Source organism: Novosphingobium sp. (assembly GCF_040079535.1).
Classification (GTDB): Bacteria; Pseudomonadota; Alphaproteobacteria; order Sphingomonadales; family Sphingomonadaceae; genus Novosphingobium.
On the sequence record NZ_JBEBKB010000012.1, the window covers coordinates 1 to 56704 of the forward strand.

Here is a 56704-nt window from a genome sequence, read left to right on the forward strand (position 1 = left end):
AACGAGACGCTGGCGAACGTCTCGGCCATGCACCCGCTGGGCCACCTGGGAGAGCCGCAGAACGTGGCCGATGCCGTGGTGTTTCTCGCCAGCGACCGGGCGGCCTTTACCACCGGGAGCGAACTGGTGGTCGATGGGGGACTTTCAGCCTGAGCGCTGTGCGCAAGGCTGCGCAGGGTCTGATGAAAACTGGTTGATAGGCTGAACACTAGATCCTTCCCATTTTTGGCGAAGGCCACAAATGGGGAGGTGGATCGGCGTCATGCCGCTGGCGGAGGGGTTTCTACGCCGTCGCCCATGCCCCTCCGTCTGGGCCTGACGGCCCATCCACCTCCCGAAATGCGCCATTCGGCGAATTTGGGAAGGATCCAAGCAGCCCCAAAACGAAAAAGGGGCCGCCGCAGCGACCCCAGTTCCGTTTCGATTGCGCCTGACCAGATCAGAACTTGAAGGTGATTGTTGCACTAACAGTGCGCGGGGCACCGATTTGAACAAAGGGAACCGAGCCATAGCTCCACGTCCCAGTTGACTGGCTGAAGGAACCATTCGTGTTCTGATTGAGATTGCCGCCAAAGCCACCAACGTAAAACTGGTTGAACAAATTATACACATTCACTTGCAAGTAGGTTTCATCGTTTAGCCCAAGAAAGCCAAGCTTCACGCGGGCATCAAGATTGACCAGCCAGTATGCCGGAGCAGCTGACGGGAAAATCTGCGCGGTGCTAGCGATTTGAGTTGGGGACAAGACCGGGGCCACACAAGTGGTAGTGGTTGAGCAAGCCTTGGCACCGTTCGGGATGAACGAGCCGGTGTAAATAGCCTGGTTGGTGTCAAAAATGTAACGTTCCCCAGTGCGCTTGGCTGTGATGCCAAAGGCGATCGGCCCGACATCAAGATTTACCGTGCCGCCGAACGAATACCGAGGAGCCCCCGATTCACGCTTTCCTGCCGTGGGGGCGTAGATCACGGTTCCATCGAGGTTTCTTCCGATTTCTACATCATCCTTGATTTCCGATTTGAGGACCGAACCGAAGACATAAAAAGTCAGTCCAGCGGCGGGCTGGAACGCGATCGATCCATCAAGTCCGAACTTCTTCACGTTACCGAGGTTGCGATACAGCGTAGTGTTCAATTCAGGATCGTAGGCCGAAGCCAGGCGATTATGGAACTGGTTATAGAAGCCCGAAATCTGCGCCTGGATCTTTCCTGAACGGAAACGCAGACCGATGTCGAAGTTATCGGTGGTTTCAGGGCGCGGTGTGGCCTGTGAGGTTCCCAGCGGGAAGTAGAATGACTGATAGAGGTTATCAGTCCCAGGAACCGAAAGTCCCTGCGAGAAGTTTCCGAAAACACTAACATTGTCCATCGCATAGAACACGAAGCCAATGCTGGGAAGCAGCTTCGAATAGTTGTAAATGCGCTGCTGCGGAGCGGCAAAACCTGTTACGGCATTGGTTGTAGTGTTGTAACTATAAGTGTTCAACGTGCCATAAGCTGCGATTGTGGTGGGATCGTTTGCAATACAATCCACATCGCCACCGGCAGATGTAGTGAAGCAATTGTTGGTCAGATTCCGCCGGAAAAACGGGACACGCAAACCAGCATCGATCAGCAGATTCCCATCCATGAACTTGCCGATGTACTGCGCAGAGAACTGCTGAAGGATCGCCCAGGATAGGCGGTCACGCTTCTGCACTGCGAAACCAGTAGATGACGTCAACGGGCTATTCCCCGGAAACACGTCAAGTGGCGTTCCATTGGCGGCCACGCCGATCAGTTCACCAGTTTGGCGGTGGCGCGCCCGATCATAGGTATAGTTCAAACGGACGGTGTTATTTTCGTCAATCTTCCAGCGCAGACCAGCGATCACGCCGATCCGGTGCGTTTGCGTGTTGCTTGGTGCAATCAAGGTAACACCGCCGCCAGGCACGTTTGTGGCCGAAGCGGTGGTGCTGCAAGCCTGACCGGCAGCTGCGACCGTGCGGCACGTATCTAGCAGATCACCGTCGCCGTTGAGATCGCGCCCGAAATAGTAATTCCTTCCGATGAAGCCCGTGTAGTTGACCCCGCCCAAGGTGCGAAAGCCCTCGCGGCCCGTGACCGTTCCGCCGCCGTTAGCCTTTACGTACTGGAAGCTGGGATCAATCGTCAGCACCAAATCGTCACGCAGGGTAAACTTTGACTGCACACGAACGTTGCCGGTGTTCGAAGGGTTGAAACGCCGATCAAATTCGGTGCCGCAGGCATTGGTCACATCCTGAACTGCATTCGCCGCTACATCTGTGGTGCAGGGGTAAGCAATCAGGTACTCGCGCTCACCGGCATTCAGTGGATAGCGGTTGCTCGAACCTGAACCGACGCTACGTGCAGCCAGGTTGGTTGGCGATTGGGTCATGTCCCAGCGGAGCGGCAAAGAACCAAAGAAATTGTTGCGGTTCTGGTTGTAATGACCTGAAATTGAAACAAAATCTCCGCCGGACAGCGGCTGGTACAGCTTCGCATTGTACTGCTGCTTATCTACCCTGCCGTAGTTGTTAAACGGATTGTTGTTTGTTGTGCGGCTCATCGAGAAGTAGGCGCGGGTCCCACTTGCAGTAAATTCACCGGTTTCGATCTTGGTGAAAATACGCATAAAATCAAATTGTCCGAACGAGCCCGACATCGTAGCGCCGAAATGTGTATCGGGCTGTTTTGTCCGGTAGTTAACGGTGCCGCCCGCAGCCGAGGCGGTCGGACTGTCAACGTCAGTTGTACCCAGGTTTACATTGACCTGATCGATCAGTTCGGGATCGATTTGCTGATTTGAGTAAATCGCATAGTTGCCGGAATCGTTCAACGGAACACCATCGAAGGTCAGGCTGACCCGATCGGACGAGAAACCGCGAATGTTGAGTGTGCCGCCCGAGGAACCATAGGCATCGTTGTTCTGAAAGCTGACCCCAGGAACCTGATTGATGGTATCGAGAATGGTTTGGCCAGGGTTTTGACGTTGGATATTTTCTTGGGTCAACACCAACTTGGATTTGGCCGCGTCAGGCGCCGAAATTCCGCCAACTTCCTGCACCTTGGTCCGGCTGCCAGTTACAACAATTTGCGCTTCGGCATCGACCGAGCCAGTGGATTGAGCAATTGCGGGGCTGCTCATTGAAGCTGCACCGATCGCCACAGCGCTGGCGGCGAGGAAGAACTTGAGTTGCATGGTTACTGATTCCCCTTGTGGCCGAACCGATCAGCCTGATTTTCGCTTTGAAATTGCTAGAGGAAATTCGGCCCGCGAATCGCAGCCGCCCCCTTGTGTCCCCGTACATACAGGGGCCACAGCCGCAGCTAAACAAGTGGATGTGACGTTGCTATGACACGCATCGGGACAGTCCAGTGCGGACTCGCGGCGATTGGTAATGTCGTTACAAAAGTCTGGGAAAGCGCGTAACTAAGTTGCTGCATTTGGTTAAATCCACCATGTCTGCCCAAACTATCCCCGCTCTGCGCACAGACGATTCTTGCTGCACTGCGGCATTTGTGCAACGCTGAACGGGAAAGAGGGCTATGGGCGGCGCGCACCACACATCTCACGGGAACCACCATGGGCATGGCCATCACTATGGGCATGGGCATGGGCATCACCACGCCCCATCAAGCCACGGCACGGCATTTGGCATCGCAATTGCGCTCAATTCGCTGTTCGTGGTGGCCGAAGTGGTGGCCAGCTACCTCAGCGGGTCAACTGCGCTGCTGGCTGATGCCGGGCACAATCTGGGCGATGTCCTGTCGTTGCTGTTGGCCTGGGGGGCCAGTGTGCTGGCCGCACGGCCAGCTGGGCCGGGATTTACCTATGGCCTCAAATCAAGCTCGATCCTGGCCGCGATCGCCAATGCCGCGCTGCTGTGGGTGGCCTTGGGCGCCGTATTGCTGGAAACAATCCGGCACCTGTGGATCCCGCGCGAGGTTGACGGCCCGCTGGTTATGGCGGTGGCCGCAGCGGGGATCGTGATCAACGTAGCCTCGGCGCTGCTGTTTGCGCGCGGCCGCAAGACCGACCTTAATCTGGCCGCCGCATTCCAGCACCTGATGGCCGATGCAGTGGTTTCGGCCAGCGTGGTTTTTGCCGGGCTGGTGATTTTCTTGACCGGGCAGAACTGGATCGATCCAGTGACCAGTCTGGTGATCACCGTTGGCCTGGCCTGGGGCAGCTGGGACCTGCTGAAAGATGCGGTCAAGATGGGGCTCCTGGCCGTGCCGCGCCATATCGACGAAGGATCGGTGCGGACCTTCCTGAACGCACAGCCGGGCGTTGATGCAGTCCACGATCTGCATATCTGGGGAATGAGCACCACCGAAAGCGCGCTGACCGCGCACCTGGTGATGCCGCAAGGCAACCCGGGCGACGCTTTTTTGCACGGCCTGGCCCACGAATTGGAGCAGCAGTTCGGGATCCACCATGCAACCGTCCAGGTGGAAACGACATTCGCCGATTGCAGCTTGCATCAGGGGCACCAGCACTGACATTTCGTTCATGCCGGGTTCGGGCTGCAAAGCTTAGGCCCGGCCAATCGCCTACGGGCGCATCCGGAGTAGTTTGATATGGCCTTTTCGCGTGATTTCTCCCTTCTTGCCGGCGCGCTTGCCGCCGTAGCCATTGTCGCTCCTGCAATCGCGCAGGACGCCAAGGCCATGCTCGAGCCGCGCTATGCCGTGCTGCACGCCGCGTCCGATGCGCGCGATGCGGCCGCTTTGGCCAAGGTGCTGACCGCCGATTACGAGATGATCGACATCCAGGGCGAAACCCATACAATGGCCGAAATGTCGGAAATGCTGGCCAAGATGCCGCAGGATCCGAACATGAAGCCCAAGTACACCATGCTTGAAGCCACGATCACAGCCGCCGGCGCCACAGTGAAACAGCAGATGGACCTGCACCTATCGCGCCCGATGGAAGATGGCACCACGGCTGAGATGGACGTAACCATCATTTCCGAAGACGCCTGGGTGCAGCGCGGCGGAACCTGGATGCTGCAAAAAACGGTCCAGAAGGACATTTCCGTATCCAAGGACGGCGAGGTGGTGTTCCACCAGGCTGTTTGATGCGGTCTTTGCCGATCCTGACTGCGATGGCGGTGCTGCTTGCAGCGCCGCCGGTATTTGCGCGAGAGCGCCAGCATGTTTGTTTCGGTCAGGCCACCGGGGCGCTGGGCGAGCGGGTTGATGTCAACATCTATCTGACGCCTGGCGGCCACCGGGTTGCAACCACGGCGTCATGGGATCCGCCAATGCCGGACATACCCGAAAGAACCCGCGCTGCGCAGCCCGACCTGGCAGTATCCTTCCTGTTGGCCGAACCGACGGCAACAGGGATCGGCCCAATTGGCGATGGACTGTTGATGGTTGCGGCCTTCAGCCCGCCAGGCAAACGCGGCCCGGCCCCTGCTCGACAACTTGAAGGCCTGACGGCCGAAATCTCATTCGATGCCGGCCCAGCCGTTCGGATTGCGCTGTCCCAGCGCCCTGGGATCGAAAATCTGCCAATGACGGCGAGTCGCTCAGCTGTAATGCCAACCATTCCAATGGGAGCGCAGATTGTAACCATCAGACTGGTCGATCACAAACGGCGTCCGGTTATGACTGCCCGTTACGACATCTCCGGGAATGGCGACCGAACGGCGCTGTTCAATACAGCCTGGCTAGCTGCCGAGAGCGCGGCAATGCACCCCGAAAGCTGCGAGCTGACGACAGAAGGCGCCTAAGCCGCCTCTTCCTTGCCTTTCAGCACCCGCACCGGTTCCTTGCGGCCTTCGACCACATCCTTGTCCACTACCACTTCGGCAATGCCCTGTTCGGTCGGGATGTCGAACATCGTATCAAGCAGCAGGCCTTCAACGATCGAACGAAGCCCACGCGCGCCGGTTTTGCGTTCGATCGCTCTTTTGGCGATTGCTTCCAGGGCATCTTCGGTGAAGGTCAGCGCAACGTCTTCCAGGTCGAACAGCCGGGCATATTGCTTGATCAGCGCGTTCTTGGGCTCTTTCAGAATCTTGACCAGCGCCTCAACATCAAGGTCTTCCAGCGTTGCAATCACCGGCAGCCGGCCGACGAATTCCGGGATCAGCCCGAATTTCAACAGATCTTCAGGCTCAGCTTTTTGGAGCAATTCGCCAACCTTGCGCTTTTCAGGATCCGCAACGTGCGCACCAAACCCGATCGAGCGTTTTTGCAGGCGGTCTGAAATGATCTTTTCCAGGCCCGCAAAAGCCCCGCCACAGATGAACAGGATGTTGGTGGTATCGACCTGCAGGAATTCCTGCTGCGGATGCTTGCGCCCGCCCTGCGGAGGCACAGAAGCGGTGGTGCCTTCCATCAGCTTGAGCAGCGCCTGCTGCACCCCCTCGCCCGAAACGTCGCGGGTGATGCTGGGGTTTTCGGCTTTGCGGCTGATCTTGTCGATCTCGTCGATATAGACGATCCCGTGCTGGGCCTTTTCAACGTTGTAATCGCTGGCCTGAAGCAGCTTGAGAATGATGTTTTCCACGTCTTCGCCAACGTAACCAGCCTCAGTCAGCGTGGTCGCATCGGCCATGGTAAAGGGCACATCAAAGGTTTTGGCCAGCGTTTGCGCCAGCAGAGTCTTGCCGCAGCCGGTCGGGCCGACCAGCAGGATGTTGGACTTCGAAAGTTCAACCTCGCCGCCCTTGCCGCCGTGCTTGAGGCGCTTGTAGTGATTGTGCACAGCAACCGAAAGCACGCGCTTGGCACGGCTTTGGCCGATCACGTAATCGTTAAGCGTTTCACAGATATCGCGCGGGCTGGGCACATCGCCGCCCTTTTTGCCGGCGATCCCGGCCTTGGTTTCCTCACGGATGATATCGTTGCACAGTTCAACGCATTCATCGCAGATGAACACGGTTGGCCCGGCGATAAGCTTCCTCACCTCGTGCTGTGATTTGCCGCAGAAGCTGCAATACAGTGTGCTTTTGGTGTCTGATCCGCTCAGTTTCGTCATGCTCGCTTCTCTTCACCCTGATCGCACAAGGATTCGCGCCGAGTGTAAGGCGGCGCAGACAATTATCAATCCTGCCATAGCACGGTCATATTGACCGACGCTGAAGTGGCAGGGTTAGCAAAGACTTTCCAGCCTAGTCCGGCGCGCCGCCCGAACCCTTTTCACCGCTGCCCGGCTCTTCGCCTTCGGGGCGGGTGTTGAACACCTTGTCCACCAGCCCAAATTCCTGGGCTTCGTTGGCGCTCATCCAGGTATCGCGGTCCATTGCATCAGCAACCTGCTTGACCGTTTTACCGGTGTAGCTGGCGTAGAGTTCATGCATGGTGTGCTTGAGCCGGAGGATTTCCTTGGCCTGGATTTCGATATCCGAAGCCATCCCGCGCGCCCCGCCCGAAGGCTGGTGGATCATGATCCGCGCCTGCGGCAGGGCAACCCGCATCCCCGGTTCACCAGCGGCAAGCAGGAAGCTGCCCATCGAGCAGGCTTGGCCGATGCAGACAGTCGCAACCTTGGGCTTGATGTATTGCATGGTATCGTGGATCGCCATGCCGGCCGTAACCACGCCGCCCGGCGAATTGATATACATCGAGATATCCTTTGAAGGATTCTCACTTTCCAGAAACAGCAACTGGGCCACGATCACGCTGGCCATGTGATCTTCAACCTCACCCGTCACGAATATGATCCGTTCGCGCAGCAACCGCGAATAAATATCAAAGCTGCGTTCACCGCGGCTTGATTGCTCAACCACCATCGGGATCAGCGCACCGGTTACGGGGTCCTGGGTCATTGCGTTGCCGGGGCGGTTGTAAGGGTCGAACATGGGGATCCTCGTCTGGTTGGTTTGCCTATGTCGGACCTCACGGCGCGATGTTCAAGGGCGTTAACCTGATCGGCCGAAATTCCGGCCGGACGGTTTGCTGTGGGGGAAACGGGGAGAGAGCAAGGCCGTCCGGCCGGTTTTGAGGCAGCAGTTACGTGCTGCCAGACCTCTCTAGCCACAAGAGGCTAATGGGCGGTAAAGATGCAATTGTTATTTAAGGAAAAATAGATTCCGCCCAGCCCGTGATCAGCACAGTTTCCCAGTCAATTCATCGAGCCGCCTTGACTGATCGTGGACATTGCTGACCAGCTGGCCCAGCTTATCGCGATCGCCTTGCGGCCAATCAGTTTGCGCACGTTGCAGCGCTGCATCGTAAAAACCAACAGCCTTGGCCATTTCGCCCTGGGCCTGGCGGGCCCACTGGCATTTTTCCTTACGCGCACTGACCCGCGATGAGAGATCCACTGATGAGGCCGCCAATTGCAGATAATAACTGGCCGAATCGAGCAGGCTGGTAACAGCATCGGCCCTGGCTGGGCTTGGCGCGGAAATCGCCAGCAGGCTGGCTGCGGCGAGCGAAAAGAAACGCTTCATGCTTATCTCCACCATATCGCGCGCCTGAAACCGGCTTTATCAAGCCTGCGGCACGATTACCACTGAACTATGTCGCCCGCGGCTAACCCCAGTTCCGCAGCCCGGCCGCCAGGAATTTCCAGAACTGCCTTCACCGCACCTTCCGACCTTAGCTTGCTTTCATCATAAGGCACCGCATTCGCAGCAATGTTGGCGATCTGGCCATCAGGCGCGATGAACAGCAGATCGAGCGGGATCACCGTGCCCTTCATCCAGAAACTGGCCTGTTTGGCCGGGGTAAACGGGAACAGCATTCCTTCATCCGGCCCCAGTGCGGTGCGGAACATCAGACCCTTAGCCTGTTCCTGCTGGCTTTGCGCCAGTTCGGCCTTGACGGTGTGGAGCTTGCCGGCGTGCGTGATCGCAACTGCGATTACCCGCAGCCCGCTTGCCGGATGGACCGCGGTCACAGTTGGCACCGTGGGCGCTGGATCGCCTTCTTGCGCCTTGCAGCCCGCCAGCGCGAGCGTGAGTGCAAGTGCGGCCAGTGCATTCCGGTGCTTCATTCCACTTCCTCCATGGCCCAGTCCTCAGCCGCATCGATGCTCGTGGCTTCCAGTACCGCGCGGGCCAGGTCCATCGGATGCCCGGCGCGCAGCATTGCGGCGAGCTGTTTCTGGCGCAAGTTACGATCAGGAGTTTCGGCACTATAGGGGCCAAACCGGCGCTTTTTGGCCATGGCCAGCGCGGCGGCGCGCTGCGCGTCGGGGGCAGCGCGCACTTCCTCACGCACCTCTTCGGCGATCCCGGCTGCACCCAAGGCCTGATTGACCCGCCGCTGGCCATAGCCGCGCCGCAGCAGGCTGCCGCTTTTGGCGCGGGCATAGGCTTCGTCGTCAATATAGCCCGCCGCCACAAAGCGTTCGACCAGCGCGGGAATTTCCGGATCGCCTTCACCATCCCAGCCCCTCTCCCGCAGTTTGCGGCGCAGATAGTCCGCCAGTTTGGCCGCGCTAGTCGCGAACCGCGCCACATAGTGCAGCGCCAGGTCGTTCAATCGCACCGGATTGAGCGGCTTTGGTTGGCGCTTTTCGCGGGAATTGGGGCGGGGTTTGGTAAACATCGGCCTTATTCGTGCCACACTCGCGCGCAAATGGGGAGGCCGGTGTTACGGGTCCTTTCGAGGGCCCGTTACGGATTCAGGATGTAACAGGCCAGTGCGATACGGTCCTTTGCATTGAAATAGAACGGGTTATTCGCGCATGACAGACGCCGCCACGCTAGTGAACGACGCTGAAGGGGCCCTGGTCCCAACCCCCAATCAAGATGATCTTCCGCGCCGACTTTCCACATTTGCCACATTTGGCGAAGCGCTGGACTATGCCGCGAGCGGCAAACGCGGGATGAATTTTCACGATCCACGCGGCACGCTGAAACTGGTCTATCCGTTCAGCGCACTGCGCGAAGATGCGCTTGGCATGGCCCGGCGGCTGGCCGCACATGGCCTGAAAAAGGGTGACCGGGTGGCGCTGATCGCCGAAACCGGACCCGAATTCGCTGCGCTGTTTTGCGGCTGCATCTATGCCGGTCTGTGGCCGGTCCCGCTGCCGTTGCCGACCAGTTTTGGGGGCAAGGACGCATATGTCGATCAGTTGGCGGTGCAGCTGGCCAGCAGCGATCCTGCAATCCTGTTCTATCCGGCCGAAATTGGCGAGCTGACCCATCCTGCGGCCGATCGGCAAGGCTGCCAGGGGATGAGCTGGCAAGAATTTGCCGCCCGCCCCGATGCGGCTTGTGATCTGCCCCAGACCAGCGGCGATGATATCTGCTATCTGCAGTATTCCAGCGGCTCTACCCGCTTTCCGCACGGCGTTGCTGTAACCCATGCCTCGTTGCTCAACAATCTGGCCGGGCACGGCGAGGGCATGCTGATTGAGCCTGATGACCGCTGCGTTTCGTGGTTGCCGTGGTATCACGATATGGGCCTGGTCGGCTGCTTCCTCTCGCCGATCGCCAATCAGGTTTCGGCTGACTACCTCAAGACCGAAGATTTCGCCCGGCGCCCGCTTGCCTGGCTGGATCTGATCAGCCGCAATCCCGGCACAACACTAAGCTATTCGCCAACTTTCGGGTATGATATCTGCGCGCGCCGCATCTCCAGCCAGAGTCACGTTTCGGAGCGGTTTGACCTGTCGCGCTGGCGGATTGCCGGCAACGGCGCCGATATGATCCGCCCCGATGTGATGCAGGGATTCGTCAACGCCTTCGCCGAAGCCGGCTTCAAGGCCAGCGCGTTTTTGCCAAGCTATGGCCTGGCCGAAGCCACCCTGGCGGTCACCATCATGCCGCCGGGCGAGGGGATCCGGATTGAGCTGGTTGAGGAGGAACGGCTTTCTGGAACGTCCCGCGATCTGAGCCGTCCGGCGCGTTACCGCGCGATCGTCAACTGCGGCAAGGCCGTAAAGGACATGAAGATCGAAATCCGCGGTGAGCACGGCAGCGTTCTGCCCGATCACCATATCGGCAAAGTCTGGTGCAAGGGCCCCAGTGTGATGGTGGGCTATTTCCGTGATGCCGAAGCCACCGCCGAATGCATGGTTGGTGGCTGGCTGGATACCGGCGATATGGGCTATCTGGTTGATGGCTATCTGTTTATCGTCGGCCGCGCCAAAGACATGATCATCATCAACGGCAAGAACCATTGGCCGCAGGATATCGAATGGGCGGTCGAACAACTGCCCGGCTTCAACCACGGCGATATCGCGGCGTTCTCGGTTGAAACCGATGCGGGCGAAGAATCGGTCGCGGTGCTGGTCCACTGCCGGGTTTCCGATCCCGAAGAACGCCAGAAGCTGCACGATACAATCCGCGATAAAGTGCGTTCTATCCTGGGCCACCCGGCGATTGTCGAACTGGTCCCCCCGCGCACCCTGCCCCGCACTTCGTCGGGCAAACTCAGCCGGGCCAAGGCCAAGAAGCTTTACCTTTCGGGTGAGATTGAACCGATCAAGCTGGCGGCCTAGGGTCAGCACAAGGGGCACAGCGGCAAACTGCGGGATAGCTGAGTTTGGATTGGGTGCGGCCAGTAAGGCGCTGCAGCAATTTCGCAGGCACCCCTCGCAACCTGCGATTACTGCCCTACCTCTGCCAAAACCATATCGTAAAGTTGCTGTTTCCCGAATGATAGCAATGGCTTGCCGTTTACAAAGAAAGTCGGGGTTTTCGATACGCCGGCAGATTTCGCATCGGCAAGATCCTGTTGAATTACCCTATCGACCTCAGGTGACAGCGCATCCGTTTTGGCCTTGGGTAGATCAAGGCCCGCTTCACCGGCCAGTTCCCACGCGCGCGCAATGTTGGGCTCGCCATGGGCGGCCCATTCACTCTGCTTTTCCAGCAAGACAAACAGAACGCTTTCGAATTTGTTCTGCCGGCGTGCTGCTTCAAGAATCCTTACAGCGTCTTCAGAGCCTGGATGAAAAGTTGCATATCGCAGGACAACGCGGACCTTGCCCTGATGGTCCCCGATAATTTCTTCAACAAGCGGGAAAAATTCGCGGCAGGTTTCGCACATCGGATCGAAAAATTCGGTGACGGTTACATTTGCGGTTTCGGGGCCAAGGATTGGTGAATGCGGCCTGACCAGAACGCTATCCCCGCCGGGCCCGATACCTTGCGCGAAATCCGGCGCAGGCTTGGTATAAAAAATGGAGCCCAAAATGAAAATGGCAACGGCAACGAAACCAGCCAGAAATACCATTGTACGCCGTGTCATATTTTGACTCTCCGCATCATAAAATAGTTCAAGGCAACAATACCAAAAAATGCCCCTAGTGAGAGGATCGGCAGCGGCACCAGGCCGAAGATATCCATATCACTACTGGCGCACGAAACACCTTGGCTACAAGGTGCGAGATTTTCAGAGATCACACCGACATAAATTAGCGAATGATAGAATGAAAATAGCGCCCCGATTCCAGCGAGCGGGATTGAATACCGCCAGATCGCAAAATCACTGCGAAATGCTGCGATGCCCAAAATGGCGGCTAGAGGAAACATGAACGCCCTTTGATACCAGCACAAAATGCAGGGCGTTTGTCCCATTATTTCCCCGACAAATATCACACCCAGCGTTGAGACGGCCGCAATACACCACGCCAGAAACAAACATACCCAAGCGGGCTCATCGCCTTTGGTGGAATCTGGCTTCAGGCTCTCTACTCCAGCCATTTGCGTGTTGTTCGTCCGGTCCATCCGGCCAATCTAACCAGAAGCTTGGCCGACACAACACAGGATTTCGGCCACCTGACTGGTTCAAATGGCGAAATTCTGATCCTGTTTTCGGTGATGGCTGCACGCATCCCACGCATTTGGCCCTCCGTGATACAAGGTAACATTTAGCCGTTGCCAAGCCCTCGCCGCTGGCGCAAAGTCCTCGCAACAAAAGGGACTTGGGGAGTCGGGTGATGGGCTGGATCCGCAATTTTCTGGCAATGCTGGTGCTGATGGTAGCCTTTGTCGCGCCGGCCGATCCTACGCCCAAGGAACTCGGTATCCTGCTGAGCGCGGCTGCGCGCGGCGTAAACGACGAACCCGATCCAGCTGCTGCACGTCAGCGGCTGCGGATCGCTGATCTGGTGATCGATGCCAAAGTGGTCGGGCCGATGGCCGACGTGCAGATCGATATGCTGATCGAAAGCAACGAGCAGGGTGACAGTACCGAGCAGGAAGCCCGGCTGGTAATGGCCCTGCCCACCGATGCCGTGGTCACCGGTTATGCGCTGGATGTGGCGGGCAATCTGATCCCCGGTCAGCTGATCGAACAGGCCAAGGCCCGCAACGTGTATGAGGATACCGTGCGGCGCGGGATTGATCCCGGGCTGGCCGAAGTAACCGCGCAGAACAAATTCCAGACCCAGATCTATCCCGTGACCAAGGCAATGCCGCGGCGTTTCAGGCTGCGTTTTTCGGCACCGTTCGATCCCGCCCGCGGCCTGATCCTGCCGCTTGATACGGAACTTCCGGTTGGCAAGGTAAAGATCAGCCTGACCGCGCAGGGATTTGCCGATGCCCCCGCGCTGCGGTTTGCAGGGCAAGAGATCAAGCTGCATCGTCAGGGCGCGATCTGGCAAGGCAGCACCCTGGCCAGTGCCAGCCGGATGACAGGCGGGCTGGTGCTGGCGGGCGGGCGACCAGAAGCACCGATCCAGGTGCTGCGCCACGCCAATGGCCGGCGGTTTTTTGTGATTTCGGATCAGGCCCCGGCAGCCAGCCTTGGAGTAAAGCAAGGTGAGCGGCTACGGGTCTACTGGGACCGTTCACTATCGCACAAACTGGCAGGGACCGGTGACGAGGCCAATGCACTGGCCGCGCTTGTTGCCAGAACCAATCCGGTTGCGATCGATCTGGTGACTTTCTCCAGCGGGGAACCCCAAGTGACCACGCTGGCTGACGGCCCTGCGCTGATCCGGACGCTGGCCGGCGTAACCTATCGCGGCGGAACCTCTCTGGCCGGGTTGGAAGACCTCAAGCTGGCCGATGCCGGGCGCTGCGTGATGGTCTCTGATGGCCGGGTGACTATCGATCATGCCGCTGCATTCCGGCCTGATTGCCGCTTGTTTACACTGTCTGCCGATCCTGCTGCCGATGCCGCGCGGCTTGGCCGGATTGCCCAGCGCCAGCAGGGCAAATTCGTGCGGATTGCCAAAGGCCAAGGTCCAGAAGCCGTCGCCGCGATGACAGGCAGCAACTATACCGTGGTTTCAGTGCGCGATGGCGAGGGCGGTAAAGTGGCCTGGCGCGCATTGGCCGCGCCCGAAGGCAAATGGCTGCTGGTGGGCGAAATGCCCGATGACTACACCCTGCCCTCTTCCGCCCCACTGACCATTCGGGTTGCCCGGCCTGATGGGCGAGTGATCCAGCAGCAGTACCCCACCGCAAGCCTGGGCCAGCCGCTGGATGCTGCGGGCGCGCTATGGGCCAGCGATAAAGTGTCCGAGCTGAGCTCAGATCCGGCCGATCACGCTGCCATGGTCAAGATGTCACGCGCGTTTCAGGTGGCGGGACCGGCGATGTCGTTCCTGGTGCTCGACAATCCGCAGCAATACCTTGCGGCCGATATCGCGCCGCCGCCGGGATTCCCGAAGGATTGGATGGAGCAGTATCAGCAAGGCAAGGCTGAGCGCAGCAAGGCCAAGCGCAGCGCCGATGATCGCCGCCTTCAGACGGTGGTGGAACGCTGGAAGGAACGCCGCGAATGGTGGAACCAGAAGTTCACTCCGCCCCCGCCGCGTTCGAAGCGCGAACAGGATCAACAGGGCGGTGAAGCCGCCGAAGAAGCTGGCGCACCGCCCCCTGCCCCGCCTCCGGGCGCTCCGCCGGCGCCAGCCCGGCTTACTACTGTTACAGCCGCAGATGCCGCGCCAGCCAATAGGGATGGCGGTGCTGATGAAGAAGCATCACCGCAAATCGTTGTCACTGGCAGCAGGATCGATGGTCCCAATCTTTCCAGCGCGATTCCCGTTACCTCCGTTTCGGGACAGGATAACGCCTCTGTAGAAGTTAAGCTTGAAGCCATGCTGGCCGATCGGGCGTACCTTAAGGCGCTTGATGCCGCCGCGCCCGATCAGCGGCTGGCTGCGCTGGCCAAACAGGAAGCAGAATTCGGCACCCTGCCCGCGTTCTATTTCGATGTGGCCGAATGGTTCCGTCTGAAAGGCGATTTTGCCACGGCGCGCGAATTGCTGCTTTCGGCGTTGGAGTTTGCCGAAAGCAATGATGAAACGCTGCAAATCGTGGCATTCCGGCTTGAGCGTGACGGGGAATATGACCGCGCTGTGCAGCTGGCCGAACGCTTTGCTGCGGGCGCCAGCTTTCGCCCGCAGCCCCAGCGTGTGCTGGCGTTGGCATTGGCGGCGCGCGGAAAGGCGCGCGGCAAGGCCGGGCTAGCCGATCTGGAGCGGGCTTTTGGTCTGCTGGTCAGGGTTGCACTTGATCCCGAATATGCCGGTGGCGATTTCGATGGGCTGGAAGTGATCGCACTGATGGAAGCCAATTCCTTGATCCCGGTGATCGACGCCTGGGACGGCGAATGGGAGCTGGATCCGCGTCTGGTCGGCCTGCTGGATACCGACGCCCGGATCGTGATCGAATGGACGGCGGACGATGCCGATATTGATCTGTGGGTGGATGAACCCTGCGGTGAGCGGGTAATGTACAGCAACAATCGCTCCGCATCCGGCGGGCAGATATCAAACGATATGACCGACGGCTATGGGCCTGAAGAATACGCGATCCGCCGCGCGCCGAAAGGCGAATACCGGGTCCGGATCAACGGCTATGATGCCGATCGGATCAACCCCAATGGTGCCGGCCATGTACTGGTTAGGCTGGGGCGCAATTTCGGCCGACCCAATGCGGCTCAAACGCTGGTTGATGTTGATCTCAGTTTTCAGAACGGCGCAAATCGCGATTCCACGCGCCGGGCCAAGCCAATCGCCGTGCTGACGGTTAACTGAGCGCAATCTTGAATCTGGCTTCAGCAACCTTCCAATCAATGTTGCGCATGAAGGCATCGACATATTTGGCCGCAGCGCTGCCATAGTCCATGTGGAATGCATGTTCATACATATCGAGCACCAGCAGCGGCGCACTATCTGCCGGGCCGTTGGTGTGATCCCAGGCCCAGTAATTGTGGAGCGAGCCAGTGTGCCGGTTCCAGGCAAGTATGCACCAGCCTGAGCCGCCCGCCAGCGCCATGGCGGTGCGGCGGAATTCTGCTTCCCAGGCTTCGAACGAGCCAAACCCCAGCGCCAGCCGATCACGCAGCGCGCCCTGCGCTGTTCCAACACCAGCGCCGCCGAATTGCTCAAAATAAAGCTCGTGCAGCACTACTGATCCTGTTCTGTGCAGTTCCTCGCGCTTGAGCCCGCCGTAGGCTGCTGCCGGAAAATCCTTATCCGTCATTGCCGACGCCAGCCGCCCTTCGATCATGTTGAGAGCCTTGACCGAGCCCTGGTAATTGTTCTCCCAGTGCGAACGGATCAGTTTTTCAGACAGACCATCGAGCGTGGCAGGATCAAACGCCAGCGGACGCGGCTGGTGGGTAGCTGAAAATGCCGGGGTGGGCTTGCGCGGTTCGGAAACTGCTGCTGGCTGTGCCACGGCGGGACTTGCCGCCGCGCCTGCGGCCAATCCCACGGCAATCCCGCCAATTGCCTTGCGGCGTGAAATATCGGTCATACCCTATTGCCTCCTGTTCAAGGCACCATGCCCAGCAGCAATCCTCCGGCGGCGCCAATCGCCAATACCCGGATAATGTTCCACCTCGCACCGAAAATCAGCAATCCGGCAATTATAGCCAGCACTGTCGCGCGCCAATCGAGGCTGGCCAGCAATGGCGCTTCGAAGTGCAGCGGGCCAAGCGAAACTTTCTGCCCGGCATTGAACAGCACATACAGCGCAAACCATAGTGAGAGGTTGGCGATCACCCCCACTACAGCTGCGGTGATCGCCGCCAGGGCTCCTTTTAGCCACGGCGAGCGTTCCAGCCGCTCCATCCATGGGGCCAGTGTGAAAATCCACAGGAAGCACGGCACGAACGTGACCCATGTGGTGAGCAAGGCACCGATCAGCCCGCCTACCAGCGGCGTGAACGGTTCTGGTTCGCGGAATGCAGCCAGATAACCGACGAATTGCGTGACCATGATCAGCGGCCCGGGCGTGGTTTCCGCCAGGCCCAGCCCATCGGCCATTTCGCGCGCGCTTAGCCAATGGTGATTCTCAACCGCTTGCTGCGCCATATAGGCCAACACCGCATAGGCCCCGCCAAATGTGACCACCGCCAGCTTGGAAAAAAATACGCCGATCTGCCAAAGAACGTGGCCCTTCGGCAGTGTCACCGCGATCAGGGCCATCGGCATCGCCCACAGCACGCCAAAGCCGGCGATAGCAGACACACTTTGCCGCCATGGGCGCCCGCCAAGATCGTGGGCCATGCCAACCGGCTTCAGCGCCAGCCAATCAGGCCGCAAAATGGTGGCTGCCATGCCCAGCATTGCAGCCACCAGCAGCACCAAAGGGAACGGTGCCGAAAACGCAAACAGCGCGGCAAAAGCCAAAGCCGCGATGACGGATTTGAAGCGTGTGTTCAGCGCCCGGCCCGCAACCCGCAGCAACGCCTGCACAACTACTGCCAGCACTGCCGCCTTGATTCCCAAAAACAGTGCTGAAAACCAGCCAAGGTGCGCCGCAAAGCCATAAAGCACTGATAGCGCAAGAATAACCAAAGCGCCGGGGATAACGAACAACAGGCCAGCCGCCAGCCCACCCTTCAACCCGTGCAGCTTCCACCCGATCCAGATCGCCAGTTGCTGTGCTTCGGGGCCCGGCAGCAGGTGGCACAGGTTTAACGCGTGGAGATACTGTTCCTCGCTAACCCACCTGCGTTCTTCCACAATCTCTCGGTGCATCAGCGCAATCTGCCCGGCTGGCCCGCCAAAGCTGAGGCAACCGATCCGGGCGGAGAGCCGAACCAGCTGATCGAAAGTGGGATCATTCGTCATCGCACAACGCTAGGTCAACGGCGCGCAATTGCAACAGCTTGTCCTTGCCCAGCGTGTCTTATTTCGATAACACAGCTTGCAACTCAGCCAAGGCCGCCCCACATCGGAGCGGCGTTAACTGCAACGGATCAAATGACCATGGCCATCATGCCGACTGCAACCGATACTGCTACCGAACTCAAGCTCTCTGCGCCCGATCCCGTGCCGGTCGTGATGCCCGAAAAGGCTGCTGGGCTTGTCCCCGTGTCGGATGATCACAAGAGCAAGCTGGCGGCCAAGGTCGATGCCTTTGTTGAGGACCTGGTCTCGGTCGATACCAATTCGCCCGAATTCGGCAAAAAGGTCGATCAGATCACCAATATGGGCCGCAAGGAAATCATGGCGGCGGCTGGAATGTCGAACCGATTCCTCGATCGCCCGATCCGCGCGATGGACAAGGATTCAGGCGTGGGTGCCAATCTGGCCGAATTGCGCAAGACAGTTGAAACGCTTGATCCTGGCAAGCAAGGCAAGCTTTCAAAGGGCCGCAAGTTTCTGGGTATCATCCCGTTCGGCAATTCGATGAAACGCTATTTTCAAAGTTACGAAAGCGCGCAGGGGCATATCCAGGCTGTTCTGGGCCATCTGGGTTCGGGCAAGGATGAGCTTTTGATGGACAATGCGGCCATCGATGTAGAGCGCCAGAAGCTGTGGGAAGCGATGGGCCAGTTGGAACAGATGATCCTTATCTCCAAGGCGCTGGACGGAAAGCTGGAAGACAAGGCTGCCGATCTGGATGCAAGCGATCCGGCCAAGGCCAAGGCGCTGCGCGAAAGCGCCCTGTTCTATGTCCGCCAGCGCACCCAGGATCTGCTGACCCAAATGGCAGTCTCGGTTCAGGGCTACCTCGCGCTTGATCTGGTCAAGAAAAACAATGTTGAACTGGTCAAGGGCGTTGATCGGGCCAGCACCACAACCGTGGCCGCACTGCGCACTGCGGTTACCGTTTCACAGGCAATGGCCAACCAACGGCTGGTTCTGGAACAGGTAACGGCGCTGAACAGCACCACCGCCGGCCTGATCGATTCAACCGGAACATTGCTGCGCGAACAGACTGGCAAGATCCATGAAATGGCTGCCAGCAGCACCATCCCGATTGAAACGCTGCAGCGCGCCTTTCAGAACATTTATGACACGATGGACAATATCGATACCTTCAAGATGAAGGCGCTGGAAAGCATGAAGCAGACAGTCACCACGCTTTCCTCTGAAGTTGAAAAATCAAAGGGCTATATCGCCCGGGCAGAAGGTGCTGCACAGGCCCAGGTCGTTCACGACGCGCCCAGCCTGCTAAGCGCGGAATAGCGGATCGATGACCACGCCTTCGCACCAATCGGATCAGATCATCCGCGCCGCACGCCAAAGCCTTAGCGTGCAGCGCGCGGGCGGGCGGCGGCTGGCCCCGCAAGGCGCAGTGCGGATCAGGCGCGGCCACCTCGGCCGCAAGTTGCGCAATATCGCGCTGGCCGTTGGCGGAATCTGGCTGGGCCTAACCGCAATCGGCTGGATCCTTAGCGGTATCGGCCTTGGCGGGCTTGCGCTGGGCGCGCTGGCAACCGGTTTTGCGGTGTGGGCATTTGGCAAATATCCCGAAATGAAAATGCCATCGCTATCCGATCTCAACCCGGCTCAGGCAGATGTGAAGACCATGGTGGGCCGAACCGAGCTTTGGCTGGAAAGCCAACGCCGCGCGTTGCCCCCGCCTGCGGTGAAACTGGTCGATACGATCGGGCTCCAGCTGGATGTTTTGGGCGATCAGTTGATCCACGTTGACCAGAACCACCCCAAAGCGATGGAAGTGCGCAAACTGGTGGGTGAGCACCTGCCGGGATTGATCGACGGCTATCAAAAAATCCCGGAGCATTTGCGCTATGAGGATAACCCCGGCGGCAGCCCCAACACGCGCTTTCTTGATGGCCTTTCCACGATCAGTGGAGAGATTGACAGCCTGACCCGCCAGTTGGCGGCCGGCGCGATCGACAATCTGGCAATCAGCACCCGCTATCTGGATTACAAATACGGCGAAGCTTTGCACGACAGCGAAAAGGCGCTTTAGTGCGAATTCCGATTGCACACCAATTGGGCCGCGAAGAGGCGCGCCGCCGCCTGCACGATCGCTCGGGCGAAATGGCCGGGTTATTTCCGGGCGGAATGGCCCAGGTTGCAATTGATTGGCCCGGCATCGATCGCATGGCCATCACCGTCACCGCGATGGGCAAAACTGTAAATGGCCATGTCGAAGTGGAAGATGCAGCGATTGTGTTTGAGATCGCGCTACCCGCCGGATTGGCGTTTATCGAGCCGATGGTTCGCGGCACAATCGAAGAAAAAGCCCAGAAATTACTGGCCTAGCTTTCCAGATAGGCGCGCGGGATTTTTAGTTGCTGTGCCGCTGTTCGGGTTTCGCTGAGGAACAACAGCAGCGCCCACATCAGCAGCCCAATCGCCACCAGAAATGTGCTGGCTGCCACGCGTTGCAATTCAATCGCGGCCAATTCTTCCAGAAACAGCACCGCAACAGTCATTCCGATCGCCAGCCCACTTGATACCAGCAGCAGGATTGCGCGGGTAATCAGCCGGATCCGCCGATCCAGCAGCCGAATTTCGGCGACAACCCGATCGTGTTCCGGCCCCTGGGTGGCCATGTGCTGGTCCTGCAATTCACGGCTGCGATCAACCACCCGGCCCAGCCTGCTGGACAACAGGTTCATGATATTGCCAATCGCTACCAGTACAAAGACCGGAGCAAGCGCGAGCTGGATGGTTTGGGCGATCATCGTGCCCCAATAGACATCTGCCCTGGTTCAGCCAAGCGTGGTCTTGGATTATCAGTCACCGCGCAGCCTTGCTTCAGGCTGCAGAAAGCATCGTTCAAGGATAGGGCTTAACCATGAACAAGAAATCTCTTGCCGCGCTTGGCGCCATCACACTTGCTAGCGCTGCACTTGGGGGCTGCGCCACCCTGTTGGCCAATCCACCAATCGGCAACACTGCCGTTCCGCAGCCAGCCAAAACGGTAGATGTAACCCGCTATCTTGGGCGGTGGTACGAGATTGCCCGGTATGAGCAGGGCTTCCAGAAGGATTGCGACGGCGTGACAGCCGATTACGCGCTGCGCGAAGACGGCAAGATTTCGGTGATCAACACCTGCCGCAAGCCCGATGGCAAGATCAAGCAGGCCAATGGCAAGGCCAAGATCGTTGACGTGGCGACCGGGGCGAAGCTCAAGGTCAGCTTCTTCGGTCCGTTCTATGGCGATTACTGGGTGTTGGATCACGCCGAGGATTACAGCTGGGCAATCGTAGGTGAACCTTCAGGCAAGTATCTGTGGATCCTCTCGCGCGAGGCGCAGCCGGGCCCGGCGCAAGTCGATGGCCTGATCGGCCGGGTCAAGGCAATGGGCTACAATACCAGCATGCTGCGAATCACAAAGCAGCCTTAACGCCCGCCCGCCAGCAACACATCAACCACCGCTGGATCGGCCAGGGTTGAGATATCGCCAAGGTTGCTGGTATCCCCCTCGGCAATCTTGCGCAGGATCCGGCGCATGATTTTGCCGCTGCGGGTCTTGGGCAAGGCCGGGGCAAAATGGATCACATCAGGGGTAGCGATCGGGCCGATTTCGCGGCGGACCCAGGCAACCAGCTCTTTGCGGACATCGTCATTTGGCTCTTCACCGGCGTTGAGTGTGACATAGGCATAGATCCCCTGCCCTTTGATCTCATGCGGCATTCCAACAACCGCGCTTTCGGCCACCTTGGCATGGGCGACCAATGCCGATTCAACCTCGGCGGTGCCCATCCGGTGGCCAGAAACGTTGATCACATCATCGACCCGTCCGGTAATCCAGTAGTATCCGCCTTCATCGCGTTTGCAGCCGTCACCGGTAAAGTAGAGCCCCTTGTATGTGCTGAAGTAAGTCTGGAAGAAACGCTCGTGATCGCCGTAGACGGTGCGCATCTGCCCCGGCCAGGATTGCCGGATACATAGATTGCCCTCGGCTGCCCCATGCAGTTCGCGGCCATCTGCATCCACGATCAATGGCACTACGCCGAACATCGGAAAGCTGGCCGCTCCCGGTTTGAGCGCATGTGCCCCGGGCAGCGGGGTCATCATGCAGGCGCCGGTTTCGGTTTGCCACCAGGTATCAACAATCGGGCAGCGTTCATCGCCCACGACCCGCCAATACCATTCCCAGGCCTCAGGATTGATCGGCTCGCCGACCGAACCCAGCAGGCGCAGACTTGCCCGGCTGGTCTGCTTTACCCAGACATCACCTTCGCGCATCAGGGCACGCAAGGCGGTAGGTGCGCCATAAAAAATTTCTACTTTGTGCCGGTCAACGATTTCCCAAAACCGGCTGTGGGTGGGATAATTGGGTACGCCCTCGAACATAACCGTGGTCGCCCCGTTAGCCAGCGGACCATAGACAACATAGGAATGACCGGTGACCCAGCCGACATCGGCCGCGCACCAATATATCTCACCCGGGCGGTAATCGAACACATATTGGTGCGTCATTGCTGCCCAGGTCAGATAACCGCCTGTGGTGTGCAGCACCCCTTTGGGCTTGCCGGTAGAGCCGGAGGTATAAAGGATGAAAAGCGGGTCTTCCGCGCCCATTTCTTCGGCCGGGCAATCGGCTGAAACCGCGGCGCGCAGCTTGTGCCACCAGTGATCGCGGCCTTCGATCATGCCCACGTCGTGGCCGACATGGCGCACCACCAGCACTTCCGACACCGAAGGGCACTGCTCGAGTGCGGCATCGACATTGGCCTTCAGCGGCACCAGCTTGCCCCCGCGCATCCCGGCATCTGCGGTGATCACGATGTTGCTGTCGCAGTCCTGGATCCGGCCCGCCAAAGCCTCTGGGCTGAAGCCGCCAAACACGATCGAATGGATCGCCCCGATCCGGGTGCAGGCCAGCATCGCCGTAGCCGCTTCGGGCACCATCGGCATATAGATCGTGATCCGATCACCGCGCTTCGCGCCCAGGTCTTTCAGCGCATTGGCCATCCGGCAGACATCCGCGTGCAGTTCACGATAGGTAATCTTGCGCTGCTGATCGGGCTCATCGCCTTCCCAGATGATCGCGATCTGATCCCCGCGCGTTTCCAGATGGCGATCAAGACAATTGGCCGAAACATTAAGTGTGCCGTCGGAAAACCATTCGATCCCGAAATCAGCCTGATCGAACGAGCAGCTACCCAGTTTGGTCCACGGCCTGATCCAGTCAATCCGCGCGCTTTCTTCGCGCCAGAAAGCCTCAGGCTCGGCCAGCGCTGCGGCATACTTCTCGGCATAGCGATCGGCATTGATCAGGGCGCGGCTGGCCCATTCGGCGGGGACGGGGTGGACGGTGGCCATGGTGCTCTCCGAAGATTCGTATGTCCCGGAGAGTTAGGGACCGCGCGCCCGGCGTCAATCACTACCATGCCGCTGCGCGCTATCGCGCAGTGAAATCCACCTTGTAGCCATAGCGCGCTTCAATCGGAGTGCCATCAGCGCGCTTGGCCGGGTTAAAACGGATCCGCTGCATGACCAGCGGGCAGACCCGCGCGGTCGTATCCGCATCGACCGACGAACTGGCGACCGAGCAATTGCGGGCGCGGCCATCCGTGGTGACGGTGAAGTGCACGATCACCCGCTTGCCAAAGCGCGCCTGGCGCCCGCCGGGCGGCACCGGAAAATCGCGAGAATCGTTGATCTGGCCCGATCGGACCGATGGCTTGGATACCGCGCCGCCGCCGGTTCCATTGCCCGTTCCGCCCGCACCGGTTCCATCGCCGGTCCGGCCTGCGCCGGTGCCGCTACCCTGATTGGTCGCGCCAGACGTATCGGCGCTGCCAGTGCTGCTGGCCTTGGGTGCCGGCTTCTGGCTGAGTTTGATTTTCGGATCCGGCGCCTTGATCGCTTTTGGCACGGCCTTTTTACCGGCTCGGCCTTCATCGCCGGCTTCCTTTTCCGAACGGGATGGCGGCGGCGGAGGCGGCGGCGGCGGGGTTACAACCGTTACGCTGAATGTAGATAACACCGATTCCACCACCTTGGCGGCGATATCGGGTGTAAACGCGCGAATAAGGCCCGCTATGGCAACAATATGCAGCAGTACCACCAGCACGATCACACCCAGCCGCGTGCGAGGCGGCGGGGTTGGATCGAAATCGTCCTCATCAATCAGATCGTTGCTCATCGCGCAAACTATGCCAGTATGGCAGCAACCGCGCAATCGGTGCAGCGATCCACAATGCGGATTACCCGCGCCATTTTCAAACCGCTTTTGAAGCGATAGAATTGCAGCCATGCAATCGTCCTTCACATTCCATCGCCGCGCGCTGATCAAAGGGCTGGGTGCCAGCGCCGTAGGACTATCGCTGCCTGCGCTTGGTGGCTGCGGTGAACGGGCAAGCCTGAATTTTGCCAATTGGGAAAACTACCTGGGCGAGACCACCCTGGCCGATTTCAAGGACGCCAACGGCATTGACGTAAAGTTGGGCGCGATTGCAGGTGAAGATGCCCTGTTTGATCAAATTGCCAAGGGCGATGCCCGGCTGGATCTGATTGTGGCATCAAACCGGCTGGTTGCCCGTCTGTTGGGCGAAGGCTTGCTGCTGCCGCTTAGCAAGGCGCGGATTGCCGGTTTGCGCAGTATCGATCCGCGCTTTGGTGACGCGCCGTTTGATCCCGGCCGCAAATTCTCGGTGCCCTATACCTGGCTGGCCTATGGGATCGGTTATCGCCGCTCGGCGGTGGCAGCGCCCCCGCGCGGCTGGGCTGATCTGCTTGCCAATCCGGCCTTTGCTGGCAGGATCGCCTTGCCAGCCGATCCTGCCCAATTGCTGCGAATTGTCGCGTTGGCACGAGGCACCCCGCCCAATACGATAACGCTGGACGATGTGCCGGCGCTGGCCGCAGCGCTGCGCGACCTGAAGCCCCGGATCAAGGCCTTCCATCAGGATGATGGGCAGGATCTGCTGCTGGGCAGGCACGTTGATCTGATTGCCGATTTCAACGGCGATGCGGCCCAGGTGATGCTGGAAGACAAGGATATCGGCTTCGTCCACCCGATCGAAGGGGCAGAGCTGACCTGTGATAATCTGTGCCTGCCCATGGGTGCATCAAATTCTGAAAATGCCCACCGTTTTATTGACTATCTGCTGGGCGGACAAGCCGGAATGCGCGTGATCGAGACGATCCTCTATCCCACCCCCAACCTGGCAGCCAAAGCGCTGATGCCAGAGCAATACCAGACCAGCACCGTGCTGTTTCCGCCGCCGGAAGTCTTTGCCAAACTGGAGTACGCGCCCTGGAATGCTGACGTGGCCCAGGCAATGGCCAAGGCCACCAACGCGGTTCTTGGCCCGCCCGCCTGAAACTGGCTAGTTGCGATAGAGTTCGGGATAGTTGACCTTCAGTTTTTGCAATTTGGGCATGTCCCAACGCAAGATGTATGGATGACTTGGGTTCCGCCGCATGAAATCCTGATGAAAGGCTTCGGCGGGATAGAATCTGCCGCTTTCAATCCGCGTAACGATCCGCCCGCGAAACCGCGGCTTGGCATTGAGTGAGCGGATAAACGCCTCGCTAAAGGTCCGCTGCGCAGCGCTCTGCGGAAAGATCGCGCTGCGATAGCTGGGCCCTTCATCGGGGGTTTGGCGGTTCAGCTGGGTCGGATCATGAGCCACTACGAAATAGATGCTTAGCACCTGCGCCAATGAAACCTGCGCCGGATCAAATGTGATCCGCACCGATTCTGCATGGCCGGTCCGTTCGGTCGAAACTGCATCATAATTGGCATCACCGGCGCCGCCACCTGCATAGCCTGAAACCACGCTGGACACGCCCTTCACGTGTTCAAACACGCCTTCCATCCCCCAAAAACATCCGCCGGCCAGCACAATCGTTTCGGCCTGGGCTGCGTTAGGCAGGACCAGCAGCACGGCAGCGCTAGCGCCAAGCAAGGACTTGATCATGATTATTCTCCTTCGCCCCCAGTTCGCTCAGGTTCCGCAATAGGTTACGAAGCGCGGCGAACCATCGGGGGCGCCGTGTTCGAATTGTTCAAGCCCGGCGCGGCGTTCGAATGGCTGCGATACGGCGGCCAGCAACACCGAAAACTGATCCAGATCGCCTGATCGGGCGGCTTCCAGCGCTGCATCAGTCAGGTGGTTGCGCGGCACATAGACCGGATTTACCGCCTCCATCGCAGCTGCCCGCTGCACAGGATCGCACGGTTCCTGACCCAGCCGGGCCTGCCAGCTTTCATACCAGCCTCGCAGCGCTTCAGGATCAGCCAGCTCCGCGGCCACTGCCCCATAGCCTTCACTTAGCGAGGCCGAGAGCGCCCGAAACAGCCGGGTGAAATCGCAGCTCTGACCCTCGATCGCCGCGAACAGGCTTTGGGCCAGCGCAATATCGCCCTCCTGCTGCGCGGCCAGTCCCAGCTTGCTGCGCATTTCGCGCAGCCAGTGCGCATCATAGCGCGCGGGCCATTGTTCCAGCATGATCCGTGCCTGCTCGGTATCCGCCACGTTCACCGCAGCGATCGCCTCGATCAGCGCACTGGCCAGGCGGTAGAGATTCCAGCGACAAACCAGCGGCTGCTGACCGAACGCATAGCGGCCGTTTTTGTCGATCGACGAGAACACCTGCCCAGATGAATAGGCATCAAGGACGGCGCACGGGCCATAATCGATTGTCTCGCCCGAAATTGTCACATTGTCGGTATTCATCACCCCGTGAACAAAACCGAGTGCCATCCACTTCGCGACCAGGGCTGCTTGCGCATCGGCCACCGCATCCAGCAGCGCCAAAGGCCGGTTGGGCGCGTTCATCCGCTCGGGGAAATGACGCTCCAGCGCATAGTCCGCCAAACGCTCCACGGCTTCTTGGCCCTTGTGCGCGGCGGCCCATTCGAACGTGCCAACCCGCAAATGGCTGGCTGCGATCCGGGTCAGGACCGCGCCGTGGTGCGGATCATCGCGCCACACCCCTTCGCCTGTGGTGCACACGGCCAGGCTGCGGGTGGTGGGCACCCCCAGCGCAGCCATCGCTTCTGACATCAGATATTCACGGAGCGCCGCCGAAAGCGTGCATTTGCCATCAGCCTGGCGGGAAAACGGGGTAGCCCCCGATCCCTTGAATTGCAGATCAAACCGCCGCCCATCAGGCGCGATCACTTCGCCCAGCAAAAGTGCGCGGCCATCGCCCAGCTGCGGGTTGAAATGGCCAAATTGATGCCCGGCATAGGCCAAGGCGACCGGATCGCTGCCCGGCACTGTATCGCGGCCTGAAAGCCATCCGGCGAGCGCTTCCTTGCCAGCCGCGTGTCCCGGCAGGCCCAGTTTGTCAGCCAGCGCATCATTGAAAACAGTCAGTGCCGGGGCCGGTGCTGGCGCAGCAGCGCTGGGCACAAAGAACCCATCAAGGGTGCGGATCAGACTATTGTCAAAACGCCAGGCGGCGGGGTCAGTCAGCCTCTTTCTCCAGCGCCAGCGCGTTCATGCAATAGCGCAGCCCGCTGGGCGCAGGGCCATCGGGGAAGACGTGGCCCAGGTGCCCGTCGCAGACGTTGCACAGCGCTTCGATCCGCTGCATCCCGTGGCTTTCATCAAGGTGATAACCCACAACCCCGTCCGCGACCGGCTCTGCAAAGCTGGGCCAGCCGGTGCCGCTTTCAAACTTGCTGGCGCTATCAAACAATGACGTCCCGCAGCCTGCGCAGGCATAGCGGCCAGGCTGGAACAGGCTGCACATCGGATCTGAAAAGGCCCGTTCGGTGCCTTTCAGCCGCAGCACCTGGTACTGTTCGGGGCTCAGCGCCGTGCGCCATGCCTCTTCGGTTCGCTCGTCGCGCCGCGGCGCGGCATTGGCTTCGCCGCGAGCGAAGCGGATCACATCAGTCCAGTCCATTTCAGTACTCCCGGTGCGACCCGCTGTTGCGATTGGGAATCGGAATATGGTCTTGGTGGGTCAAATTGCCAAGTGGGTCAGAACAAACGTGCACCATTGGGCACTTGGCGATCCGGCGAGAACAGAATGACCGCGCCTTCATCATCCGCAAACCCCAGGGTCAGCACTTCGGACATGAATTTGCCGATCTGGCGCGGCGGGAAATTGACCACGGCAGCTACCTGCCGACCCGTCAGTTCCTCGATCCGATAGCGATCCGCAATCTGCGCGCTGGATTTCTTCACACCGATCACCGAGCCGAAATCAATCATCAGTTTGAATGCAGGCTTGCGCGCCTGCGGAAACGTTTCGGCCGAAAGGACCGTGCCCACGCGGATATCCACGGCCAGGAATTGATCGAATTCAATTTCCTCGCCGCGCGGAGTAGCCGGATCGTGGCTAAGGTGCATTATTCCAGCTCCAGGATCACCGCGTCCACCGCCAGGCTTTCGCCTTGCTTCGCGTTGACCCGCTTCACGGTGGCGGTCTTTTCAGCGCGCAGGATGTTTTCCATCTTCATCGCCTCTACCACCGCCAGCGGCTGCCCGGCCTCAACTTTGTCACCTTCGGCCACATGCAGCGCAACCAGCAGGCCAGGCATCGGGCAGATCAGAAAGCGAGATAGATCGGGCGGAACTTTTTCGATCATGTGCCGGGTTAGCGGGGCGATCCGCGCGGGCAAGACCTGTACCTTGTGGATCATGCCGTGGGTGGTGAGCCGTAGCCCGGTACGGGTCACTTCCACCTTTACGCCATAGTCCACTTCACCAACGCTGGCTTCTATCATCCGGTCGCCGGGGGTGTATTCCACCGCCAGATCAACCGCGACGCCGTCCACCGTGATCTCTTCATCCAGGCTGACTGCAAAGGTCTGGCCGGCAATGGTAACGCTCCAGTCATAAGGCGGTTCAAGTTCGCCATCCAGTTGCTGGTCGGTCAGGCGAGCACGGTCGGCGCGCGCGGTCATGATGAAACCGGCGATTGCGGCCAGGTGCCCCAGCGCCGCGTCCGACGTGGCCGCACCGGTGAAGCCATCGGGATATTCCTCGGCGATGAACCCGGTGGTAAGTTCGCCCGAGCGGAAACGCGGATGCTGCATGATCGCGGAAACGAAATCGATGTTGTGGCCCAGCCCCTCGATCTCGAACCGGTCAAGCGCCTGAATCTGCAGATCTGCGGCTTCGTCACGGGTTTTGCCCCAGGTCACCAGCTTGGCGATCATCGGGTCATAGAACATGGAGACTTCTCCGCCTTCATAAACGCCATCGTCCACACGCACACCGCCGACACCCCGGCGGCCATTGCCATCCTCGTCCTCGGTCCAGCCATCGACCGGCGGATTATAGCGCACCAGCCGCCCGGTTGAGGGTAGGAACCCGCGATAGGGATCTTCGGCATAGACGCGGTTTTCGATCGCCCAGCCGTCGATTTTCACATCGTCCTGCGTGATGGAAAGCTTTTCGCCCGCGGCCACACGGATCATCTGTTCAACCAGATCGATACCCGTGATCGCCTCGGTTACCGGGTGCTCCACCTGCAGGCGGGTGTTCATTTCAAGGAAGTAGAAGCTTTCGCCACTGGGGTCCGCGCCGCTCACAATTAGTTCAACTGTGCCGGCGGAGTAATATCCGACCGCGCGGGCCAAGGCGACGCACTGCTCGCCCATCGCCTTGCGCATTGCCGGTGTTACGAACGGCGACGGCGCTTCCTCCACCACCTTCTGGTGACGGCGCTGGATGCTGCATTCGCGCTCGTTCAGGTAGAGGATGTTGCCGTGCTGATCGCCCAGGATCTGGATTTCGATATGGCGGGGCCCAAGGATGAATTTCTCGATGAACACGCGCTCGTCCCCGAACGAATTGAGCCCTTCGCGCTGGGTCGCTTCAAAACCTTCCTCAACGTCCTTGTCGTTGTAAGCCAGCCGCATCCCCTTGCCGCCGCCCCCGGCCGAAGCCTTCATCATCACCGGATAGCCGATCTCGCGGCTGACTTGCAGCGCCTCGGCGGTGTCCTTGATCGCTTCGGGCGATCCGGGCACGGTGTTGACCCCGGCCGCCTTGGCCAGCTTCTTGCTCTCGATCTTGTCACCCATCGCCGCAATCGCGCCCACCGGCGGGCCGATGAACGCGATGCCGTTCTTGGCCAGTTCCTCGGCAAACGAGGTGCGCTCCGAGAGGAACCCATAGCCCGGATGCACCGCCTCGGCCCCAGTCTGCTTGCACGCCGCGATGATCTTGTCCGCGATCAGATAGCTTTGCGCGGCAGGTGAAGGCCCGATGTGCACGGCTTCGTCCGCCATCTGCACAAACGGCGCGCGGGCATCGGCATCGGAATAGACAGCGACGGTCGCGATACCCATCCGCCGGGCAGTCTTGATGATCCGGCAAGCAATTTCGCCGCGATTGGCGATGAGGATTTTTTTGAACATCTATTTGCCTTCGATCTTTGTCTCGTTAGGATATGGAGCGCGAGTTTCCAATGCCCATACTTTGGCATTCGTGATGGACGCGCGCGCACCAATTTCGATCAGTAATTCGGTCGTTGTTGCTTCATCAGCACCGATTGAGGAACCCAGACGTTCGATACTGCGCCAAATGTATTGTTGATCTTGAAGTTCGCGCTTCAATCGGTCGCGCCGCTTATCTGCAATGGAGTTTGCTCGTTTGTTTTGAAGTTTATGATTTAACCAGTGACCGGAAAGCGTTGTTGCGGCACCAACGACAGTTCCAATTACACCTATCCATGCCGAACACTCTAACATCCCTACTACTCCCCCACTGGTTTCACATCCCTGTCCGGCCCAAAGACTGCTTCGGTCTGTTCGGATGTCTGAGGGTCCAAACTTGAAAGAAAAACGGACAACGCGGCGCCAATCTTGCCATTGTCAATCGACGCTTTCCCGAGATGAGCCAACAACATCTGGTCTAAGCCATGTTCCATTTCACTTACTAACTCAGCCACATCATCTTGATGTGCGATGTCTAAAATTCGCTTGAATTGATCGATGCTATGATCAAAATAGTGAATTGCCGCTAATTCGATGGAAACGTCGTACTTCCTGAACAACTCGGTGTAGCGTCTCGAATCCCGACCATTCAGATAATCCGTTGAGAATTTTTCGATCATCCATTGACGATCTGTGAAATGCTTGCGCACGAGCCTTTTTGTGCGGTCAAGGACCGCCATGTTGTATCGGTGGGACTGGATAAGCCGGAATATCACTCGGCTGTCTCCCCCACCGGCGGCATATTGTGCCCCAGCAGCCGCAGCATATCCGCTGCGCATTCGACCACGTTCGAGCCCGGCCCGTAGATCCCCTGCACTCCCGCATCGCGCAGGAAGTCATAGTCCTGCGGCGGGATTACGCCGCCGGCGACGACTTTGATGTCCGCGCGGCCGGCTTCACGCAAAAGCCGGATCAGTTCGGGGATCAGGGTCTTGTGGCCAGCCGCCAGCGACGAAGCGCCGATCGCATCGACGTCCTTTTCGAGCGCCATTGCGAGCGTTTCCGCCGGGGTCTGGAACAGCGGCGAACTGGTTACGTCAAAGCCCATGTCGGTGAAGGCACTGGCGATCACGTTGGCGCCGCGATCGTGGCCGTCCTGGCCCATCTTGGCCACCAAGAGCCGCGGCGTGCGGCCCAGGCGGCGGGTGACGGCGGCGACGCCTTCGATCACTTGCGCCCAACGGCTGTCAAATTCGTAGGCGCTGCCGTAGACCCCTGTCACCGGGACCGGCTGAGTGGCATAGCGCCCGAACACCACCTCCATCGCGTCGGAGATTTCGCCCAGCGAAGCCCGGGCGCGGGCGGCATCGACGGCGAGCGCGAGCAGGTTGCCCCCGCCCTTTGCGCCCTCGGTCAGCGCGGCCAGCGCCGCGCGGCATTGCGCCTCGTCGCGGCTTTCACGCATTATCTTGAGCCGGGCGATCTGGCCGTCACGAACGGCGTGGTTATCAATGCTCAGCGTATCGAGATGATCTTCTTTATCGAGCCGGTACTTGTTGACCCCGACGATCACATCCTCGCCCTTATCGACCCTGGCCTGCTTGGCGGCGGCGGCTTCCTCGATCCGCTGTTTGGGCATTCCGGTGGCGACTGCTTTGGTCATGCCGCCCAGCGCATCGACTTCGGCGATCATCGCCCAGGCCTGATCGACCAGCTCAGCAGTCAGCGCCTCGACATAATACGAGCCGCCGAGCGGATCGACCACGCGGGTGATCCCGCTTTCCTCGGCCAGCACGATCTGGGTGTTGCGGGCAATCCGCGCGCTGAAATCGGTTGGCAGGGCAATCGCCTCATCCAGCGCGTTGGTGTGCAATGATTGCGTGCCGCCCAGCGTGGCGGCCATCGCCTCGATCGTGGTGCGGATCACGTTGTTGTAAGGATCCTGCTCCTGCAACGAAACGCCGCTGGTCTGGCAGTGGGTGCGCAGCATCTTGCTCCGCTCGTCTTTCGCGCCCAGCCCGTCCATCACCCGGTGCCACAGCGTTCGCGCCGCGCGCAGCTTGGCCACTTCCATGAAGAAGTTCATGCCGATGCCGAAGAAGAAGCTCAGCCGCCCGGCGAAAGCATCGATATCGAGCCCCGCTGCCATCGCCCGCTGGGCATACTCCTTGCCGTCGGCGATGGTGAAGGCCAGCTCCTGCACCGCCGTCGCTCCGGCCTCGTGCATGTGATATCCTGAGATCGAGATCGAGTTGAACTTGGGCATATGCGCCGAAGTATAGGCGATGATGTCTGAGACGATCCGCATGCTCGGCTCGGGCGGGTAGATATAGGTGTTGCGGACCATGAACTCTTTCAGGATGTCGTTCTGGATGGTCCCGTCGAGCTTGCTCTGATCGACCCCCTGCTCCTCGCCGGCGACGATGAAGAACGCCAGGATCGGGATCACCGCGCCATTCATGGTCATCGAAACCGACATCTGATCGAGCGGGATGCCGTCGAACAGGATCTTCATGTCCTCGACAGAATCGATCGCCACGCCGGCCTTGCCGACATCGCCGACCACACGCGGGTGATCGCTGTCATAGCCCCGGTGCGTGGCGAGATCGAAGGCGACCGACAGCCCCTTTTGCCCAGCCGCCAGGTTGCGGCGGTAGAAGGCGTTGCTTTCTTCAGCGGTGGAAAAACCGGCATACTGCCGGATCGTCCACGGCCGCCCGGCATACATGCTGGCGCGCACCCCGCGCGTGAACGGCGCGAATCCCGGCAGGCCCGGATCTCCGGCATCATCCGCAGTATACAGCGGCTTGATCGCGAACCCCTCGGGCGTGTTCCAGGTCAGATCCCTGCCCTTGACCTCTTTGGCCGCAGCGGCCTGCCAGTCTTCGATTTTCGGCATCTTACTTGCCCTGGAACGCCGGCTTGCGCTTCTGGATGAACGACATTCCGCCTTCCATCGCATCGGCGCTGGCCCCGGCGTCGCGCTGGCCTTCCGCTTCGGCCAGCAGCACTTGGCTAAGCGTCCCATCAAGCGCTGTCTGGATGTTGGCCTTCATGGTCGAGTACGACACGGTCGGCCCTTCGGACAGCCGGGTCGCCAGCGCCATCGCCTCGTCCATCAGCGCTTCGTTCTCGACCGCCTTGTAGATCAGGCCCCAATCCTCGGCCTGCTCTGCGCCGATCTTTTCGCCCAGCATCATCATCCGCGTGGCACGGGCGCGGCCGATCGCGCGGGCCAGCAGCCAGGTCGATCCGCCATCGGGCACGAGGCCGATGTTGACGAAAGCCTGCAGGAAATAGGCGCTTTTGGCGGCCAGCACGAAATCGCCAGCCAGCGCGATCGAACAGCCGACCCCGGCCGCCGCGCCGTTGACCGCGGTCACGACCGGCACCGGGCAGCGCAGGATTTGCGTGACCAACGGGTTATAGAAATTCTGCAGCGCACGGTGACTGCCGCCCTTTTGCTCCAGCGGGCTGCGATCGCCGCGCGCGGCCAGATCGGCGCCCGAGCAGAAGCCCTTGCCCGCCCCGGTGATCAGCACCGCGCGCGCATCCCCAAGAACATAGAACGCAGCGCCCAGTTCCTCGGCCAGCTGGATCGAGGCGGCATTGAGCCGCTCGGGCCGGTTGAGCGTCAGCTTCAGCACATTGCCCACGCGCTCGGTCAGGATGGTTTCGTAAGTCACAAGCTATCCTCTCAATTGCCCTCTCACCTTCAGGGGAGAGGATACGAAGGCTTGGCAGCTCGTCTGCCTAGCCGAAGTTGGAGAGGGGCCGTCTGCCGTCCCCCTCTCCCAACCCTCTCCCCTGAAGGGGTGAGGGCTATGAATTCAGTTCGACCAATGCCCGTCAGCCTTCGGCGTCTCCATAATCTCGGTCAGCACCCCGCCCATGTCCTTGGGATGCAAAAAGAAGATCAACGTCCCGTGCGCGCCGATCCGGGGCTCGCCCAGCACGCGCTTGCCCATGGCTTCAAACTCGGCCTTGGCGGCGTGCACATCGGGCACTTCGTAGCACATGTGATGCTGCCCGCCGGCCGGGTTTTTCTCAAGGAAGCTGGCGATCGAGGTGTTTCCGGGCAGCGGCTCGATCAGCTCGATCTGGGTGCCATTCAGCGCACCATCGGCGCCGGGGGTATCGACGAAGCAGACCTTCACCCCCTGCGATTCCAGGTCAAACGGCTCATGGATCTTCGTCGCACCCATGACGTCGCGGTAATGCACGATGGAGTCCACGATCGACGGCGTGGCGATGCCAATGTGGTTGAGGCGGCCTAGTTTCATGGGATAGACCTCCGCACCAACTGGACTTCCGGCAAGCTCGGCAAATACATCCGAGTACCTCCGCAAAACATTTCGAAAGTTACAGGCCTCACCAAGTCGGGATTTTCCACAAAACTCGAAAAACTAACATTGACGGAAAATTGCAGAAATAAGTGCTGGTTCTGGAGCCCGCTATCAGCAAGCTTCGCGATATCTCCTAAACCATCTGTTCCGCCCAACAACGATACAAAGAAGTTTCCAGTCGGTCCATCAGGCAACCATAGCATCACACCGCCACTTTGCGAACTGAAGAGCCCTTGTGCCCTAAGTTCTTCAACGCTATCTCGATGGTTTGCAATGCGACCCTCAGATTTTGGATATGACACTATCTCGACGTGATGGCGAGATTCTGTAAGCTGCCGACCCCACTCTTTTTCGTCTTCCCATGAAGAGATGTGACTGAAATTCGTTGTGCTAAGGCCATAGGATCGCTCGCCGCCTGCGTTGGAGCTGAGACGATCAACCTGACAAATGAAATTTAAAAACATTTCCCAACCTCACAGCGGTATATTATCATGCTTCTTCCACGGATTCTCGAGGCTCTTGTTCCTCAGCTTCCGCAGCCCCAACGCTATCCGCCGCCGCGTATTCCTTGGATGAATCACCTCGTCGATAAACCCCTTGCTGGCCGCCACGAACGGGTTCGCAAAGCGGTCCTCATAGTCCGCGGTGCGTTCGGCGATCTTGTCCGGATCGCCCAGGTCCGAGCGGAAGATGATCTCGACCGCGCCCTTGGCGCCCATCACCGCGATTTCGCCGGTGGGCCAGCTGTAGTTCAAATCGCCGCGCAGGTGTTTTGAGCTCATCACGCAATAGGCCCCGCCATAGGCCTTGCGGGTGATCACGGTGATCTTGGGCACGGTCGCCTCGGCATAGGCGAACAGCAGTTTCGCGCCGTGCTTGATGATCCCGCCGTATTCCTGCGCGGTGCCGGGCAGGAAGCCGGGCACATCGACGAAGGTCAGGATCGGGATTTCGAAGCAATCGCAGAACCGCACAAACCGCGCGGCCTTCTTGCTGGCGTTGATATCGAGCACGCCGGCCAGCACGAACGGCTGGTTGGCAACCACGCCCACGGTGCGGCCCTCAATCCGGCCAAACCCGACGATGATATTGGCAGCGTGGCTGGGCTGGATTTCAAAAAACTCACCCTCATCCAGCACCTTTTTCACCACCTCATGCATGTCATAAGGCTGGTTGGCATTGGCTGGGATCAGGGTATCGAGGCTGTCCTCAATCCGGTCCCACGGATCAGAAGTCGGCCGTTCAGGCACACCGGACTGGTTGTTGAGTGGCAGATAATCGATCAGATCGCGCGCGGTAATCAGCGCTTCGATATCATTTTCAAGCGCCAGATCGGCGACCGAGGTTTTGGTGGAATGCGTTACCGCCCCGCCAAGTTCCTCTTGCGTCACGATTTCGTTGGTCACGGTTTTCACCACATCGGGCCCGGTGACGAACATATAGCTGCTGTCCTTCACCATGAAGATGAAGTCGGTCATCGCCGGGCTATAGACCGCCCCGCCCGCGCAAGGCCCCATGATCAGGCTAAGCTGCGGCACCACCCCCGATGCCAGCACATTGCGCTGGAAAATCTCGGTATAGCCGCCCAGCGATGCAACGCCTTCCTGGATCCGCGCACCGCCGCTATCGTTAAGCCCGATCACCGGCGCGCCAACTTTCATTGCCGCGTCCATCACCTTGCAGATCTTCATTGCATGGCGCTCGGAAACCGCACCGCCAAACACGGTGAAATCCTGCGCATAGGCATAGACCAGCCGGCCGTTGATTGTTCCGCTGCCGGTCACCACCCCGTCTCCCGGCACGGTTTGATCGGGCATGCCGAAATCGGTGCAGTTGTGCTCTACGTAAGAGCCGATTTCTTCAAAACTGCCCTCATCCAGCAGGATATCCAGCCGTTCGCGCGCGGTCAGCTTGCCCTTGGCGTGCTGGGCATCGATCCGCTTTTGCCCGCCACCCAATTTGGCGGCGGCCCGGCGGCGTTCCATTTCGGCAATGTTTGCGGACATTCTCACCCCGTCACAAATTCTGAAGTGTGCTGGATGCGGCGCAAATGCGGCAATGTCCAATGTGAATTTGCGAAGTTGCGAAGTCTTACTTTGCAAACTATCCTGCCCTGCACGGAGAACAGCCCATGTCCAAGCGCAGAATATTCGCTGGCGAGCGATTGAAAGCGCTACGCGCCGAGCGATCGCTTAATCAGGCGGCAATGGGCGAGCTGCTGGGGATTTCGACCAGCTACCTTTCGCAGCTTGAACACGATGATCGCCCGCTAACCCCGGCGCTGATTGAGCGGTTGAGCCGGGCCTTTCCACTCGATTGGCGCGAGATCGGGGTTGGCGCGGCGGAAACGCGGCTGGCGGCGCTGCGCGAGGCCAATGCCGATCCGCTGTTCGGCGATGCCCTCGATGCGGCGCAGCTCGCCCGTTTTGCTGAGCAACAGCCCATGCTGGCCGACCGCTTCATCGCGCTGCACGAAGCCTATCGCCGCACCGGCCAGCGCCTGCAGATGGTGGACGAGGCGCTGACCAGCGAAAGCGGAACAGGCGCCCGCCTGCCATGGGAGGAGGTACGCGACTGGTTCCACCTTGCCGGCAACTATGTCGATAGCATTGACCGCGCGGCGGAGGCAGTGGCCGGGCGGCTGGGCGGGTTTTCACCGGAAACCGGTGCAATCGAAGACTACCTCAAACAAGCGCTGTCGATCTCGTTGATCTATTCAGGCGTCACAGGGCTGCGGTCTTACGACCCCGAGATGGGCCACCTGACAATCGATCCCGGCCAGCCGGCCGAAAGCCGCCGCTTCCAGCTTGCCCACCAGCTTGCCGCGCTGGCGCTCAAGGACGAGATTGCCGCTGTGGTCGAGGCGGCATCGCTGGGCAGCGCCGCCAGCCGCCAGCTGCTGTTCGTGGGCCTGTGCAACTATGCCGCCGGCGCGTTGCTGATGCCCTATGCCAGCTTCCGCACCGAAGCGCGCGAGTTGCGCCACGATATCGACCGGCTGGCCCAGCGTTTCGGCACCAGTTTCGAGCAGACCTGCCACCGCCTCTCAACGCTTCAGCGCACGGATATGCGCGGGGTTCCGTTCTTCTTTTGCCGGGTTGATATGGCCGGAAATATCACCAAACGCCACAGTGCCACGCGCCTGCAATTCGCGCGGTTTGGCGGGGCTTGCCCATTGTGGATCGTGCATGAAGCGGTGGCGATACCTGACAGGATCCTGGTCCAGTTGGCCGAAACACCCGATGGGGTGCGCTATGTCTCGATGGCCAAGGGGCTGGTCAAACCCAGCGGCAGCTATACCCGCAGCCCACGCCGCTATGCCGTCGCGCTGGGCTGCGAGGCTGAGCATGCATCCGAATTCGTCTATGCCGATGGGCTTGATTTGGCCAGCGACAAGGCCGCAACCCGGATTGGCGTATCATGCCGGTTGTGTCCACGCGGTGATTGCGATCAGCGCGCCTTCCCACCCAGCGATCGGCCAATCAGCGTCGATCCGGACAATCGCGGGGTGGTGCCCTATACGCTAGTCTGATAGGAAAATCCTCTTAAGCCGTCAGGGAGGGCCGCGATGCAGCTGCAACATTTGCGCTATTTGGTAGCTTTGGCGCGGACCCGGCATTTTGCTATGGCGGCCAGTGAATGCGGGGTTTCCCAGCCGACCTTGTCGGCCGGGCTGGCGGCGCTGGAACAAGAGCTGGGCAAGCGGCTGGTTGAGCGTGACCGCCGGTTTATCGGCCTGACCGATCAGGGCCGGGCGATTCTGCCGTGGGCCGAACAGGCGCTGGGTGCGGTGCGCGGAATTACCCAGGCTGCGGCGAGCGACGCGGCCGCGCTATCGGGCGAGTTTCGGCTGTTTGTGATCCCATCGGCCCAGCCCCTGGTCGGACCATTTGGCGATGCGCTGGTGCGGTCGTGTCCTGGCCTTACTCTGGCAATTACAGCCGGAACATCGCGTGAGATTGAGCATGCCTTGCATGCCAACGAGGTTGACGCCGGCCTTACCTATCTGGATCACGAGCCGCCCACCAACATGCTGACCGCCCCGCTGCACAACGAGCAATACCGCCTGATTGCGCGGGCCGGCACCGGGTTTGATGCCCGGCGCGAGATCAGCTGGGAACAGGCCGCCGCGCTGCCGCTGTGCCTGCTTCACCAAGGCATGCAGTACCGCAGAATTCTTGACGCACAGTTTGCCCAGGCCGGGCTTTCGGTCAGACCAAAAGCGATTGCAGACAATTACATATCGCTGTTCTCATTGGTTCGTTCAGGCCACTTTGTCTCGATCGTGCCCGATGCCTATGCCGGCTTGTTCGATGGTGTAGATTGGTGCCAGTTTGTGCCCATATCTCCCGAGGTCGCCGTCAGACGGCTGGGTCTTGTGGTGGTAAACCGCGATCCTTTGGGGTCCATGGCCCGGGCCGGTCTAACCGCCGCACAGCAGTTTGACCCCGCCGATATGATAGAAAAATTCTATCACCCTTCAAATCATTCGATTTGACCGGCACCCTCCTGCCAGAGCAAGGCAGGCCATGGAACCGAGCGAACTTGACACAATTATCGCTGCACATGCCGGCCGCAAGGGCGCGCTGTTGCCAATCTTGCATGCTATCCAGCAGGCCTTTGGCTGCATCGATCCAGCGGCGGAAAAAGCCGTAGCTTTGGCACTGAACCTGTCGCGCGCCGAAGTGCACGGGGTGGTCAGCTTTTATCATGATTTCACGCAGACCCACGATCCGCGCCCGGTGGTTGAGCTGTGCCGCGCCGAAGCCTGCAAGGCACGCGGTGTCGAAGCCTTGGTGCCAGCAGCCCAAGCGGCGGCTGGCGAGCGGGTCAACCTAAAGGAAGTCTATTGCCTGGGGCTGTGCGCGATGGGCCCCAGTGCCCGGATCGGCGGGCAGATTTATGCCGGGCTTGATGAGGCTGAACTGGTCCGATTGGTGAAACTGGCATGATCGTGGTTCGGATCTCTGATGATGCGCAAGCGGTTGCGCTAGGCGCCGATGCTCTGGCCGCCGCCTTTGAACAGGCCGGCTGCATGGTTGAACGGACCTCAAGCTGGGGGATGCATTGGCTTGAGCCGCTGGTTGAGATTGATGGCATGGGCTTCGGCCCGGCCCGGGCCGATGATGTCGCCGCGATCCTCGATGGCGCCAGCGCCAAGGCAATCGGCCGGATTGCCGAACACCCCTTCATTGCCGGCCAACAGCGCCTGACTTTCGCCCGCGCAGGCAAGACCCGCCCGCTAAACCTGGATGACTATGCCGCCACCGGCGGCTGGGCTGCGCTTTCGCGCGCCCGCACGATGGTGTGCGCCGATGTAGTTGCCGAAGTAATCGAAAGCGGTCTGCGCGGCCGCGGCGGGGCCGGTTTCCCTGCCGGGATCAAATGGCGCACCGTGATGGAAGCGCCCGGCACGGAAAAATATATCGTCTGCAATGCCGATGAAGGAGACAGCGGCACCTTTGCAGATCGGATGCTGATGGAAGGCGATCCGTTTCAACTGATCGAGGGTATGGCGATTGCCGCGCACGCCGTCGGCGCGGGCCAAGGTTATATCTACGTTCGCAGCGAATATCCGCATGCGATTGCCAAGCTGAACGCAGCGATTGCGCTGGCCTGGCAACACATCGCACCGTTCCAGCTCGAAGTGCGGGTGGGCGCCGGGGCCTATGTTTGCGGCGAAGAAACATCGCTGTTGAATTCGATCGAAGGCAAACGCGGCGAAGTGCGGGCCAAACCGCCGCTGCCCGCGCTTGAAGGGCTGTTCGGCAAGCCCACCGTGGTCAACAATGTGCTGACCTTGGCAGCAATCCCGCACATCATGGCCGAGGGCGGATCAGGGCTCTACGCGCAGCTGGGGATCGAGCGCTCGAAAGGCACGATGCCGATCCAGCTGGCTGGCAACATCAAGCACGGCGGACTGTATGAAACCGCGTTCGGGATCACGCTGGACGCGCTGGTGAACCAGATTGGCGGCGGCACAGTCAGCGGCAGGCCGATCAAGGCAGTGCAAGTTGGCGGGCCATTGGGGGCCTATATCCACCCCAGCCAGTTCCATCTGCCGTTCGATTACGAAGCCTATACGCTGGCCGATGCGCTGATCGGCCACGGCGGGATCACGGTGTTTGATGACAGCGCCGATATGGGCGCAATGGCGCGTTTTGCGTTCCAGTTCTGCGCAGCAGAAAGCTGCGGAAAATGTACCCCGTGCCGGATCGGATCGACCCGCGGCGTGGAACTGATCGACCGGATCCGTGCTGGCGGCAAAGTTCACGCCGATGCGGTTGAAGCGCTGCCGCAGATGCACAATGCCCGCAAAGTTGGCCGATCCAAAGCGGAAGAGCTGGCGCTCCTGGATGATCTGATGGAGGCGATGCAGTTTGGCTCGCTTTGTGCGCTGGGTGGGTTCACGCCCTATCCGGTACGTTCGGCGCTGAAGCATTGGCCCGAGGATTTCTCGTGATCCTTGGCGCGGTCCTTGCGGGCGGGCAATCCAGCCGGTTTGGCAGCGATAAGGCGCTGGCGCAGCTTGCTGGTGAAACGCTGCTGACCCGCGCTGTCGACCTGCTTTCGGGCTGGTGCGAAAAAGTGATTGTGGTCGGGCGCGAACAGGCCCCAGCGCCAACCCGTCCCGATTGGCCGCGCCCCGGCATGGGCCCGCTGGGCGGAATTGCCGCCGCGCTGCACGGCGCACGCGATCTTGGTTTTGATCTGGTGCTGACTTGCGGTGTGGATTCGCTGGATCTGCCCCGCGCGCTGCCTGATCTGCTCGCTCCGGCGCCGGCCTATCTGGCGGATCAGCCGGTGGTTGGGCTGTGGCCGATCAGCGCGATCAAATCGATCGAAGAAATCCTGCGCGGCACTGGCCGCCATTCGGTGCGTGCCTTTGCCGAAGCGATCGGCGCACGCGCAGCCAGGGCAAAGTCGCCCAGCATAAACATCAACACGCCGGAAGATCTGGCGCAGGCGGAGAAGTACCATGGGCTATGAACGGCAGGCCGATTTCGGCACCCCGCAAGTCCAGTCTGACACCCAGGTAACGCTGACCATTGATGGCCGCGCGGTTACCGTGCCGGCCGGCACCAGCGTGATGCGCGCCGCTGGCGAATGCGGAGGATCGATCCCCAGCCTGTGCGCCACCGATAACGTCAAAGCATTCGGATCATGCCGGATGTGCCTGGTTGAAATCGATGGCGCGCGGGGCACGCCCGCCAGCTGCACCACCCCGGTGGCGCCAGGCATGGTGGTCCACACCCAGACCGATAAACTGGCCCGGATCCGCAAATCGGTGATGGAACTTTATATTTCCGATCACCCGCTCGATTGCCTGACCTGCAGCGCAAACAACGATTGCGAGCTGCAGGATACGGCCGCCGAAGTTGGCCTGCGCGATGTGCGCTATGGCTATGAGGGCGCGAACCACATGGGTCAGGCGGATGACACGTCGAACCCCTATTTTGCGTTTGAGCCAGACAAATGCATCACCTGTTCGCGCTGCGTGCGGGCCTGCGATGAAGTGCAGGGAACATTGGCGCTGGCGGTTAATGGCCGCGGGTTTGGTTCAAAGATCGGTGCAGGGCAGCTTGAAGACAGCTTTCTGTCAAGCGACTGCGTAAGCTGCGGGGCCTGTGTGCAGGCCTGCCCAACCAGCGCGCTGATGGAAAAAAGCGTCAAGGAATTGGGCAAGCCCGAACGCGCGGTGATCACCACTTGCGCCTATTGCGGGGTTGGCTGCACATTCCGGGCCGAGATGAAGGGCGATCAGCTGGTCCGAATGGTTCCGTGGAAAGATGGCAAGGCCAATCGCGGGCACAGCTGCGTCAAGGGCCGGTTCGCCTGGGGCTATGCCAACCATCAGGACCGCATCACCACGCCGATGATCCGCGCCAGTGTGGATGATCCCTGGCGCGAAGTAAGCTGGGAAGAGGCGCTTTCATACACCGCGGGCAAGCTTAACGCGATCAAGGCCGCGCACGGCCCCCGCGCGCTGGGCGGGATCACATCCAGCCGTTGCACCAACGAGGAAACCTTCCTGGTCCAGAAACTGGTCCGCGCCGGGTTCGGATCGAACAACGTCGATACCTGCGCGCGGGTGTGCCATTCTCCTACCGGCTATGGTCTTTCGAAAACCTTCGGCACCAGCGCGGGCACGCAGGATTTCGATTCGGTGATGGACGCCGATGTGGTCATGGTGATCGGTGCCAACCCCACCGACGGCCACCCGGTTTTTGCCAGCCGGCTAAAGCGCCGCCTGCGCGAAGGTGCCAAACTGATCGTGATTGATCCGCGGCGGATCGATCTGGTCAAAAGCCCGCATATCGAAGCCGCGCACCACCTGCCGTTGCAGCCGGGCACCAACGTGGCCGTGCTGACCGCGATGGCCCATGTGATTGTAACCGAAGGGCTGGCAGACGAAGAGTTCATCAACGAACGCTGCGAGATTGACGAATATCACGATTGGGCGCGATTTGTGTCTGACCTCCGCCACAGTCCAGAAGTGCTGGAGCCGGTAACGCGGGTTCCCGCCCAGGAATTGCGCGCGGCCGTGCGATTGTTTGCCACCGGCGGAAACGGGGCGATCTATTATGGCCTGGGCGTGACCGAGCACAGCCAGGGTTCCTCCACTGTGATGAGCATTGCCAATCTTGCGATGGCCACGGGCAACATTGGCCGGCGCGGCGTGGGGGTGAACCCGCTGCGAGGACAGAACAACGTGCAAGGCGCCTGCGATATGGGCAGCTTCCCGCACGAGTTGCCGGGCTATCGGCACATCTCGGGCGCGGCAGTACGCGCTGAGTTCGAAGCAGACTGGAACGTCAGCCTTGATCCCGAACCGGGCTTGCGCATTCCCAACATGCTTGATGCCGCGCTCGATGGATCGTTTCGTGCGCTTTACGTGCAGGGCGAAGATATTCTGCAATCCGATCCCAACACACATCACGTGGCGGCCGGATTGAAGGCGATGGAACTGGTGATCGTGCATGACCTGTTTCTCAACGAAACCGCCAACTACGCGCATGTCTTTCTGCCGGGCTCGACCTTCCTGGAAAAGGACGGCACTTTTACCAATGCCGAACGCCGGATCCAGTTGGTGCGCAAGGTGATGGAGCCGGCAAATGGCTATGGCGACTGGGAGGTTACGCAAGAGCTGGCAAAAGCCATGGGGCTGGATTGGGATTACCAGCATCCCAGCGAAATCATGGATGAAATCGCGCGGCTAACGCCAACTTTTACGGGAGTTTCGCATGCCCGGCTGGATGCCGAAGGATCGCTGCAATGGCCGGTTAACGCGGCCAGCCCTGATGGCAGCCCGATCATGCACGTCGATGGCTTTGTGCGGGGGCGCGGCAAGTTCATCGTCACCGACTATGTGCCGACTGATGAGAAGACCGGGCCGCGCTATCCGCTGCTGCTCACCACCGGGCGGGTGCTGAGCCAATACAATGTCGGCGCGCAGACCCGGCGGACCGACAACAATGTCTGGCATGAAGAAGATGTGCTGGAAATCCATCCGCTCGATGCCGAAAATCGCGGGGTAAATGATGGGGAATGGGTGCGCCTGGCCAGCCGAACCGGCGAAACCACACTGCGTGCAATCGTGACAGACCGGGTTGCTCCCGGTGTGGTCTATACCACCTTCCACCATCCCGCGACGCAGGCCAATGTGGTGACCACCGACTATTCCGATTGGGCCACCAATTGCCCTGAATACAAGGTAACCGCGGTGCAGGTTCTGCCATCGAACGGACCAAGCGAATGGCAGGAAAGCTATGCCAGCTGGTCTGAAAAAAGCCGCCGCGTGGCGCGCGTGCCGGCGGAGTAAGAACCATGGATATCGAACGGCTGACCTATATGGCCAACCAGATTGCCAAGAACCTGGCCCCGCAAGGCGAGGCGCAGGCGATTGAGCTGGCGCACCAGCACATCAAGGACTTCTGGGATCCGCGCATGAAAACCGCGATCCTGAGCAGTGATCGCTCAGGACTGGATCCGATAGCACGGGCCGCGATTGACCGGTTCTAGGCCGGAATTGCGTTGAACGGCACGCCCTTGTCTGGCCGGTGATCCTGCGGCAATCCCAGGATCTTTTCAGCAATCGTGTTCAGCAGCACCTCGTCCGAACCGCCGGCGATCCGGCCCGTTGGCGCGTTGAGCCATGATGTGCCCCAATCGGTCTTGACGAAGGCGTGCTCGTCAAACGCCAGGCCAAGGTTGCCCTTCAGGTCCATCGCCAGCTCAGACAGCTTTTGCCGGCTGCGCACCGCGACCAGTTTCTGCAACGATCCTTCAGGCCCCGGCTGCATCCCCGCCATCATCATTGCAAAGGCACGCTTGGTGATCGAATCCAGACCGGCGCGCATTGCATGGTTGCGGGCGATCTGCTGGCGCACCCGGCCATCTTCGATGCCCGGCTTGCCGTTGATATCGACTTCGTGCGCCAGCTTGATGAATTCATCAAGATGCGGGCCAAATCCGCCGCTATCGGTGGCGATATAGCGTTCGATCATCAGCGTGTGGAGCGCTACCCCAAACCCGCCGCCAACCGCGCCCAGCCGCTGGCTGTCTTCCAGGCGGACATCATCAAAGAACACTTCGTTGACGTGACTATCGCCGCCCGCCAGCTTGATCGGGCGCACTTCAACGCCCTGGGCTTTCATATCTACCCAGAAATAGGTCAGCCCCTTGTGCTTCTCTATAGTGGGATCGCTGCGGGTGACGATCACGCCGTAATCGCAATATTGCGCCCAGCTGGTCCAGATCTTCTGGCCGTTCATCTTCCAGCCGTTACCGTCGGTCTCAACCTTGGTGCGCAGCGCCGCCAGATCTGATCCGCCTGAAGGTTCGGAGAACATCTGGCACCAGATTTCCTCGCCGCGCAGCGCTTTCAGGACGCGCTCTTTCACCCAGGCCTTGTCTTCGCAATAGTGCATCACGATTGGCACCGGCATGCCCAGCGATATCCCGAAGAAGTGGCTCGGCATGCCGAACTGCATCTCTTCACCATCAAAGGTGATCTTGTGGAGATGGGTCAGGCCCTGCCCGCCGATTTCGACCGGCCAGTTGATCCCGGCAAACCCGGCATCGTGGCGCGCGGCCATATATTGCCGGCCCAGCGCAAGGTCTTGTTCGACCGTGTTGGCGCGGCGGGCATCGCGGCCAAATTTGGGCGCCATGCTGATCAGAAAGGCGCGGGCCTTTTCGCGGTATGCGTCAAGATCGCTCATGCTGCTGCTCCCGTCAGGCAATCGACAGTCAAATCTTCCCAGAACGTCAGGCTGCCGCATTCGACCGCCAGACTGCGCGCCCGGCGCATGTGCAAATGCAGGCCTAGCTCCCAGGTCACCCCGATCCCACCGTGGATCTGCATGCAATCACGCGCATTGGTATCATAGGCTTCGGTCGCTGAAATCCGGGCATCGGCAGCGGCCAGCAGAAATTCCGCGCTGCCCTCGCAAGCGGCGGCGTGGATGCAATTGGCCCGGGCAATCTCGACCAGGCCGTACATTTCGGCGATCCGGTGCTTGATCGATTGGAACGCACCGATCGGCTGGCCAAAGGCCTTGCGGGTCACGGCATAATCGCGCGCGATATAAAGCAGTGCCTCGGCCGCGCCGACCTGTTCATGCGCGGTCATCACCGCCATCCGCGCCAGCACATCCAGCGCCAGGGTGCGTGCGGCTGGCCCTACCGCGATCAGGCTGGCCGGCGTGCCGGCGAAGTGCAGATCGGCATAGAGCCGTGAATTGTCATAACTGGCCACGCTGGTGCGCGTTGCACCGGAAAGATCAGCCACCACCAGCGCCGGCTCCCCAGCGGTTTGCGCCCAGACCAGCGCCAGATCGGCCTTGATCCCGCCCGCAACCGCCGGCTTGGCACCGTTCAGCTTGCCATCAGCGAAAGTCACCGCAGGACCACGCGGCAAGATGGCATTGCCCTCGGCAAAAGCCGCGCAGCCGATCGCCTCGCCGCTGGCCAGCCTGGGCAACCATTCAGCGGCCAACGCAGCGTCACTGCCCTGGGCCAGCGCCTGCGCCACGCCGTATCCGCCGGTCAGGAACGGCGCACCCGATGTTGCCGCCCCGCAGGCCTGGGCAACCAGCCCCAGCTCAATCAGGCCAAGCCCCAGTCCGCCGTGCTCTTCAGGCACCGCCAGCGCAGTCCAGCCCTGCTCAACCGCAGTGTCCCAAAACGGCTGATCGAACTGCCCAACCTGTTCCAACAGCCCCAGTAGCCGCGCCTTGTCCATCCGGGCATCCAGCACCCGGCGGCTTTCGGTGGCAATGGCCTGCTGGCCTTCATCATAGAGTATCGACATGTCGCGAATCTCTCCTCTTGCCCTCGCTTTTAATCGGGCGATTAAACTTGGCAAGGGCCCGACACTGTCCGAATATATGGAAGCGCTTCCATATTTCCCCAAACATTTGCCGGTTCATACGTATGGGGCTGGACTTTGCAGCCCACCGCGCCATGACTTGCAGCTTCTGGTGCCCTTGGAGGGGCCGGCAATAACGGGAGAGCGACTATGGCAGCACCAATCAGCGCGGTGAATGCGGCAGGCGGAGGAACCAGTGGAGGCAAGACCGGGATCGTCCTGGCGCTGGCCTTTGCGGTGTTTTTCCTGCTTGGCGGGGTAAGCAATATCAACGACCTGCTGGTCGGCAAGTTCAAGCCGATGTTCCACCTTAGCCACACTGAGGCGAACTTCGTGCAGTTGTTCTTCTTCTTTGCTTATGCGGCCTTTTCGATTCCGGCCGGGATAATCCTGTCAAAGCTAGGCTATATCCGCACTTTTGTGCTGGGCTTTGTGATCATCGCAGCGGCGGCATTTTTGTTCATCCCGGCCTCGGCCGCGGCGTCGTTCCCGGGCTTCCTGGCGGCTCTGTTCTGCATTGGTGCGGGGATCACCGTGCTGCAAGTAGCGATGAACCCGGTGATTACCACGCTGGGCCCTGTTGAAACTTCACACAGCCGGCTGACGTTTGCCCAGGCGTTCAATTCAATCGGCGTGTTTCTGATGATCTATGGCGGGGCTTCATTCCTGTTGGGTGATTCCAAACCGATCGATGCCGCCGCGGCTACTGAAGCCCAGCTTCAGGCCTACCGCGTGGCCGAAGGTGCCTCAATCGGCACTGCCTATATGTGGCTTGGCTTTTTGATGCTGGCGATTGCTGCACTGTTTTGGGTATTCCGTTCAGCGCTGGACAACGCCAAGACCGAAGAGGTCAAGCTGGAAGGCACCATGGGCCTGCTTACCGGCAATCGCCGCGTTCAGTTCGGTGCGCTTTGCATCTTCACCTATGTTGGGGCGGAAGTTGCGATCGGTTCCAACCTTATCGCCTATCTGGGCGATAGCAGCGTAATGGGCATTGGCCTTGAAGCTGCTGGCAAGCTGGTGGCGATGTACTGGCTGGGCGCGCTGGCGGGCCGCCTGCTGGGCGGGTTCATCCTGCGGTTGGCAAAGCCAGGCCGCGTGCTGACCGCGTTTGCTTCTGGCGCGATTGGCCTGATCGCCCTATCCGCGTTCACCTCGGGCGGCCTTTCAGGCTGGGCACTAATCCTGGTTGGCTTTTGCAATTCGCTGATGTTCCCGACGATCTTCAGCCTTGGCACCGAAGGATTGGGCGAACAAACCCCGCAAGGCTCGGGCATCATGTGCACCGCGATTGTCGGCGGGGCGATTGTCCCGGTTCTGTTCGGTATGGTGGCTGACCTTAGTGGCAACCTGCGACTGGCCTTGATCGTGCCGATCATCTGCTATGCCATCATCGCACTGTTCGGGGCTTGGTCGGTCAAGAACCCAAGCGGCGGTGCGGCGGGCAGCGAAGGCCCGGTTTACGATTAGCCCTTGCCAAGCCGGACGGGCCGCCTTCAGGCCTGCCCGGTTACGCTGGATAGCAGCGCCGGATCGATCCCGGCGCTGCGCCAGCTTTTGGTCCAGCGCGCTTCGGCGGGCGTCTCCCACAAAAGCTCTTGCGATCCATCGACCACTTGCCAGCCGTGGCGGCGCATTTCGCCATCCAGCTGCCCTGCGCCCCAGCCGGCATAGCCCAGCGCGATCAGAAAGCGGCTGGGGCCTCCACCGGCAGCAATGGCGCGCAGAACTTCAACCGAAGTTGACAACGAACACAGCGGCGCTGCCTGAACCGTACCCGGCCCTTCCCAATCATCCGTGTGCAGTACAAACCCGCGCTGGCTTTCAACCGGGCCACCAATGTGAACCGGGCAATCCGGGGTAACGCCCGGTTCAATCCCCAGCTCGATCAGCATGGCATGCAGGCTAATCCCGGTTCGGATCTGGCCGATCCCGATCCCCATCGCGCCATCAGCGTCGTGACCAACCATCGCGATTACCGCCTGTTCAAACCGCGGATCACCCATCCCCGGCAGGGCCAGCAGCATTCTTCCCGCAAGATAAGCGCTTTTCATCGCCGCCAAGGTTAGTAAGGCGGCGCGGCAAAGCCAAGTGCGGTGTTGCCAAAGGCGCGATTCCCCGTTAGGGGCGCCCACTTCATTGACACGGATTCGATGATCTGCCTGGCTAACTAGGGCTGCCATGGCCGATTGGACGTGTCTCAAACCAGGAGACGAAAATGCCCAAGCTCAAAACGAAGAGCGGCGTCAAAAAGCGCTTCAAGCTTACCGCCACCGGCAAAATCAAGCACGGTGCGGTTGGCAAGCGGCACCGTTTGATCAGCCACAACGCCAAGTACATCCGTCAACACCGCCGGACCGACACGATCTCTGATGCTGATGCGAAGACGATCAAGAAGTGGGCGCCCTACGGGCTCGGTTGAACTTAGGAGTACTGAACAATGGCACGTGTCAAAAGGGGCGTAACCACTCGCACCAAGCATAAGCGGCTTTTAGAACAGGCTGCCGGTTATCGGGGTCGCCGCAAGAACACCATCCGCGTTGCGCGTCAGGCGGTCGAAAAGGCCGGCCAGTATGCGTATCGCGATCGCAAGGTTAAGAAGCGGTCTTTCCGCGCACTGTGGATCCAGCGCATCAACGCTGCGGTTCGCGCCGAAGGCATCACCTATTCGCAGTTCATCTTTGGCACCAAGCTGGCCGGGATCGAACTGGACCGCAAGACGATGGCGGATCTGGCGATGAACGAAGGCGGCATCTTTGCTACGGTTATCGCCCAGGCCAAGGCGGCTCTTCCCGCCTAAGCGCACGCGCGATGCGAAATCCAAAAGGGCGCGGTCTGGATCCAGACCGCGCCCTTTCTGGTTTCTGTTTGGCCCGCGATACGGACAAGGATCATTTTGGCACAGGCTTTTGGCTTGCTCTGCGACAACGGCTTGTGGCATTCGTGATCCTGCGAGCAGGAAAATTAGGTCGCTGGGCTTCGTAAGGGGTTTCGCGCGATGTTGAAGACTAGGCTTGAAGGGGCGGTGGCGCTGCAGTTCCACATGCCATCGCCGGCATTGGCGCCATACATTTCGACCTATTACCTCACCGAAGTAAACCAGGATGCCGGCGAGTCGGTAGAGGATTGGCTGCACCCTGAATGGGCCAATCTGCGCTTTACGCAGGATCAATGCTGGTCCTCGGCCCTGGGCGATGCTCCGCTTCAGAAATTGCCGCAGGCGATCTTCACCGGGCCCAGCTGCCTGCCGGGCCATTTTGTGATCGAAGGGCGCGCCCGCATCTGGGGGATCGGAATTTTGCCGCTGGGCTGGTCAAGGCTGATCAATGGCCCGGCCAGTGATCTGGTCGATCAGACCATCGATGCGCATAGCAGCCCGCATTGTGCGCACCTTGCCGGTATCACGGACCGGGTCTTTGGCGATGCCCGCAATCCGGCAGAAGAGGCCCAGCGGATCGACGCCTTCCTGCTTGATCTGCTGGCCGGCCGCGCGCCCAGCGAAGAGGAAGCCAGAATCCACGCGGCCCATACGGCGCTGATTTCCGATGAAGTGAATTCGGTTGCTGAACTGGCAGAGCGATTGGGGATTTCAGCAAGGTCGCTCGAACGGCTTTCGCTGCGCGCGTTCGGCTTTTCACCCAAGCTGCTGCTGCGGCGCCAGCGGTTTTTACGCAGCCTTGCGCAATTCATGCTTGATCCATCGCTGTCTTGGATCAAGACGCTGGACTTGCACTATGTCGATCAAGCCCATTTCGTTCGAGACTTCAAACGCTTTATGGCTATGAGCCCCAGCCACTATGCCGCGCTGGATCATCCGGTATTGCGCGCAGCCGCACAGGCCCGCGCGGCCACCGCAGGGGCCGCCGTTCAGGCCCTGCACCGGCCTTGATGGCTATTCAGGTGATCTGGCCGCCCGGGCATTGCCCAGCGCCAGCCGCCGCCGCCGGACTGCCGGCGGAAGCCCCCTAAGCGGATCGGCCGAAGCAGCTTCGGGGGAAGCCGCCAGCGCCCCAGCTTGGCCGCCTTGCAGCTTATCACGCCGCCGCAACCGCGCCATTGCGATGCGCAGATCGCGGGCCAGCGGCACGTTGAAGAACCGGGCAATGGCGATCCACACCAGCAGCGGGAACATATAGAAGATCCCCTGCCTGAACACAGTAATGATCAGGCCGTCACGATAGGCCACGACCATGATCGGCATGAAGCACATATAGGCCGCCACCGCGAAAGTGCTTTGATCGCTCTCCACAAACCGCCGATAGATCACGCCCAGGCCATAGCCCCACAAGCCGCACAAAAACACCACGCCCGGCCAGCCCAACCCCATCCAGCCGACCCCGGGCAGCGACCAGGTTGCCCCGATCGGGAAGCCATAGTCGAACATCGAAAACATCTTGATCGGCGAACCGATTGGCTTGCCCGGCCAAAGCGCTCGCGGGATCGGCTCGGTCAGAAGCTGCAGGGTCTCGCTGAAGTAAGTGTAGTTCTGGCTGCGCTGGGGCACCACCCAGACTACATATTCCATGTATTCCATGTTGGAAAAGTCCATCCCGCCAAGGAAGGGCAGCTCCTGTTCAAAATTGATCCGCGAATCCGTTTCCGCCCCCATCGCCGCGCGCAAGGCATACCCGCGATCCTGGCCAATCGCGGTAAAAAGCAGGCCGACCACCGCCAGCACCATAGCTACCCGCAGGGTCGGGTACTTGCGCCGAGCCTGATAGAGATAGAATAGCCCCAACGCGAACATCGCCGCAATGAACGGACCCCGGCCGCCGGTCGCTGCCCGAAACAGCACGAACAGGGCGGCGGGAAGCAGCGACAGCAGGCTGAAGCGGAACACCCACGCGATTACCGCTGTCAATGGCACCAGCATCAACTGGGCTTCAAAGAAATAGCCGTTGCCCTTGCCGTTGATGGTGATCCCGGTCGATCGATCCAGGATCATATCGCGCTGGTTCTCGATAATCCCGGCCACCGAACCATACAGCCCCGCCAGCGACCAGATCGCCACCGGGCTGCAGATCACCAGGGCCCACACAAAGTAGCGCGCCAGCCGATTGCGCTCATCATTGACCAGGTGATCGTCAACAAAGCGCATTTCCACCGCCCCCGATCCGGGCCTGAAGGTGAAGAACGCAAACGACAGGAAGCCCAGCGTTGCGGCAAGCAAGGCAACGGTTCGATCACCCTCAGTGGGCGTGAACTGATAGGCGCGGTAGACATAGCTATAGTCCAGAAACAACGACAGGACCGGGCGCAGAACAAACACCAGCCCATGAAACGGGACATAAAGCGAGAACGGATGGAACACGCTGAAATAGCGGCTGCACAGATAGGTAACGACCACCCCGGCATAGGCCAGCACCGAGAAAGCGACGGCAATTTCGTACACTTCAATCCTCCGTCGTACCGGGCCGCAATTGCCATGGGGGTGTGACAGTTCACACCTTAAAAAGCAAGCTTTGGCACGTCGACACAGCCGGTCCCGCCGGCGCCGAACCTTGGCAAATTGCGGGAATATGACCCCATCCTTGCCTTGCCGCAGACGCGCCCTTAAGGCGTTTCCCAAAGGAGGCACTGAATGTTCCACACCTTCATAGATATGGTTCGAACCAGGGCAGTCCGCGCCTTGCCGGCACAGCTGGTGGCGCAAGTGCGCAAGTACCGACGGCGCGAACTGATGGATGCCTATCTTGGCGCCGGGCTGGTATTTCTGCACGTCCCCCGCACCGCCGGGACCAGCATATCTTCGGCGCTTTACGGCATGCAAGTGAACCATTTCCCGGTCAGGGAAATGCTTCCGCTGATGTCGGACCTGCTGCTGGCTTTGCCGCGTTTTGCCATTGTCCGTAACCCGTGGGACCGTGCGGTATCGGCCTGGAGCTTTGCCCGGAACGGCGGCGGAACCGATGGCAAAGTCATCCTGCGAAGCCCGCTCAGATATCGTGGTCCCGAATTCCAGACTTTCGAACAATTTGTGCACGATTGGCTAAGCCAGAAAGCCCTTGGCCAATTTGATGGAATCTTCCGGCCACAGGCCGATTTTCTGCTCGATCAGAATGGCAAGCTGCCATTGGATCACCTCGGCCGGTTTGAAAATCTTCCCGCCACGGAGGCCTGGCTGAATCAGCACAATCCGGCCATGCGTGCGATCCCGCACTTCAATGCTGCCGTGCGCGAACCTTATCGCAACCACTATACTCCGGCCAGCCGCGATGCCGTGGCCAAAGTCTATGCCCGCGATATCGAGCTGTTCGGCTACGATTTCTAGATGAAGCCAAATTCGCTCTCGTGGCCGCGGTTTCGCGAAGACTTGTTGCAGGGCCCATTATCGCAGCAGCTGGATCATCTGCGCTGGATTTCGGCGCTGGCAGTGGCGGCTTCGCATTTGCGCAATGCGGTTTTTCCTGACGCCGCCGGACAGCCGCTGAACCTGCTGGAGCAGGCGTTCTACTTCGTCACCCTGTTTGCCACCGAAGCGGTAGTTATCTTTTTCGTGATGAGCGGCCTGTTGGTTGGCGGCTCGATCCTGCGAAAGTTCGATACAAGAAAATACGCGATCGATCGGGCAACCCGGCTTTATGCCGCGCTGCTGCCGGCCCTGGCATTGACCCTGGCCCTGCAATGGGCAGGCACCTCGATCGATTGCAAAGCTGCCGACGGTCCGGCCGCAATCGCCGCCAATTTGGCACTGATCCAGATTTTTTCCGAACACCTTTTGTGCAACAACGTTTCGCTGTGGAGCCTTTCGAGCGAGGCCTATTGCTACCTCATCGGCCCTTGCCTCATTCTCGCCCTAAGGGACCGCTCCCCCAAGGCCGCCCTGCTCTGCGCAGTACTGTTGGTGCCGGCAATCTGGGTGGCAACGCCGATCCGATCGACCCCGCTGTTCACTCTACTGCTATGGCTGTGCGGGTTGATCCCGTGGTTTTTCCGGGTCAAATTGAACGCCTGGATCGCCGCAGTACCGGTGTTGGCGGTTCTAGTTGCGGGCAGGTTGCACTACTTTCCCTCAGAGATGCTCGAGGAGATCGTCCTGGCTGCAGCCTTCGCCCTTTTGCTCTGCTCAGACTTTCAGCAACGCACCCCTCCGCTCAAGGAAGCAGCCCACACTCTCGCAGCGTTCAGCTATTCGCTTTACCTGGTACAGATGCCAATCGCACAATTGGCCGGCTGGGCTGTGGGTCGGCAAAGCCTGCCAAACGGCCAAATTTCCAGCTATCTGATCTATGCCGGCTTCTTGGCCCTGATCGTCCTGGTGGCATGGATTTTCGGGCAGCTGTTTGAAAAACAAACCCCGCGCCTGCGCAACATGGTGCTGGCGCGCACCACGGCCACCAGCCAGCCCTGATCAGTCCAGATCAGGCTTGTGCGATCAGCGCACGAAAATAGTCGATCGTCTTGACCAGCCCTTCGCGCAGCGGAACGCTGACATCCCAGCCCAGCTGATCGCGGGCGCGCGAAATATCGGGTTGGCGCTGGCGCGGATCATCTTGCGGCAGCGGCCGGTAGACCAGCTTGGATGAGGAGCCGGTCAGCTCTATCACCGCCTGGGCCAGCTCCAGCATGGTGAACTCACCCGGGTTGCCAAGATTTATCGGACCTGTGACATCATCCGCAGAAGCCATCATCGCCATCATGCCGCAGACCAGATCATCGACATAGCAGAACGATCGGGTTTGCTTGCCATCGCCATAGATCGTGATGTCTTCGCCCTGCAATGCCTGCACGATAAAGTTGGAGACCACACGCCCATCATTGGGATGCATGTGCGGCCCATAGGTATTGAAGATCCGGATCACCTTGATCGCCAGACCGTGCTGGCGGCGATAGTCAAAGAACAGCGTCTCAGCGCAGCGCTTGCCTTCGTCATAACAGCTACGCGGCCCAATCGGGTTGACGTTGCCCCAATAGTCCTCGGTCTGTGGGTGGATCGCCGGATCACCATAAACTTCGCTGGTCGACGCCTGCAGGATCGGGACCTTGAGGCGTTTGGACAATCCCAGCATATTGACCGCGCCAACGACGCTGGTCTTGGTCGTCTGGACCGGATCGAACTGGTAATGAACGGGCGATGCCGGGCAGGCCAGATTATAGATCTCGTCCACCTCGACGAACAACGGGATCGTCACGTCATGACGCATCAGTTCAAATTCGGGATGGTCCAGCAGGTCTGAAACATTGCCGCGTGTGCCGGTAAAAAAATTATCGACGCACAGCACTTGATTGCCTGCTTCAAGCAAACGCGCGCAAAGATGCGACCCGATAAAGCCGGCCCCGCCGGTAACCAGTACGCGCTTCTTGGTTGAATAGCGCGACGAACGAAAGCTGGCGGTCATGATCTTGGTCTTCTTACGGAAAAATGCGGAGGTTGGTTGCCGACTTGCCTAGCCCAATCCCGATTTGCAAGCAGCATTGCTCCAGAATTCAGCAATCCGGGCAGCGGGTTCGGGATTTGTGGAATCAATCAGCGCTTCAACTGCATCCGCCAGCCGATCAGTGTCACCCAGCCAGGCACGCGCGTGTGATGCTTTGACCATTTCCTTCCACTGGGCTTCGTCGCCCGCAGTGGCCAGCATCGCCTGCGCCAGACTATCAGGCTGCCCCGGTTCGACCACAAAGCCGTTCACCATGGTGCGCACCAACACATCGGTTGAGCCGACTGCGCTAGAGGCGATCACCGGCAAGCCAAAAGCAAGCGCTTCATTGACCACCAGACCCCATTGCTCCTCAAGACTTGGCAGCAACAGAGCCAGGCTACCGGCCAGGAGTTGCGCCACATCCTCGGCACGCAAAAAACCGGTAAAATCAATCACATCGCTAACGTCGCGTTGTTCCGCGCGGGCGCGAATCGCCGCTTCCTCGGCTCCCGAACCGATCAACACCAGTCGCCGCGGGCGCGGCCCCGCCGCCGCGCGATAAAGCGCAAATGCATCGACCAGTTCAATCAGGTTTTTCTTGTCCACAAAACGCCCGACAAAGGCGAAGTTGCGATCTGCAAAGGCCATGCCCATGGGCGCCAAATGCGCGCCACCCATCGCCCGGATCCGTTCTACCCCGATTGAATCGTAACCCGGCAGCACCGGCCGCTGGCGAAAGCCAAGGAAGCGGAAATAGGCGCGGTGGCGGCTGGCCCCGACAATCGCAGCATTATAGGGCGCAAGAATCAGCGCCTTCAACAGTTCGGTTCCGGCCCGGCGCGGCTTGTCATCGAACTTGCTTTCGCTGAGCGCCACAACCTGCACCCCGCACAGCCGCAGAAGCCAGCTGAGTGCAATGATATCGGGCTCGTTATAACCGATCCCGATCAGCACCATGTGGCAGCGGCGAAGCGCCCTGAACTGCGCCCATAGCCGCCTTGGCCAGGCAATCGCATCATAGTTGGCGCCGGGGAACAGCACCTGCTTGCGCGCTGCGGCAACCTGGCCGGATGCTTCCCAGGCATAGGTGTCGCTGCTGGTCGCCACTTCAACCGCCAGCACATCAGCGCGGCCCGCCATACGCCGCCCGACAGCTTCGCAGCGATCGATGTGATAGGCCGCAAACTGCGCAAATAGCAGCCCGATACGGTATGGCCTGTCCGGCATCTGAGCGAC

General features: G+C 60.0%; 53 protein-coding genes and 1 pseudogene. 24 read left to right on the forward strand and 30 right to left on the reverse strand.

Annotation, left to right across the window (positions count from 1 at the left end; genetic code table 11):
- The first annotated feature begins 9 nt into the window (after positions 1–9).
- Complete coding sequence (locus tag ABL914_RS05775) at positions 10–153, forward strand: SDR family oxidoreductase (protein ID WP_391562281.1); 144 nt, start codon at positions 10–12, stop codon at positions 151–153.
- A 286-nt stretch (positions 154–439) separates the two neighbouring features.
- Here ABL914_RS05775 and ABL914_RS05780 read toward each other — a convergent pair whose 3' ends face one another.
- A complete protein-coding gene (locus ABL914_RS05780) occupies positions 440–3199 on the reverse strand; it encodes a TonB-dependent receptor (RefSeq protein ID WP_391562213.1) in 2760 nt (919 codons plus the stop codon).
- Between the two features lie 347 nt (positions 3200–3546).
- On the opposite strand from ABL914_RS05780, the gene ABL914_RS05785 reads away from it, so the two are divergent.
- From ABL914_RS05785 to ABL914_RS05795, 3 genes are all read left to right on the forward strand, one after another.
- Positions 3547–4503, forward strand: coding sequence for a cation diffusion facilitator family transporter (locus tag ABL914_RS05785; RefSeq protein ID WP_391562214.1), 957 nt, complete (start codon positions 3547–3549; stop codon positions 4501–4503).
- Between the two features lie 78 nt (positions 4504–4581).
- Positions 4582–5082 carry a DUF4440 domain-containing protein gene (locus ABL914_RS05790; protein WP_391562215.1) on the forward strand — a complete coding sequence of 167 codons (501 nt, stop codon included), beginning with the start codon at positions 4582–4584 and terminating at the stop codon, positions 5080–5082.
- Positions 5082–5741, forward strand: a complete 660-nt coding sequence (locus ABL914_RS05795; protein ID WP_391562216.1) for a hypothetical protein — start codon at positions 5082–5084, stop codon at positions 5739–5741. The genes ABL914_RS05790 and ABL914_RS05795 overlap by 1 nt, the downstream gene beginning before the upstream one ends.
- On the opposite strand, the gene clpX is transcribed toward ABL914_RS05795, so the two are convergent.
- From clpX to ABL914_RS05820, 5 genes are all read right to left on the reverse strand, one after another.
- The gene (clpX, locus tag ABL914_RS05800; RefSeq protein WP_391562217.1) at positions 5738–6994 is read right to left on the reverse strand and encodes an ATP-dependent Clp protease ATP-binding subunit ClpX; all 1257 of its coding nucleotides are present in this window, start codon (positions 6992–6994) and stop codon (positions 5738–5740) included. The two genes, ABL914_RS05795 and clpX, sit on opposite strands and share 4 nt — an antisense overlap.
- 133 nt (positions 6995–7127) lie before the next feature.
- Positions 7128–7784, reverse strand: a complete 657-nt coding sequence (clpP, locus tag ABL914_RS05805; RefSeq protein ID WP_391562218.1) for an ATP-dependent Clp endopeptidase proteolytic subunit ClpP — start codon at positions 7782–7784, stop codon at positions 7128–7130.
- Between the two features lie 279 nt (positions 7785–8063).
- Complete coding sequence (locus tag ABL914_RS05810) at positions 8064–8411, reverse strand: hypothetical protein (RefSeq protein ID WP_391562219.1); 348 nt, start codon at positions 8409–8411, stop codon at positions 8064–8066.
- A 56-nt stretch (positions 8412–8467) separates the two neighbouring features.
- Positions 8468–8956: a DUF192 domain-containing protein gene (locus ABL914_RS05815; protein WP_391562220.1), complete on the reverse strand. Its 489-nt coding sequence runs from the start codon at positions 8954–8956 to the stop codon at positions 8468–8470.
- Positions 8953–9513: a regulatory protein RecX gene (locus tag ABL914_RS05820; protein ID WP_391562221.1), complete on the reverse strand. Its 561-nt coding sequence runs from the start codon at positions 9511–9513 to the stop codon at positions 8953–8955. Before ABL914_RS05820 ends, ABL914_RS05815 begins: the two co-directional genes overlap by 4 nt.
- Positions 9514–9652: 139 nt before the next feature.
- Here ABL914_RS05820 and ABL914_RS05825 point away from each other — a divergent pair, with 139 nt between their 5' ends.
- A complete protein-coding gene (locus tag ABL914_RS05825) occupies positions 9653–11413 on the forward strand; it encodes a fatty acyl-AMP ligase (RefSeq protein ID WP_391562222.1) in 1761 nt (586 codons plus the stop codon).
- Positions 11414–11520: 107 nt separating this feature from the next.
- Here the strand turns inward: ABL914_RS05825 and ABL914_RS05830 are convergent, their stop codons facing one another.
- Together ABL914_RS05830 and ABL914_RS05835 are read right to left on the reverse strand one after the other, a co-directional pair.
- Positions 11521–12165 carry a DsbA family protein gene (locus ABL914_RS05830; protein ID WP_391562223.1) on the reverse strand — a complete coding sequence of 215 codons (645 nt, stop codon included), beginning with the start codon at positions 12163–12165 and terminating at the stop codon, positions 11521–11523.
- On the reverse strand, positions 12162–12620 hold the full coding sequence (locus tag ABL914_RS05835) for a disulfide bond formation protein B (protein WP_391562224.1): 459 nt from the start codon (positions 12618–12620) through the stop codon (positions 12162–12164). Before ABL914_RS05835 ends, ABL914_RS05830 begins: the two co-directional genes overlap by 4 nt.
- Positions 12621–12856: 236 nt before the next feature.
- On the opposite strand from ABL914_RS05835, the gene ABL914_RS05840 reads away from it, so the two are divergent.
- The gene (locus tag ABL914_RS05840) at positions 12857–15907 is read left to right on the forward strand and encodes a VIT domain-containing protein (protein WP_391562225.1); all 3051 of its coding nucleotides are present in this window, start codon (positions 12857–12859) and stop codon (positions 15905–15907) included.
- Here ABL914_RS05840 and ABL914_RS05845 read toward each other — a convergent pair.
- Together ABL914_RS05845 and chrA are read right to left on the reverse strand one after the other, a co-directional pair.
- Positions 15900–16631 (reverse strand): superoxide dismutase, encoded by a 732-nt coding sequence (locus ABL914_RS05845; RefSeq protein ID WP_391562226.1) that lies wholly within the window; start codon positions 16629–16631, stop codon positions 15900–15902. The two genes, ABL914_RS05840 and ABL914_RS05845, sit on opposite strands and share 8 nt — an antisense overlap.
- Before the next feature lie 17 nt (positions 16632–16648).
- Positions 16649–17953, reverse strand: coding sequence for a chromate efflux transporter (gene chrA / locus ABL914_RS05850; protein ID WP_391562227.1), 1305 nt, complete (start codon positions 17951–17953; stop codon positions 16649–16651).
- A gap of 132 nt (positions 17954–18085) precedes the next feature.
- Between chrA and ABL914_RS05855 the strand changes: the two genes are divergently transcribed.
- Genes ABL914_RS05855 through ABL914_RS05865 form a run of 3 tightly spaced genes read left to right on the forward strand, consistent with a single transcriptional unit; the run spans position 18086 to position 20344 of the window.
- Entirely contained in the window at positions 18086–19297 is a 1212-nt protein-coding gene (locus ABL914_RS05855; protein ID WP_391562228.1) for a toxic anion resistance protein, read from the forward strand.
- Between the two features lie 7 nt (positions 19298–19304).
- The gene (locus ABL914_RS05860) at positions 19305–20048 is read left to right on the forward strand and encodes a hypothetical protein (RefSeq protein WP_391562229.1); all 744 of its coding nucleotides are present in this window, start codon (positions 19305–19307) and stop codon (positions 20046–20048) included.
- Entirely contained in the window at positions 20048–20344 is a 297-nt protein-coding gene (locus ABL914_RS05865; protein WP_391562230.1) for a polyhydroxyalkanoic acid system family protein, read from the forward strand. The genes ABL914_RS05860 and ABL914_RS05865 overlap by 1 nt, the downstream gene beginning before the upstream one ends.
- On the opposite strand, the gene ABL914_RS05870 is transcribed toward ABL914_RS05865, so the two are convergent.
- Positions 20341–20769, reverse strand: coding sequence for a DUF2721 domain-containing protein (locus tag ABL914_RS05870; protein ID WP_391562231.1), 429 nt, complete (start codon positions 20767–20769; stop codon positions 20341–20343). The two genes, ABL914_RS05865 and ABL914_RS05870, sit on opposite strands and share 4 nt — an antisense overlap.
- Positions 20770–20882: 113 nt before the next feature.
- Here ABL914_RS05870 and ABL914_RS05875 point away from each other — a divergent pair, with 113 nt between their 5' ends.
- On the forward strand, positions 20883–21434 hold the full coding sequence (locus tag ABL914_RS05875) for a lipocalin family protein (RefSeq protein ID WP_391562232.1): 552 nt from the start codon (positions 20883–20885) through the stop codon (positions 21432–21434).
- Here the strand turns inward: ABL914_RS05875 and acs are convergent.
- Together acs and ABL914_RS05885 are read right to left on the reverse strand one after the other, a co-directional pair.
- Complete coding sequence (gene acs / locus ABL914_RS05880) at positions 21431–23359, reverse strand: acetate--CoA ligase (RefSeq protein WP_391562233.1); 1929 nt, start codon at positions 23357–23359, stop codon at positions 21431–21433. The two genes, ABL914_RS05875 and acs, sit on opposite strands and share 4 nt — an antisense overlap.
- Positions 23360–23438: 79 nt before the next feature.
- Positions 23439–24185, reverse strand: a complete 747-nt coding sequence (locus ABL914_RS05885; protein ID WP_391562234.1) for a TonB family protein — start codon at positions 24183–24185, stop codon at positions 23439–23441.
- A 109-nt stretch (positions 24186–24294) separates the two neighbouring features.
- Here ABL914_RS05885 and ABL914_RS05890 point away from each other — a divergent pair.
- Positions 24295–25185: pseudogene (locus ABL914_RS05890) on the forward strand (PotD/PotF family extracellular solute-binding protein); the annotation flags it as partial.
- A gap of 186 nt (positions 25186–25371) precedes the next feature.
- On the opposite strand, the gene msrA reads toward ABL914_RS05890, so the two are convergent.
- The 11 genes from msrA to ABL914_RS05945 all read right to left on the reverse strand — a co-directional run bounded on the left by msrA (position 25372) and on the right by ABL914_RS05945 (position 36741).
- Entirely contained in the window at positions 25372–25965 is a 594-nt protein-coding gene (msrA, locus tag ABL914_RS05895; protein ID WP_391562235.1) for a peptide-methionine (S)-S-oxide reductase MsrA, read from the reverse strand.
- 27 nt (positions 25966–25992) lie between these two features.
- On the reverse strand, positions 25993–27468 hold the full coding sequence (locus tag ABL914_RS05900) for a YdiU family protein (RefSeq protein ID WP_391562282.1): 1476 nt from the start codon (positions 27466–27468) through the stop codon (positions 25993–25995).
- Positions 27461–27904, reverse strand: a complete 444-nt coding sequence (msrB, locus tag ABL914_RS05905) for a peptide-methionine (R)-S-oxide reductase MsrB (RefSeq protein ID WP_391562236.1) — start codon at positions 27902–27904, stop codon at positions 27461–27463. Before msrB ends, ABL914_RS05900 begins: the two co-directional genes overlap by 8 nt.
- Before the next feature lie 77 nt (positions 27905–27981).
- Positions 27982–28353, reverse strand: coding sequence for a tRNA-binding protein (locus ABL914_RS05910; RefSeq protein WP_391562237.1), 372 nt, complete (start codon positions 28351–28353; stop codon positions 27982–27984).
- Positions 28353–30371, reverse strand: a complete 2019-nt coding sequence (locus ABL914_RS05915) for a biotin carboxylase N-terminal domain-containing protein (RefSeq protein WP_391562238.1) — start codon at positions 30369–30371, stop codon at positions 28353–28355. Before ABL914_RS05915 ends, ABL914_RS05910 begins: the two co-directional genes overlap by 1 nt.
- Entirely contained in the window at positions 30372–30704 is a 333-nt protein-coding gene (locus ABL914_RS05920; protein ID WP_391562239.1) for a hypothetical protein, read from the reverse strand.
- Positions 30705–30709: 5 nt separating this feature from the next.
- The gene (locus tag ABL914_RS05925) at positions 30710–31069 is read right to left on the reverse strand and encodes a hypothetical protein (protein ID WP_391562240.1); all 360 of its coding nucleotides are present in this window, start codon (positions 31067–31069) and stop codon (positions 30710–30712) included.
- A 92-nt stretch (positions 31070–31161) separates the two neighbouring features.
- Complete coding sequence (gene scpA, locus ABL914_RS05930; RefSeq protein WP_391562241.1) at positions 31162–33288, reverse strand: methylmalonyl-CoA mutase; 2127 nt, start codon at positions 33286–33288, stop codon at positions 31162–31164.
- A 1-nt stretch (position 33289) separates the two neighbouring features.
- Entirely contained in the window at positions 33290–34075 is a 786-nt protein-coding gene (locus tag ABL914_RS05935) for an enoyl-CoA hydratase-related protein (RefSeq protein ID WP_391562242.1), read from the reverse strand.
- Between the two features lie 144 nt (positions 34076–34219).
- Entirely contained in the window at positions 34220–34672 is a 453-nt protein-coding gene (gene mce, locus ABL914_RS05940; protein WP_391562243.1) for a methylmalonyl-CoA epimerase, read from the reverse strand.
- Between the two features lie 536 nt (positions 34673–35208).
- Positions 35209–36741 carry an acyl-CoA carboxylase subunit beta gene (locus ABL914_RS05945; protein ID WP_391562244.1) on the reverse strand — a complete coding sequence of 511 codons (1533 nt, stop codon included), beginning with the start codon at positions 36739–36741 and terminating at the stop codon, positions 35209–35211.
- Between the two features lie 125 nt (positions 36742–36866).
- Here ABL914_RS05945 and ABL914_RS05950 point away from each other — a divergent pair, with 125 nt between their 5' ends.
- Genes ABL914_RS05950 through ABL914_RS05980 form a run of 7 tightly spaced genes read left to right on the forward strand, consistent with a single transcriptional unit; the run spans position 36867 to position 44758 of the window.
- Positions 36867–38267: a short-chain fatty acyl-CoA regulator family protein gene (locus ABL914_RS05950; protein ID WP_391562245.1), complete on the forward strand. Its 1401-nt coding sequence runs from the start codon at positions 36867–36869 to the stop codon at positions 38265–38267.
- A 36-nt stretch (positions 38268–38303) separates the two neighbouring features.
- Positions 38304–39233, forward strand: coding sequence for a LysR family transcriptional regulator (locus ABL914_RS05955; RefSeq protein ID WP_391562246.1), 930 nt, complete (start codon positions 38304–38306; stop codon positions 39231–39233).
- A gap of 31 nt (positions 39234–39264) precedes the next feature.
- Positions 39265–39687: an NAD(P)H-dependent oxidoreductase subunit E gene (locus ABL914_RS05960; RefSeq protein WP_391562247.1), complete on the forward strand. Its 423-nt coding sequence runs from the start codon at positions 39265–39267 to the stop codon at positions 39685–39687.
- Entirely contained in the window at positions 39684–41198 is a 1515-nt protein-coding gene (locus ABL914_RS05965) for an NADH-ubiquinone oxidoreductase-F iron-sulfur binding region domain-containing protein (protein ID WP_391562248.1), read from the forward strand. Before ABL914_RS05960 ends, ABL914_RS05965 begins: the two co-directional genes overlap by 4 nt.
- Positions 41195–41725, forward strand: coding sequence for a molybdenum cofactor guanylyltransferase (locus tag ABL914_RS05970; RefSeq protein ID WP_391562249.1), 531 nt, complete (start codon positions 41195–41197; stop codon positions 41723–41725). The genes ABL914_RS05965 and ABL914_RS05970 overlap by 4 nt, the downstream gene beginning before the upstream one ends.
- Entirely contained in the window at positions 41715–44558 is a 2844-nt protein-coding gene (gene fdhF / locus ABL914_RS05975) for a formate dehydrogenase subunit alpha (RefSeq protein ID WP_391562250.1), read from the forward strand. The genes ABL914_RS05970 and fdhF overlap by 11 nt, the downstream gene beginning before the upstream one ends.
- Before the next feature lie 5 nt (positions 44559–44563).
- A complete protein-coding gene (locus tag ABL914_RS05980; protein ID WP_391562251.1) occupies positions 44564–44758 on the forward strand; it encodes a formate dehydrogenase subunit delta in 195 nt (64 codons plus the stop codon).
- Here the strand turns inward: ABL914_RS05980 and ABL914_RS05985 are convergent.
- Together ABL914_RS05985 and ABL914_RS05990 are read right to left on the reverse strand one after the other, a co-directional pair.
- Positions 44755–45960, reverse strand: a complete 1206-nt coding sequence (locus ABL914_RS05985; RefSeq protein ID WP_391562252.1) for an acyl-CoA dehydrogenase family protein — start codon at positions 45958–45960, stop codon at positions 44755–44757. The two genes, ABL914_RS05980 and ABL914_RS05985, sit on opposite strands and share 4 nt — an antisense overlap.
- Positions 45957–47051, reverse strand: coding sequence for an acyl-CoA dehydrogenase family protein (locus tag ABL914_RS05990; RefSeq protein ID WP_391562253.1), 1095 nt, complete (start codon positions 47049–47051; stop codon positions 45957–45959). Before ABL914_RS05990 ends, ABL914_RS05985 begins: the two co-directional genes overlap by 4 nt.
- A 207-nt stretch (positions 47052–47258) precedes the next feature.
- Here ABL914_RS05990 and ABL914_RS05995 point away from each other — a divergent pair, with 207 nt between their 5' ends.
- Positions 47259–48578 (forward strand): sugar MFS transporter, encoded by a 1320-nt coding sequence (locus ABL914_RS05995; protein WP_391562254.1) that lies wholly within the window; start codon positions 47259–47261, stop codon positions 48576–48578.
- A 26-nt stretch (positions 48579–48604) separates the two neighbouring features.
- On the opposite strand, the gene ABL914_RS06000 is transcribed toward ABL914_RS05995, so the two are convergent.
- A complete protein-coding gene (locus tag ABL914_RS06000; protein WP_391562255.1) occupies positions 48605–49162 on the reverse strand; it encodes a YqgE/AlgH family protein in 558 nt (185 codons plus the stop codon).
- A gap of 164 nt (positions 49163–49326) precedes the next feature.
- Between ABL914_RS06000 and rpmI the strand changes: the two genes are divergently transcribed.
- The 3 genes from rpmI (at position 49327) to ABL914_RS06015 (ending at position 50997) form a co-directional block, all read left to right on the forward strand.
- On the forward strand, positions 49327–49530 hold the full coding sequence (gene rpmI / locus ABL914_RS06005; RefSeq protein WP_088308183.1) for a 50S ribosomal protein L35: 204 nt from the start codon (positions 49327–49329) through the stop codon (positions 49528–49530).
- 18 nt (positions 49531–49548) lie between these two features.
- The gene (rplT, locus tag ABL914_RS06010; protein ID WP_391562256.1) at positions 49549–49908 is read left to right on the forward strand and encodes a 50S ribosomal protein L20; all 360 of its coding nucleotides are present in this window, start codon (positions 49549–49551) and stop codon (positions 49906–49908) included.
- Positions 49909–50106: 198 nt separating this feature from the next.
- Positions 50107–50997, forward strand: a complete 891-nt coding sequence (locus ABL914_RS06015) for a helix-turn-helix domain-containing protein (RefSeq protein ID WP_391562257.1) — start codon at positions 50107–50109, stop codon at positions 50995–50997.
- A gap of 3 nt (positions 50998–51000) precedes the next feature.
- Here ABL914_RS06015 and ABL914_RS06020 read toward each other — a convergent pair whose 3' ends face one another.
- Entirely contained in the window at positions 51001–52500 is a 1500-nt protein-coding gene (locus ABL914_RS06020) for an O-antigen polymerase (RefSeq protein WP_391562258.1), read from the reverse strand.
- Positions 52501–52689: 189 nt separating this feature from the next.
- On the opposite strand from ABL914_RS06020, the gene ABL914_RS06025 reads away from it, so the two are divergent.
- Together ABL914_RS06025 and ABL914_RS06030 are read left to right on the forward strand one after the other, a co-directional pair.
- Positions 52690–53379: a sulfotransferase family 2 domain-containing protein gene (locus ABL914_RS06025; RefSeq protein WP_391562259.1), complete on the forward strand. Its 690-nt coding sequence runs from the start codon at positions 52690–52692 to the stop codon at positions 53377–53379.
- Positions 53380–54459, forward strand: a complete 1080-nt coding sequence (locus ABL914_RS06030) for an acyltransferase family protein (RefSeq protein WP_391562260.1) — start codon at positions 53380–53382, stop codon at positions 54457–54459. It begins immediately after the preceding gene.
- A gap of 10 nt (positions 54460–54469) precedes the next feature.
- On the opposite strand, the gene ABL914_RS06035 is transcribed toward ABL914_RS06030, so the two are convergent.
- Positions 54470–55447 (reverse strand): UDP-glucuronic acid decarboxylase family protein, encoded by a 978-nt coding sequence (locus ABL914_RS06035; RefSeq protein WP_391562261.1) that lies wholly within the window; start codon positions 55445–55447, stop codon positions 54470–54472.
- Positions 55448–55495: 48 nt separating this feature from the next.
- Positions 55496–56695 (reverse strand): glycosyltransferase family 4 protein, encoded by a 1200-nt coding sequence (locus ABL914_RS06040; protein WP_391562262.1) that lies wholly within the window; start codon positions 56693–56695, stop codon positions 55496–55498.
- Positions 56696–56704: the final 9 nt, after the last annotated feature.

What these genes read in the sequence shown, in the direction of transcription:
- ABL914_RS05780 (WP_391562213.1), bottom strand. Translation starts at nt 3,199, where the DNA reads ATGCAACTCAAGTTCTTCCTCGCCGCCAGCGCTGTGGCGATCGGTGCA.
- ABL914_RS05785 (WP_391562214.1), top strand. Translation starts at nt 3,547, where the DNA reads ATGGGCGGCGCGCACCACACATCTCACGGGAACCACCATGGGCATGGC.
- ABL914_RS05790 (WP_391562215.1), top strand. Translation starts at nt 4,582, where the DNA reads ATGGCCTTTTCGCGTGATTTCTCCCTTCTTGCCGGCGCGCTTGCCGCC.
- ABL914_RS05795 (WP_391562216.1), top strand. Translation starts at nt 5,082, where the DNA reads ATGCGGTCTTTGCCGATCCTGACTGCGATGGCGGTGCTGCTTGCAGCG.
- clpX (WP_391562217.1), bottom strand. Translation starts at nt 6,994, where the DNA reads ATGACGAAACTGAGCGGATCAGACACCAAAAGCACACTGTATTGCAGC.
- clpP (WP_391562218.1), bottom strand. Translation starts at nt 7,784, where the DNA reads ATGACCCAGGACCCCGTAACCGGTGCGCTGATCCCGATGGTGGTTGAG.
- ABL914_RS05810 (WP_391562219.1), bottom strand. Translation starts at nt 8,411, where the DNA reads ATGAAGCGTTTCTTTTCGCTCGCCGCAGCCAGCCTGCTGGCGATTTCC.
- ABL914_RS05815 (WP_391562220.1), bottom strand. Translation starts at nt 8,956, where the DNA reads ATGAAGCACCGGAATGCACTGGCCGCACTTGCACTCACGCTCGCGCTG.
- ABL914_RS05820 (WP_391562221.1), bottom strand. Translation starts at nt 9,513, where the DNA reads ATGTTTACCAAACCCCGCCCCAATTCCCGCGAAAAGCGCCAACCAAAG.
- ABL914_RS05825 (WP_391562222.1), top strand. Translation starts at nt 9,653, where the DNA reads ATGACAGACGCCGCCACGCTAGTGAACGACGCTGAAGGGGCCCTGGTC.
- ABL914_RS05830 (WP_391562223.1), bottom strand. Translation starts at nt 12,165, where the DNA reads ATGACACGGCGTACAATGGTATTTCTGGCTGGTTTCGTTGCCGTTGCC.
- ABL914_RS05835 (WP_391562224.1), bottom strand. Translation starts at nt 12,620, where the DNA reads ATGGCTGGAGTAGAGAGCCTGAAGCCAGATTCCACCAAAGGCGATGAG.
- ABL914_RS05840 (WP_391562225.1), top strand. Translation starts at nt 12,857, where the DNA reads ATGGGCTGGATCCGCAATTTTCTGGCAATGCTGGTGCTGATGGTAGCC.
- ABL914_RS05845 (WP_391562226.1), bottom strand. Translation starts at nt 16,631, where the DNA reads ATGACCGATATTTCACGCCGCAAGGCAATTGGCGGGATTGCCGTGGGA.
- chrA (WP_391562227.1), bottom strand. Translation starts at nt 17,953, where the DNA reads ATGACGAATGATCCCACTTTCGATCAGCTGGTTCGGCTCTCCGCCCGG.
- ABL914_RS05855 (WP_391562228.1), top strand. Translation starts at nt 18,086, where the DNA reads ATGACCATGGCCATCATGCCGACTGCAACCGATACTGCTACCGAACTC.
- ABL914_RS05860 (WP_391562229.1), top strand. Translation starts at nt 19,305, where the DNA reads ATGACCACGCCTTCGCACCAATCGGATCAGATCATCCGCGCCGCACGC.
- ABL914_RS05870 (WP_391562231.1), bottom strand. Translation starts at nt 20,769, where the DNA reads ATGATCGCCCAAACCATCCAGCTCGCGCTTGCTCCGGTCTTTGTACTG.
- ABL914_RS05875 (WP_391562232.1), top strand. Translation starts at nt 20,883, where the DNA reads ATGAACAAGAAATCTCTTGCCGCGCTTGGCGCCATCACACTTGCTAGC.
- acs (WP_391562233.1), bottom strand. Translation starts at nt 23,359, where the DNA reads ATGGCCACCGTCCACCCCGTCCCCGCCGAATGGGCCAGCCGCGCCCTG.
- ABL914_RS05885 (WP_391562234.1), bottom strand. Translation starts at nt 24,185, where the DNA reads ATGAGCAACGATCTGATTGATGAGGACGATTTCGATCCAACCCCGCCG.
- msrA (WP_391562235.1), bottom strand. Translation starts at nt 25,965, where the DNA reads ATGATCAAGTCCTTGCTTGGCGCTAGCGCTGCCGTGCTGCTGGTCCTG.
- msrB (WP_391562236.1), bottom strand. Translation starts at nt 27,904, where the DNA reads ATGGACTGGACTGATGTGATCCGCTTCGCTCGCGGCGAAGCCAATGCC.
- ABL914_RS05910 (WP_391562237.1), bottom strand. Translation starts at nt 28,353, where the DNA reads ATGCACCTTAGCCACGATCCGGCTACTCCGCGCGGCGAGGAAATTGAA.
- ABL914_RS05915 (WP_391562238.1), bottom strand. Translation starts at nt 30,371, where the DNA reads ATGTTCAAAAAAATCCTCATCGCCAATCGCGGCGAAATTGCTTGCCGG.
- ABL914_RS05920 (WP_391562239.1), bottom strand. Translation starts at nt 30,704, where the DNA reads ATGTTAGAGTGTTCGGCATGGATAGGTGTAATTGGAACTGTCGTTGGT.
- ABL914_RS05925 (WP_391562240.1), bottom strand. Translation starts at nt 31,069, where the DNA reads ATGATCGAAAAATTCTCAACGGATTATCTGAATGGTCGGGATTCGAGA.
- scpA (WP_391562241.1), bottom strand. Translation starts at nt 33,288, where the DNA reads ATGCCGAAAATCGAAGACTGGCAGGCCGCTGCGGCCAAAGAGGTCAAG.
- mce (WP_391562243.1), bottom strand. Translation starts at nt 34,672, where the DNA reads ATGAAACTAGGCCGCCTCAACCACATTGGCATCGCCACGCCGTCGATC.
- ABL914_RS05945 (WP_391562244.1), bottom strand. Translation starts at nt 36,741, where the DNA reads ATGTCCGCAAACATTGCCGAAATGGAACGCCGCCGGGCCGCCGCCAAA.
- ABL914_RS05950 (WP_391562245.1), top strand. Translation starts at nt 36,867, where the DNA reads ATGTCCAAGCGCAGAATATTCGCTGGCGAGCGATTGAAAGCGCTACGC.
- ABL914_RS05955 (WP_391562246.1), top strand. Translation starts at nt 38,304, where the DNA reads ATGCAGCTGCAACATTTGCGCTATTTGGTAGCTTTGGCGCGGACCCGG.
- ABL914_RS05960 (WP_391562247.1), top strand. Translation starts at nt 39,265, where the DNA reads ATGGAACCGAGCGAACTTGACACAATTATCGCTGCACATGCCGGCCGC.
- ABL914_RS05965 (WP_391562248.1), top strand. Translation starts at nt 39,684, where the DNA reads ATGATCGTGGTTCGGATCTCTGATGATGCGCAAGCGGTTGCGCTAGGC.
- fdhF (WP_391562250.1), top strand. Translation starts at nt 41,715, where the DNA reads ATGGGCTATGAACGGCAGGCCGATTTCGGCACCCCGCAAGTCCAGTCT.
- ABL914_RS05980 (WP_391562251.1), top strand. Translation starts at nt 44,564, where the DNA reads ATGGATATCGAACGGCTGACCTATATGGCCAACCAGATTGCCAAGAAC.
- ABL914_RS05985 (WP_391562252.1), bottom strand. Translation starts at nt 45,960, where the DNA reads ATGAGCGATCTTGACGCATACCGCGAAAAGGCCCGCGCCTTTCTGATC.
- ABL914_RS05990 (WP_391562253.1), bottom strand. Translation starts at nt 47,051, where the DNA reads ATGTCGATACTCTATGATGAAGGCCAGCAGGCCATTGCCACCGAAAGC.
- ABL914_RS05995 (WP_391562254.1), top strand. Translation starts at nt 47,259, where the DNA reads ATGGCAGCACCAATCAGCGCGGTGAATGCGGCAGGCGGAGGAACCAGT.
- ABL914_RS06000 (WP_391562255.1), bottom strand. Translation starts at nt 49,162, where the DNA reads ATGAAAAGCGCTTATCTTGCGGGAAGAATGCTGCTGGCCCTGCCGGGG.
- rpmI (WP_088308183.1), top strand. Translation starts at nt 49,327, where the DNA reads ATGCCCAAGCTCAAAACGAAGAGCGGCGTCAAAAAGCGCTTCAAGCTT.
- rplT (WP_391562256.1), top strand. Translation starts at nt 49,549, where the DNA reads ATGGCACGTGTCAAAAGGGGCGTAACCACTCGCACCAAGCATAAGCGG.
- ABL914_RS06015 (WP_391562257.1), top strand. Translation starts at nt 50,107, where the DNA reads ATGTTGAAGACTAGGCTTGAAGGGGCGGTGGCGCTGCAGTTCCACATG.
- ABL914_RS06025 (WP_391562259.1), top strand. Translation starts at nt 52,690, where the DNA reads ATGTTCCACACCTTCATAGATATGGTTCGAACCAGGGCAGTCCGCGCC.
- ABL914_RS06030 (WP_391562260.1), top strand. Translation starts at nt 53,380, where the DNA reads ATGAAGCCAAATTCGCTCTCGTGGCCGCGGTTTCGCGAAGACTTGTTG.
- ABL914_RS06035 (WP_391562261.1), bottom strand. Translation starts at nt 55,447, where the DNA reads ATGACCGCCAGCTTTCGTTCGTCGCGCTATTCAACCAAGAAGCGCGTA.
- ABL914_RS06040 (WP_391562262.1), bottom strand. Translation starts at nt 56,695, where the DNA reads ATGCCGGACAGGCCATACCGTATCGGGCTGCTATTTGCGCAGTTTGCG.